This window comes from Agrobacterium vitis (assembly GCF_014926405.1).
GTDB lineage: Bacteria > Pseudomonadota > Alphaproteobacteria > Rhizobiales > Rhizobiaceae > Allorhizobium > Allorhizobium vitis_H.
The window spans coordinates 585,686-643,356 of record NZ_JACXXJ020000003.1; the positions used below are offsets into that span (position 1 = coordinate 585,686).

Annotated in this window: 42 protein-coding genes (1 of these 42 cut by a window edge); 27 read left to right on the plus strand and 15 right to left on the minus strand. The window is 59.9% G+C overall.

Annotated elements, in window-relative coordinates:
* Window positions 1-74: 74 nt before the first annotated feature.
* Window positions 75-1,538 carry an aldehyde dehydrogenase family protein gene (locus tag IEI95_RS04215; protein ID WP_156532227.1) on the plus strand — a complete coding sequence of 488 codons (1,464 nt, stop codon included), beginning with the start codon at window positions 75-77 and terminating at the stop codon, window positions 1,536-1,538.
* 245 nt (window positions 1,539-1,783) lie between these two features.
* Here IEI95_RS04215 and IEI95_RS04220 read toward each other — a convergent pair whose 3' ends face one another.
* Together IEI95_RS04220 and IEI95_RS04225 are read right to left on the minus strand one after the other, a co-directional pair.
* A complete protein-coding gene (locus IEI95_RS04220; RefSeq protein ID WP_156532226.1) occupies window positions 1,784-3,058 on the minus strand; it encodes an NAD(P)/FAD-dependent oxidoreductase in 1,275 nt (424 codons plus the stop codon).
* A 3-nt stretch (window positions 3,059-3,061) separates the two neighbouring features.
* On the minus strand, window positions 3,062-3,730 hold the full coding sequence (locus IEI95_RS04225; RefSeq protein ID WP_156532225.1) for a haloacid dehalogenase type II: 669 nt from the start codon (window positions 3,728-3,730) through the stop codon (window positions 3,062-3,064).
* 314 nt (window positions 3,731-4,044) lie between these two features.
* Here IEI95_RS04225 and IEI95_RS04230 point away from each other — a divergent pair, with 314 nt between their 5' ends.
* The 7 genes from IEI95_RS04230 (at window position 4,045) to IEI95_RS04260 (ending at window position 12,625) form a co-directional block, all read left to right on the plus strand.
* Complete coding sequence (locus IEI95_RS04230; protein WP_156532224.1) at window positions 4,045-4,890, plus strand: GNAT family N-acetyltransferase; 846 nt, start codon at window positions 4,045-4,047, stop codon at window positions 4,888-4,890.
* A gap of 18 nt (window positions 4,891-4,908) precedes the next feature.
* Window positions 4,909-6,282, plus strand: a complete 1,374-nt coding sequence (locus tag IEI95_RS04235; protein WP_156532223.1) for an aspartate aminotransferase family protein — start codon at window positions 4,909-4,911, stop codon at window positions 6,280-6,282.
* A 248-nt stretch (window positions 6,283-6,530) separates the two neighbouring features.
* Window positions 6,531-7,247 (plus strand): HAD-IA family hydrolase, encoded by a 717-nt coding sequence (locus IEI95_RS04240; RefSeq protein WP_156532222.1) that lies wholly within the window; start codon window positions 6,531-6,533, stop codon window positions 7,245-7,247.
* A gap of 82 nt (window positions 7,248-7,329) precedes the next feature.
* Window positions 7,330-8,943, plus strand: a complete 1,614-nt coding sequence (locus IEI95_RS04245) for an ABC transporter substrate-binding protein (RefSeq protein WP_156532221.1) — start codon at window positions 7,330-7,332, stop codon at window positions 8,941-8,943.
* A gap of 180 nt (window positions 8,944-9,123) precedes the next feature.
* Complete coding sequence (locus IEI95_RS04250) at window positions 9,124-10,080, plus strand: ABC transporter permease (protein WP_156550419.1); 957 nt, start codon at window positions 9,124-9,126, stop codon at window positions 10,078-10,080.
* On the plus strand, window positions 10,077-10,967 hold the full coding sequence (locus IEI95_RS04255) for an ABC transporter permease (protein ID WP_234934159.1): 891 nt from the start codon (window positions 10,077-10,079) through the stop codon (window positions 10,965-10,967). The genes IEI95_RS04250 and IEI95_RS04255 overlap by 4 nt, the downstream gene beginning before the upstream one ends.
* Window positions 10,967-12,625: an ABC transporter ATP-binding protein gene (locus IEI95_RS04260; RefSeq protein ID WP_194415997.1), complete on the plus strand. Its 1,659-nt coding sequence runs from the start codon at window positions 10,967-10,969 to the stop codon at window positions 12,623-12,625. Before IEI95_RS04255 ends, IEI95_RS04260 begins: the two co-directional genes overlap by 1 nt.
* An 18-nt stretch (window positions 12,626-12,643) precedes the next feature.
* On the opposite strand, the gene IEI95_RS04265 is transcribed toward IEI95_RS04260, so the two are convergent.
* Window positions 12,644-13,327, minus strand: coding sequence for a GntR family transcriptional regulator (locus IEI95_RS04265; protein ID WP_156532217.1), 684 nt, complete (start codon window positions 13,325-13,327; stop codon window positions 12,644-12,646).
* 344 nt (window positions 13,328-13,671) lie between these two features.
* Here IEI95_RS04265 and IEI95_RS04270 point away from each other — a divergent pair, with 344 nt between their 5' ends.
* Genes IEI95_RS04270 through atzF form a run of 10 tightly spaced genes read left to right on the plus strand, consistent with a single transcriptional unit; the run spans window position 13,672 to window position 24,025 of the window.
* A complete protein-coding gene (locus IEI95_RS04270) occupies window positions 13,672-14,796 on the plus strand; it encodes a BMP family ABC transporter substrate-binding protein (RefSeq protein WP_194415999.1) in 1,125 nt (374 codons plus the stop codon).
* A 19-nt stretch (window positions 14,797-14,815) separates the two neighbouring features.
* Entirely contained in the window at window positions 14,816-15,979 is a 1,164-nt protein-coding gene (locus tag IEI95_RS04275; protein ID WP_234934160.1) for an ABC transporter permease, read from the plus strand.
* Complete coding sequence (locus IEI95_RS04280) at window positions 15,979-16,905, plus strand: ABC transporter permease (RefSeq protein ID WP_156532215.1); 927 nt, start codon at window positions 15,979-15,981, stop codon at window positions 16,903-16,905. The genes IEI95_RS04275 and IEI95_RS04280 overlap by 1 nt, the downstream gene beginning before the upstream one ends.
* Before the next feature lie 16 nt (window positions 16,906-16,921).
* Window positions 16,922-17,938 (plus strand): formamidase, encoded by a 1,017-nt coding sequence (locus tag IEI95_RS04285; RefSeq protein ID WP_194416001.1) that lies wholly within the window; start codon window positions 16,922-16,924, stop codon window positions 17,936-17,938.
* A 14-nt stretch (window positions 17,939-17,952) separates the two neighbouring features.
* Window positions 17,953-18,648: a biuret amidohydrolase gene (biuH, locus tag IEI95_RS04290; protein ID WP_156532213.1), complete on the plus strand. Its 696-nt coding sequence runs from the start codon at window positions 17,953-17,955 to the stop codon at window positions 18,646-18,648.
* A complete protein-coding gene (gene atzD / locus IEI95_RS04295; RefSeq protein ID WP_194416004.1) occupies window positions 18,645-19,706 on the plus strand; it encodes a cyanuric acid amidohydrolase in 1,062 nt (353 codons plus the stop codon). Before biuH ends, atzD begins: the two co-directional genes overlap by 4 nt.
* A complete protein-coding gene (locus IEI95_RS04300) occupies window positions 19,703-21,223 on the plus strand; it encodes an ABC transporter ATP-binding protein (protein ID WP_156532212.1) in 1,521 nt (506 codons plus the stop codon). Before atzD ends, IEI95_RS04300 begins: the two co-directional genes overlap by 4 nt.
* Window positions 21,223-21,891, plus strand: coding sequence for a cysteine hydrolase family protein (locus tag IEI95_RS04305; protein WP_156532211.1), 669 nt, complete (start codon window positions 21,223-21,225; stop codon window positions 21,889-21,891). Before IEI95_RS04300 ends, IEI95_RS04305 begins: the two co-directional genes overlap by 1 nt.
* Complete coding sequence (locus IEI95_RS04310; protein ID WP_156532210.1) at window positions 21,884-22,228, plus strand: cupin domain-containing protein; 345 nt, start codon at window positions 21,884-21,886, stop codon at window positions 22,226-22,228. The genes IEI95_RS04305 and IEI95_RS04310 overlap by 8 nt, the downstream gene beginning before the upstream one ends.
* 3 nt (window positions 22,229-22,231) lie before the next feature.
* Window positions 22,232-24,025 carry an allophanate hydrolase gene (gene atzF / locus IEI95_RS04315; protein ID WP_156532209.1) on the plus strand — a complete coding sequence of 598 codons (1,794 nt, stop codon included), beginning with the start codon at window positions 22,232-22,234 and terminating at the stop codon, window positions 24,023-24,025.
* Window positions 24,026-24,386: 361 nt separating this feature from the next.
* Here the strand turns inward: atzF and IEI95_RS04320 are convergent, their stop codons facing one another.
* The 7 genes from IEI95_RS04320 to IEI95_RS04350 form a co-directional block, all read right to left on the minus strand.
* Window positions 24,387-25,781, minus strand: a complete 1,395-nt coding sequence (locus tag IEI95_RS04320) for an amidase (RefSeq protein ID WP_156532208.1) — start codon at window positions 25,779-25,781, stop codon at window positions 24,387-24,389.
* Window positions 25,782-25,807: 26 nt separating this feature from the next.
* The gene (locus IEI95_RS04325; protein ID WP_156532207.1) at window positions 25,808-26,800 is read right to left on the minus strand and encodes an oligopeptide/dipeptide ABC transporter ATP-binding protein; all 993 of its coding nucleotides are present in this window, start codon (window positions 26,798-26,800) and stop codon (window positions 25,808-25,810) included.
* Entirely contained in the window at window positions 26,797-27,795 is a 999-nt protein-coding gene (locus IEI95_RS04330) for an ABC transporter ATP-binding protein (RefSeq protein ID WP_156532206.1), read from the minus strand. The genes IEI95_RS04325 and IEI95_RS04330 overlap by 4 nt, the downstream gene beginning before the upstream one ends.
* Complete coding sequence (locus IEI95_RS04335; RefSeq protein ID WP_156537248.1) at window positions 27,792-28,658, minus strand: ABC transporter permease; 867 nt, start codon at window positions 28,656-28,658, stop codon at window positions 27,792-27,794. Before IEI95_RS04335 ends, IEI95_RS04330 begins: the two co-directional genes overlap by 4 nt.
* On the minus strand, window positions 28,655-29,605 hold the full coding sequence (locus IEI95_RS04340; RefSeq protein WP_194416006.1) for an ABC transporter permease: 951 nt from the start codon (window positions 29,603-29,605) through the stop codon (window positions 28,655-28,657). The genes IEI95_RS04335 and IEI95_RS04340 overlap by 4 nt, the downstream gene beginning before the upstream one ends.
* A 119-nt stretch (window positions 29,606-29,724) precedes the next feature.
* Complete coding sequence (locus IEI95_RS04345; protein WP_234934180.1) at window positions 29,725-31,200, minus strand: ABC transporter substrate-binding protein; 1,476 nt, start codon at window positions 31,198-31,200, stop codon at window positions 29,725-29,727.
* 193 nt (window positions 31,201-31,393) lie between these two features.
* Window positions 31,394-32,296 (minus strand): LysR family transcriptional regulator, encoded by a 903-nt coding sequence (locus IEI95_RS04350; protein ID WP_194416010.1) that lies wholly within the window; start codon window positions 32,294-32,296, stop codon window positions 31,394-31,396.
* A 395-nt stretch (window positions 32,297-32,691) separates the two neighbouring features.
* Between IEI95_RS04350 and IEI95_RS04355 the strand changes: the two genes are divergently transcribed.
* The 9 genes from IEI95_RS04355 (at window position 32,692) to IEI95_RS04395 (ending at window position 42,263) form a co-directional block, all read left to right on the plus strand.
* A complete protein-coding gene (locus tag IEI95_RS04355; protein WP_194416012.1) occupies window positions 32,692-33,876 on the plus strand; it encodes a transporter substrate-binding protein in 1,185 nt (394 codons plus the stop codon).
* Entirely contained in the window at window positions 33,873-34,478 is a 606-nt protein-coding gene (locus IEI95_RS04360; protein WP_156532200.1) for an ANTAR domain-containing response regulator, read from the plus strand. The genes IEI95_RS04355 and IEI95_RS04360 overlap by 4 nt, the downstream gene beginning before the upstream one ends.
* A gap of 31 nt (window positions 34,479-34,509) precedes the next feature.
* Window positions 34,510-35,403: a proline iminopeptidase-family hydrolase gene (locus IEI95_RS04365; RefSeq protein WP_194416014.1), complete on the plus strand. Its 894-nt coding sequence runs from the start codon at window positions 34,510-34,512 to the stop codon at window positions 35,401-35,403.
* Window positions 35,404-35,468: 65 nt separating this feature from the next.
* Entirely contained in the window at window positions 35,469-37,166 is a 1,698-nt protein-coding gene (locus IEI95_RS04370; RefSeq protein WP_234890948.1) for an ABC transporter substrate-binding protein, read from the plus strand.
* Window positions 37,167-37,263: 97 nt separating this feature from the next.
* On the plus strand, window positions 37,264-38,295 hold the full coding sequence (locus tag IEI95_RS04375) for an ABC transporter permease (protein ID WP_194416261.1): 1,032 nt from the start codon (window positions 37,264-37,266) through the stop codon (window positions 38,293-38,295).
* Between the two features lie 11 nt (window positions 38,296-38,306).
* On the plus strand, window positions 38,307-39,278 hold the full coding sequence (locus IEI95_RS04380) for an ABC transporter permease (RefSeq protein WP_156532196.1): 972 nt from the start codon (window positions 38,307-38,309) through the stop codon (window positions 39,276-39,278).
* Between the two features lie 2 nt (window positions 39,279-39,280).
* Complete coding sequence (locus tag IEI95_RS04385; RefSeq protein WP_156532195.1) at window positions 39,281-40,318, plus strand: ABC transporter ATP-binding protein; 1,038 nt, start codon at window positions 39,281-39,283, stop codon at window positions 40,316-40,318.
* A complete protein-coding gene (locus IEI95_RS04390; protein WP_156532194.1) occupies window positions 40,315-41,301 on the plus strand; it encodes an oligopeptide/dipeptide ABC transporter ATP-binding protein in 987 nt (328 codons plus the stop codon). Before IEI95_RS04385 ends, IEI95_RS04390 begins: the two co-directional genes overlap by 4 nt.
* Before the next feature lie 17 nt (window positions 41,302-41,318).
* A complete protein-coding gene (locus tag IEI95_RS04395; RefSeq protein ID WP_156532193.1) occupies window positions 41,319-42,263 on the plus strand; it encodes an acetamidase/formamidase family protein in 945 nt (314 codons plus the stop codon).
* Between the two features lie 53 nt (window positions 42,264-42,316).
* Here IEI95_RS04395 and IEI95_RS04400 read toward each other — a convergent pair whose 3' ends face one another.
* From IEI95_RS04400 to IEI95_RS04420, 5 genes are all read right to left on the minus strand, one after another.
* On the minus strand, window positions 42,317-44,128 hold the full coding sequence (locus IEI95_RS04400; protein WP_156532192.1) for an acyl-CoA dehydrogenase family protein: 1,812 nt from the start codon (window positions 44,126-44,128) through the stop codon (window positions 42,317-42,319).
* A 76-nt stretch (window positions 44,129-44,204) separates the two neighbouring features.
* Window positions 44,205-45,893 carry an acyl-CoA dehydrogenase family protein gene (locus IEI95_RS04405; protein WP_156532191.1) on the minus strand — a complete coding sequence of 563 codons (1,689 nt, stop codon included), beginning with the start codon at window positions 45,891-45,893 and terminating at the stop codon, window positions 44,205-44,207.
* Window positions 45,890-47,470: a PfaD family polyunsaturated fatty acid/polyketide biosynthesis protein gene (locus IEI95_RS04410; RefSeq protein ID WP_156532190.1), complete on the minus strand. Its 1,581-nt coding sequence runs from the start codon at window positions 47,468-47,470 to the stop codon at window positions 45,890-45,892. The genes IEI95_RS04405 and IEI95_RS04410 overlap by 4 nt, the downstream gene beginning before the upstream one ends.
* 15 nt (window positions 47,471-47,485) lie before the next feature.
* Complete coding sequence (locus tag IEI95_RS04415) at window positions 47,486-54,610, minus strand: beta-ketoacyl synthase N-terminal-like domain-containing protein (RefSeq protein ID WP_194416016.1); 7,125 nt, start codon at window positions 54,608-54,610, stop codon at window positions 47,486-47,488.
* Window positions 54,607-57,671, minus strand: partial view of a type I polyketide synthase gene (locus IEI95_RS04420; RefSeq protein WP_194416018.1) — the 3' end only. 4,279 nt of this gene lie beyond the right edge of the window; the window shows 3,065 of its 7,344 coding nt (coding positions 4,280-7,344); its start codon lies off the right edge, out of view; the stop codon is at window positions 54,607-54,609. Before IEI95_RS04420 ends, IEI95_RS04415 begins: the two co-directional genes overlap by 4 nt.

Sequence of the window (57,671 nt, forward strand, 5' to 3'; positions counted from 1 at the left end):
TTTGTTTGGGCATCGGATTTATCCGAAAACCGGTTCCCACTTTTCGGTCCGATGCTCTAGCCTAAGGAACCACCATGACCCTCAGCTTCGATCCAGACACAATCGCCCTGCCCATCGGCCATTTCATTGGCGATACGCTGGTGGATGCCAATGGCGCACTCGACATGTATCGCCCATCAGATGGCAAGGCCTATGCGGGCTGTCCGATTGCCAATGAGGACATGGTGGATCGGGCTGTTCAAACCGCAAAACAGGCGCTGAAAACCAGCAAATGGGGCAGTGTTCGCCCTCGCGAACGCACCATTGTGCTCCAACGCTGGGCAGACCTGATTGAAAGCGAGGCCGAAACGCTGGCCAAGCTGGAGGCTCTCTCCTCCACCCGTCCCGTAGGCCATCTGATTGCGGGTGACATTGCTGTGACCGCAGAGCAAATCCGCTTCTTTGCCGAAATGGCAGACAAGGAAGGCGATGCGCTGGTGCCGACGGATGGTGATAGTCTCGGCATGATCATGAGCGAGCCTTATGGCGTGGTCGGAGCGATCACGCCATGGAATTTTCCGGTTTCCATGGCGGGTTGGAAGCTTGGGCCAGCACTGGCCGCTGGCAACGCCGTGGTACTAAAACCATCGGAAATGACGCCCTTTTCCAGCATCTATCTGGCGCAATTGGCAGTTCAGGCCGGGATTCCGGCGGGCCTGATCAATATCGTGCTGGGTGATGGTGCCGTCACTGGCAATGCCATCACCGGCCATCCCGATATTGCCAAGGTCAGCTTTACCGGCTCCACCGGAGCGGGTCAGGCCATCATGGGCAATATTGCCCGCACGGGCGTCAAACCCATGACGCTGGAACTGGGCGGCAAAAGCCCGCAACTGGTGTTTGCCGATGCCGATCTGGACAAGGCCGCCGCTGCCATTGCCCAAAGCATTCTTTCAAACGCTGGCCAAGCCTGTGTTGCTGGCTCACGCCTGATTGTTGAGCGCAGTGTGATGGAGCCTTTGGCACAAGCGATCATCGCCAAAATGAAGGCGGTGAAAGCTGGCCCCACATGGGATGCGACAGCACAATATTCGCCGATCATCTCCCAGCGTCAACGCGAGCGGATCGACAGCATCGTCAAGGCCGCCATTGATGCCGGGGCGGAATGTCTGACGGGTGGCGACATTATGGAAGGCGATGGGTATTTTTATACGCCAACCTTGCTTTCCCATGTCGATCAATCTTCACCCGCCGTCACACAGGAGATTTTCGGCCCTGTCTTGACCATGCAGTCATTTGCGCATGAGGATGAGGCGCTGGCACTGGCCGATCACCCCACCTATGGGCTTTGTGCAGGCCTGTTTACCCGTGATCTCTCTCGCGCCCTTCGACTTACACGCTCGCTTCAAGCGGGCACTGTCTGGGTAAACCGCTATGGCCGCTCGCGGGATCATATTCTGCCCACGGGCGGATACAAGCAATCTGGAATCGGCAAGGATCTGGGCCGCGAGGCCTACCATGCAAATCGCAAGAGCAAGAGTGTGTTGATTGGGCTTTGAGGGCGGAGGAACCCATCATTGGCTGTGCGGATGTTACCCCCCTCTGTCCTGCCGGACATCTCCCCCTCAAGGGGGGAGAACGACCCAGAGCTGGCCACTTGCACTCATGTTCGTCCAAGGCATCGGCATTCCCTTGCTTGGTTGAGGACGTGAGCGGCTAAGTCTATCCGATCTCCCCCCTTGAGGGGGAGATGGCTGGCAAGCCAGAGGGGGGTATCCCCGCTCCGCCGCACATAAATGACACCTTACTGAAACCGATCCAGCATCTTGTAATACATTCCCACCAGCGGCAAAAACCATGGCTTGCCAAAGTGTCCCGGCACGGCGGGCCAGTCCAGACCTTTCAGCGGATTGACATCGGGCTTGCCCATGATGGTATCCGCCATGATCATGCCGAGATGGGTAGAAAGCTGCGCCCCGTGGCCGGAATAGCCCATGGCGTACCACAAGCCGTCCTGATAGCCTGCGCGGGGATAGCGGTCCTTGGTCATATCCACCAGACCACCCCAGCAATAATCGATCTTGACCTTGGCAAGCTGCGGGAAAATCGCGGCAAGGGATTGGCGCAGGATTTCGCCGCTTTTGGCGTCCGATTGCTGATCGGAGGCCGCAGAGAAACGGGCGCGACCGCCGAAAATCAGCCGGTTGTCGGACGACAGACGCCAGTAATTGCCGATATTCATGGTGTTCACGCAAGTGCGGTTGCCTGGCATCACGCTGGCCACTTCCATGTCTGATAAAGGCCGCGTGGCAATCAGAAAACTGCCAACGGCAATGATGCGGCGGCGGAAGAAGCTGAAATTGGGCGTGGTATAGGCCCCGGTGGCCACCAGCACATCCTTGGCGGTCACGCGGCCCCGTGCAGTGGTCAGGTGGTGGCGGTCGCCTTGTTTTTCAACAGAGGTGACAGAGGCCTGTTCGGCAATGTCAGCGCCATGGCGTTGGGCGGCTTTCGCAAGGCCCACGACATAGCGGCCCATATGCATCATGGCGCTTTTTTTGGAGAGCATGGCACCAAAAAAAGGTGAGCCAACCTCATTTTTTAAATCCGCAGGCGACAAAAGCGCCGTATCTGGATCAACCTCGCCATGCAAAGCTTCAAAATTGCGGGCAAGCCCTTCGAAATGCTGCGGTTTGGAGGCCAGTTTCAGCTTTCCGGCACGGCGGAAATTGCAATCAATGCCTTCCTCGGCAATCAGCGCCTCGATGGTATCGATGGAACTGTCGAGCGCTTGGTAAAGCGCAATCGCCCGCTCTTTGCCCAGTTCAGCCTTGGCCCCCAGATAGCTGTGGGCCAAACCATTGTTGAGGTGCCCGCCATTGCGGCCAGAGGCACCCCAGCCGATGCGCTGCCCCTCCAGCACGATCACCTTTGCCCCCGCCTTCGCCAGTTGGCGGGCGGCAGCGAGGCCTGTAAAGCCGCCGCCAATCACGGCGACATCAAAATCGCCTTCAATTGCGCCGGTGATGCCCTCGGCAAATTGCGGGGCGGTGTCGTGCCAGTAGGAAAGATATTTCATCGATTAAAGACCAAACACGCCGGGCAGATCGTAAACGCCCGCGATTTCCTGATAGCCATAATAGGGATTGGCTGGCTCATGACCCCGGTTGACCCAGACTTTGTTCTTGATGCCCAGATCATGGGCGGTCATCAGATCATAGCGGAAGGAAGACGACACATGGGTAATGTCATCAGGGCCGCAGCCAAGCATGTCGAACATATATTCAAAGCCCTTCATGCGCGGCTTGTAGGATTGCGCCTGCTCTGCCGTATAGACCGCATGGAAAGGTGCACCAAGCTTTTCCACATTGGACATGATCTGCGAATTCATGGCGTTGGACAGGATGACCAGCGGAATTTCCTTGGCCACTTTGGCAAGACCAGCAGGCACGTCCGGGTGCGGACCCCAGCTGGGTACGCGCTCATATACGGTCTTGGCGTCTTCATCGCGGAAGGTCACGCCATTTCTCTTGCAGGTGCGTTCAATGGCATTGTGGACCACATCGGCATAGGGCTTCCAGTCGCCCAGCACTTCATCCAGACGATAGGCTGAGAAGTCTTTCACAAACTCATCCATGTGGCCAGCGTCCAGCTGGGGGCCGTAAATATCGCGGGCCGCTTCCGCCATCTGGAAATTGATGAGCGTACCGTAGCAATCGAAGGTGATGAATTTCGGGCGGAAGGGAGCCATGGGTTTCTTGATCCTTGCAAAGCATATCGTTCGGGTTTCCCCATCATAGGCAGAGCCAAGCCCACCCATTCACCGCAATTGCTACCTCTCAAAGCACAATGTTGCGTATGCAGTGGAGGATTTGGCAGAGAGTTTTGCGAACCCCTAAGAGCCGTTGTCCAGACACACGGAAGAAATGCACTCTCACGGCATAAGATGCGGCAGTGATCACTCGGAACGGCCAAACATACCAAGGACACGCGATCGTCGGGATGATCTTCTTTGCGCGCGGGGCTATCACTGAGAAGCAGTAAAACAGATTTCAGGAAAGTGGCATGCAGGCGAGCCAAATCGACATCATTTCCTTTGGTCCCGAACACATCGACGGCGCATTTTTGCTATCGCAGCAAGCCCAATGGCCACATCGCCGGGAAGATTGGGCCTTTGTGCTGTCCTTGAGCAAGGGCTTTGTGGCGCTTGAAGGCAACCGCGTGGTGGGAACCGCCATGGCGACGCTGTATGGCGAGACCTGCGCCACCATCAACATGGTGATTGTCGATGCCTCCATGCGCGGTCGCGGGCTTGGTCGTAAATTGATGGACATGGCCTTAAATGCCGCAGATGGGCGCGAATGCCGTCTGGTGGCAACGCAGGATGGTCTGCCCCTCTACGAAAAGCTTGGCTTTGTCGCCGCTGGTGAAATTATCCAGCATCAAGGCATTGTCGAAGATGGCACTATCGCCAATTCTGCAATCTCCTGGGCTGATCAGGACGTGGCGCAAGAATTGGGCACCCTTGATGCGGCAGCCTTTGGCGCGGATCGGAGTGGTCTGCTGAGCAAGCTCGCGGAAACCGGCAAGTTTGCCATTCTCAGAGATGCTGGCCGCATCACCGGCTATATCGCCCTGCGTCCCTTTGGTCGCGGTGAAGTCGCGGGGCCGGTCGTGGCGGCCAATCAGGACGATGCAAAAGCCCTTCTGTCCTTTGTGTTCGCTGCAAGAACAGGATCATTTCTGCGCGTTGACACAGCCGTTGCAACAGGCCTTGCGCCTTGGTTGACGCTGCAAGGCCTTGTTCACGTGGGCGGCGGCGTGCCGATGCGACGCAATGCGGCACAGATAGATCCGAATGAATCGGCTTCCGTTAAAACCTACGCACTCGCCAGCCAGGCCCTCGGCTGATTTTTTGGAGATCTGATAATGTTGAGCAATTCTCTTCTTGAGTTGGACCGCGCCCATCTGGTGCATCCCGTTGCATCCTATCGCAGCCATGAAAAGGCAGGCGTGCGCGTTCTGAAATCGGCCAGCGGCGCAACCGTCACGGATTCCACCGGACGTCAACTGCTCGACGGCTTTGCCGGTCTGTGGTGCGTGAATGCCGGTTACGGCCAGGAAAGCATTATCGAGGCAGCAACCAAGCAGTTGCGGGAACTGCCTTACGCTACCGGCTATTTCAGCCTCGGCTCGGAACCCGCCATCCGGCTGGCTGCCGAACTGGCAGACCGGGCACCCGGCGATCTCAACCACGTCTATTTCACACTGGGCGGCTCAGACGCGATCGACAGCACCATCCGCTTCATCCGCTATTATTACCATTGCAAAGGCACGCCGCAGAAGGACCAGTTTATCTCGGTGGAACAGGGCTATCATGGCTCATCCACGGTCGGCGCTGGCCTGACGGCTCTGCCGCTGTTCCACGCCGGATTCGGCCTGCCATTTGACTGGCAGCATAAAATTCCGTCGCACTACGCCTATCGCAACCCGGTCGGCAATGATCCCGCCGCCATTATCGCGTCATCCGTTGCAGCTTTGCGCAAGAAGGTCGAAGAACTGGGCAGTGAGCGCGTTGCTGCTTTCTATGTCGAGCCGATTCAAGGCTCCGGCGGTGTTCTGGTGCCGCCCGATGGCTGGCTGAAAGCCATGCGCGATGTCTGCTCTGAGCTGGATATTCTGTTTGTTGCCGATGAAGTCATCACCGGCTTTGGCCGCACCGGTCCCTTGTTTGCCTGTGCAGACGATGGCGTGGTGCCGGATCTGATGACCACTGCCAAGGGCCTCACCTCTGGCTATGTGCCGATGGGTGCGGTGTTCCTGTCCGATACAATCTACAACACCATTGCCGATGGTGCCGGATCGGCCGCCATTGGCCACGGCTATACCTATTCCGCCCATCCGGTCAGTGCCGCTGTTGGCCTTGCCGTGCTGAAGCTTTATGAGGACGGCCTGCTGGAAAACGGTCGCAAAATGGGCGCACGTCTGATGGCTGGGCTGGAAAGCCTGAAAGACCATCCACTGGTGGGCGATGTGCGCGGTCGCGGCATGTTGGCCGCCATTGAAATGGTGGTGGACAAGGACAAGAAGACACCGCTGCCTGCCGCTGCGGCCCCCGCAACCCGGGTGTTTGAACGCGCATGGGACAATGGCCTCGTCATCCGCGCCTTTGCCAATGGCATTCTGGGCTATGCGCCACCGCTGTGCTGCACGGAAAGCGAAATCGACGCCATCGTCGAGCGCACCAAAAACACTTTGGATCAAACGCTGGCCGACCCGGACGTTCGCTCCGCCATGGCATGAGACAGCAGCGGGTCGGGCGAAATACTGCCGAACGATCAGATTCAGAATTTTCTGCCGTCTTAAGATCGGCATTCGGGAAGAAACAGCCCGTAGCTCCTGTAATACTTCGGATGCGCCTCAGTAGAAAATGCCAGGGCGCATTCAAGATAAAAATAAAAGTTAAGCGAGGAAACCAAGGGATCGTGAGTGACAGGAACGGCATTTGCCGGGCCTGATGCATGAAGATGGACAAGCCAGAGGATGCAATGATGGCAAAGGCCTTTGCGGATTTCAAATATCTCACCTTCGACGTGGTCGGCACGCTCATTGATTTTGAGAGCGGCATTACCCATTGCCTCGCTGAGATTGCCGCAGAGACAGGCGTGACGATGGATGGAGAACACGCTCTTTCGCTCTATCGTGCGGCCCGCTATGACGATGAAGCCTTGCTTTTTCCCGACGATCTTGCGCGGGTCTACCTAAAGATCGCCCCCGCCCTCGGCCTGCCGGTAGATGCGGCATTTGGCGAGCGCTTGCGTGGCTCCGTCACCGATTGGAAGCCTTTTGCCGATAGCGTTGCCGCGCTGGCACAGCTGAAAACCTGCTACCGGCTGATTGCCATGACCAATGCGCAGCGCTGGGCCTTTGCGTATTTCGATGAAGCCTTGGGCGAGCCCTTTCATGCAGCCTTCACCACTGATGACACGGGCACCGAAAAGCCCGATCCAGCATTTTTCGAAACGGTCTTCGCTTTCGTTGAAAAGGAAGGCAACAGCCGCGCCGATATCCTGCATGTGGCGCAAAGCCAATATCACGACATCGGCATTTCACGGCAGCTTGGCCTGACCAATTGCTGGATCGAGCGACGCCATGCCCAAAAAGGCTATGGCGGCACGATCGAGCCGGAAACATTTGTGAAACCCGATTTTCACTTCACCTCCATGGCGGGACTTGCCGAGGCCATAGAGTTGGATCGCGCCGCCTGAAGCCAACACACGATGACATCAGCATACAATGACGTGCCACCCAAAGGCCCGCAAAACAGTCAACAACAATAAGGGGAATGTCATGACAGACAAGCAGACAACAAACTGGACCGGCGCTGACGATGCCATGGTGGAGAACGCCATCCGCCGTGGTGCCACCCGCCGCGAACTGATGCAGATGATGCTGGCTGGTGGCGTTGCCCTTACCGCCGCCGGCTCCATCATGGGTCGCGCCTCAAGCGCGCTCGCCGCAACACCGGTCAAGGGAGGTTCGTTGAAGGCCGCCGGCTATTCTGCGTCCAATGCCGATACGCTGGATCCGGCAAAGGCCTCGCTCTCCACCGACTATGTGCGCTGCTGCGCGCTTTATAACCGCCTCACCATTCTCGACAAATCCGGCGCTCCGCAGATGGAGCTGGCAGACTCGGTTGAAAGCAAGGACGCCCAGGTCTGGACGATCAAGCTGAAAAGCGGCGTGACCTTCCACGACGGCAAGACGCTGACCGCAGACGACGTCGTCTATTCGCTGAAGCGCCATCTCGATCCGGCCACCGGCTCCAAGGTTGCCAAGATCGCCGCCCAGATGACCGGCATCAAGGCCGTCGACAAGCAGACCGTGGAAATCTCGCTCTCGCATGCCAATGCCGACCTGCCGTCCATTCTCGCCATCCATCAGTTCATGATCGTTGCCGATGGCACCACGGATTTCTCCAAGGGCAATGGCACCGGTGCCTTCGTTCTCGAAAAATTCGAGCCCGGCGTCCGCTCGATTATGAAGCGCAATGGCAATTACTGGAAAGCTGGCGGCCCGAATGTCGACAGTTTCGAATTCTTCGCCATCAGCGAGGACAATGCCCGTGTCAACGCGCTCCTGTCGGGTGACATCCAGCTGGCCGCCTCCATCAATCCGCGCTCCATGCGTCTGGTCGATACCCAGGACGGCTTCGTGCTGTCGAAGACGACATCGGGCAATTACACCAATCTCAACATGCGCATGGATATGGCGCCGGGCAACAAGAAAGATTTCATTGATGGCATGAAGCTGATCGTTAACAGGGAGCAGATCGTCAAATCCGCATTGCGTGGGCTGGGCGAAGTCGGCAACGACCAGCCGCTGTCGTCTGCCAGCTTCTATCATAATGCCGACCTGAAGCCGAAGGCATTCGATCCCGACAAGGCAAAATTCCATTTCCAGAAGGCAGGCGTGCTTGGCCAGTCCATCCCGGTTATCGCATCAGAAGCCGCAAGCTCTTCGATAGACATGGCGATGATTATCCAGGCATCAGCGGCAGAAATCGGCATGAAGCTCGATGTCCAGCGCGTACCCTCCGATGGTTATTGGGACAAATACTGGCTGAAGGCACCGGTCCATTTCGGCAATATCAATCCGCGTCCGACGCCGGACATCCTGTTTTCGCTGCTTTACTCTTCCGACGCGCCGTGGAACGAAAGCCAGTACAAGTCGCCGAAATTCGACAAGATGCTGCTTGAGGCCCGTGGCCTGCTGGACCAGGCCAAGCGCAAGGAAATCTATGGCGAGATGCAGGTGATGATCGCGGAGGAAGCAGCGACGGTCATTCCCGCCTATATTTCCAACGTCGATGCTATCACGGCCAAGCTGAAAGGGCTTGAACCCAGCCCGCTGGGTGGCATGATGGGTTATGCCTTCGCCGAATATGTCTGGCTGGAAGCCTGATACCAGTTCGGCAGACCCTCTACGAGCAGGCCTTGGCAAATAGCTTTGGATCGATGCATGCTTTATCCAGCGCATCGCGGCAAAACCGTTTGCCAGCCTGGCGGCACATTATCACGGTCAGCCGCATTCCGATCACCCGAAGTGATTGCCGAAGATTGATCGCCCTAACCAAGCTGGAGCATGTGCGTGAACGCCCGAGCCTTTTCCCTTGTTGTCAACAGGCTGATGATCGCCCTGATCACATTGATCATCGTGTCGCTGGCCGTTTTCATGGCGACTGCGCTCTTGCCAGGCGATACGGCAACCATGCTGCTCGGTCAGGCCGCGACACCTGAAGCCGTTGAGGGCCTGCGCCAGGCCATGCATCTCAACGATCCGGCAATTCTGCGTTTCCTGCGTTGGGCAACGGGCTTGTTGCAAGGCGATCTCGGCACCTCCTACGCCAATAACATGCCAATTGCTGAGCTGATTTCCGGCCGTCTGGTCAATTCCATGAAGCTTGCCGGCATTACCGCCCTCCTGGCTGTTCCCATCGCACTGACGCTGGGGATTACCTCGGCCATGCTGCGCGGCTCTCTCTATGACCGCTGCGTCACCGTGGTGACCATTGGGGTGATTTCCGTGCCGGAATTCATGATTGCCACCTCCGCCGTTCTACTGTTTGCGGTCTATCTGAAATGGCTGCCAGCACTGTCCTTTGCCAATGAGGTTCACAGTTTTGCTGGCCTGGTGCGTGTCTATGCCATGCCCGTCATCACCCTGACCTTCGGCGTTTCAGCCCAGATGATCCGCATGACCCGGGCAGCGGTGATCGAAACCCTCGATACGCCCTATGTGGAAATGGCGTTGCTGAAAGGCGCCTCACGCCGCCGCATCGTGCTGCGCCATGCGTTGCCCAATGCGCTGGGGCCAATCGTCAATGCCATGGCGCTATCACTGTCCTATCTGATTGGCGGGGTCATTATCGTCGAGACGATCTTCAACTATCCCGGCATTGCCAAGCTGATGGTCGATGCCGTCGCCACCCGTGACCTGCCGCTGATCCAGAGCTGCGCCATGATCTTCTGCGTCGGCTATCTCGTGCTGATCACCATTGCCGATATCGTTTCCATTCTCTCCAATCCGAGGCTGCGATGACTATGACGCCACTAAACGGGACGCCATCGAACGCGACGCCATCAACAGCACCAATCGCTCGCAGACGCTGGTCATTCGGCTATCGCATCAATGCCGTTGGCATTGCTGGCCTCACTGTCATCAGCGCTTGGGCGCTGGTGGCGATATTCGCGCCCCTGCTCATCCCGCATCCAGTCGGTGAGATCGTCGATTTCGACTATTTCGGGCCGATGAGCAACACGCTTTGGCTGGGCTCCGATTATCTCGGTCGGGACATGCTGTCGCGCATCATCATGGGTGCGCGCTACACGGTCGGCATTTCGCTGGCCGCCGTTACCGTCGCCTGTTTTTCCGGCGTTGTGCTTGGCATGATCGCCGCCGTCGCCGGTGGCTGGATCGATACCGTGCTCAGCCGCTTTCTCGATGCGATGAACTCCATTCCCAGCAAGCTCTTCGGTCTGGTGGTGGTCGCTGCCGTCGGATCGTCGATCCCGGTTCTGGTCATGACCCTGTCGGTGATCTACACGCCCGGCGCCTATCGCTTTGCCCGGGCGCTTGCCGTCAACATCAATGCCATGGATTTCATAAGCGTCGCACGCATCCGGGGCGAGACTATTTTCTACATCATCCGCTCTGAAATTCTGCCGAATATTACCGGACCGGTGCTGGCGGATTTTGGGCTGCGCTTTGTCTTCATCGTGTTGCTGCTCTCAGGGCTTTCGTTTCTGGGGCTCGGCGTCCAGCCGCCCAATGCCGATTGGGGCGCATTGGTGCGCGAAAATATCGGCGGCCTGCCTTTTGCGGCACCAGCGGTGATTTTCCCGTCGCTGGCCATTGCCAGCCTGACAATCAGCGTCAACATGCTGATCGATAATCTTCCCCGCAAGATCCGCGACAGGAGTGCATGATGGCAAACCTCGTGGAAATCCGCGACCTGAAGGTCCAGGCCACCACCGATTCCGGCCGCAAGGTCGAGATTATCAAGGGCATCAGCCTGGACATACCGGAGGGCGAAATCGCTGCCTTGATCGGCGAGAGCGGCTCTGGAAAAACCACCATCGCCTTGACCTTGATGGGCCATACCCGCCCCGGATGCCGTATAACCGGCGGCACGATCAGTGTCGCGGGCAAGGATATGGCCGCACTTTCCGAGCGCGATCGCGCCAGTATTCGCGGCACCGATGTCGCTTATGTGCCGCAATCAGCGGCGGCGGCTTTCAATCCGGCCATCCGGATCATGGATCAGGTGATCGAGGTCACCCGCATTCACGACCTGATGTCGAAGGAAGAAGCCCGCACCCGCGCCGTGGCGCTGTTTCGGGCGCTGTCGCTGCCCAATCCCGAAACGATTGGCACACGCTATCCGCATCAGGTCTCCGGCGGACAGTTACAGCGTCTATCAGCGGCCATGGCGCTGATCGGAGACCCGAAACTGGTGATTTTCGACGAGCCGACCACGGCGCTTGACGTGACGACGCAAATCGAAGTGCTGCGCGCCTTCAAGTCGGTGATGCGCAAGGACGGCATCTCCGGGGTCTATGTCTCCCATGATCTGGCCGTCGTTGCACAGATTGCCGATCGTATTATCGTGCTCAAGGGTGGCGAAGTGCAGGAAACCGGCACCACCGCCGAGCTGCTGGCCGATGCGCAACATCCCTATACCCGTGAACTTCTGTCTGCCTTTGAACCCAAGCCCCGCACAACACCGCTTGCCGAAGACAAGAGCGTCAAGCCCCTGCTGGAAATCGAAAACCTGATTGCTGGCTATGGCGACCTGCAAGCGGATGGTCTGCCTCTCGTTCAGGCGGTGCAGTCCGTCAGCCTGACGGTGCGCAATGGCCGCAACCTCGGCATTATCGGCGAATCCGGCTGCGGTAAATCCACCTTAGCGCGCAGCATTGCCGGCCTCCTGCCATTGGCGGCGGGCCATATCATTTTCAATGGCCGTGAACTGGGCCGCCATGCCCGCGACCGCACCCGCAATCAGCTGCGCGAAATGCAGATCGTCTTCCAATCCGCCGACACGGCACTGAACCCGGCGAAATCCATTGAGGACATCCTCGGTCGCCCGCTGACCTTTTACCATGGAATGAAGGGCAAGGCGCGCGATGCCCGCATCAACCAATTGCTCGACATGGTGCATCTGCCACAATCGCTTCGCCAACGCCGCCCATCGGAACTGTCTGGCGGCCAGAAGCAGCGGGTCAATTTCGCCCGTGCGCTGGCAGCGGAACCAAAGCTGATCCTGTGCGACGAAATCACCTCGGCGCTCGACACCGTGGTCGCCGCCGCGGTCATCGAGCTTTTGAAGGAATTGCAGCGCGAACTTGGCCTGTCCTACATTTTCATCAGCCACGATCTTTCGGTGGTGGAAGCGATCTGCGACGAGATCGTGGTGATGTATGCGGGGAAAAAGGTCGAGCAAATCTCGCCGCAACAGCTTGCCGCCCCGCAACATCCCTATTCGAAACTGCTGTTTTCCTCAGTTCCGAAACTCGACCCGACCTGGCTCGATACGCTGCAACAGGACCCGGAACTGGTCAGGACCTACCGCATCAATCCGTGAGGCCTCGATTTCGAGACCTCAATCCCTGCCAACCGTATGCTGGGTCAATGTGCTGCTGGCATCACCGACAATTTCGACATGGCGATAGGCCGCTTCGGCGGCAGCAGTCTTTTCACCGCGCAGGATGGCATTGACGATGGCCTCATGCTCCTGAAAGGACAGTGACAAGCGGCCCGTCAAGCGAAACTGGGCGCGCCGAAACGGTGCCAGCCGCGAGCGGGTTTGCGTCACCAGTTCCAGAATATGCTGGTTATGAGCGCCCTGATAGATCCGGTTGTGAAACTCAATATTATAGGCGGAATAGTCCTCCGTCTGTCCCGCCTGGACGATGCGGATTGATGAGCGGTGCATCCCCTCCAGCGCCCGGCGCTCGTCCAACGTCATGCGCTCTGCTGCAAGCCTGGCGCACATCCCTTCAAGCTCCGCCATGGCCTCGAACATAGAGGTCAGGAACCCGCCGGTGACGTTGGTAACGACAGCGCTCTTGTTCGGCTTACGCTCCACCAGCCCCATGGCACATAATTGCCGCAGCGCTTCGCGCACCGGCGTGCGCGACACCTCGAACCGCGTGGCAAGCGATCCTTCATCCAGTTTATCATCCGGCTGCAAATCACCGACGATAATCAGGTCGGCAATGGCGCGTACCAATTGTTCGACCGTATTGCCGGCACGAACAAGTTCGCGCACCCTCGGCTGATTCATTGAGATTTCCCAGTTTCATTATCGTTTGTATGCAGTTTTAAAAATCGCTTGTTTTGGCAAATTAACCCACGGCTCGACTGATATCAAAGCACGATTTTCACAAAAATACACAACTTTCCTGCGAGGCCATGGACTTTTCCCTGAAGGATTTAGCAAATTTAATAGTCGCGCTCAAAAAATATTCATCTGAATTTTAAAAGTGCATACAGATGCACGGGCGGCAACCAGATACAGCCCAGAAACTCCTTTCAAGCATAGCCCACAGATCTGGCACGGTGATTGCATACACTTTTTCAAATCATCCGCGCCGGACGAGAGCCGGATCAAAACAGGGGAACCCACCGATGACCAGATCGCCTTCCTTTACCCGCCGTCATTTCCTGCAAACCTCCGCGCTGGGTGCCGCTGCGGCCATTGCCGCTCCCGGCATGCTGCGTTCCGCCCAGGCTGCGGACCTCACCGTCGGCTTCATCTATGTCGGGCCGAAGGATGATTATGGCTATAACCAGGCCCATGCCGAGGGCGCTGCCGTGGTCAAGGCCTTGTCCGGCGTAACTGTCATCGAAGAAGAAAACGTACCTGAAACCGTCGATGTCCAGAAAACCATGGAATCGATGATCAATCTGGATGGTGCCAGCCTGCTGTTCCCGACCTCTTTCGGCTATTTCGACCCCCATATGTTGGCGGTAGCGCAGAAATATCCTGACGTGCAGTTTCGCCATTGCGGCGGCCTCTGGCAGAAGGGCAAGAACCCGGACAATACCGGCAGCTATTTCGGCTACATCTTCCAAGGCCAATATCTGAATGGCATTGCCGCCGCCTATGCCACCAAGTCGAAGAAGATCGGCTTCGTCGCCGCCAAGCCAATTCCGCAGGTGGTACAGAATATCAATGCCTTCCTGCTCGGTGCCCGCTCGGTCGATCCGTCCATCACCTGCCAGGTGATTTTCACGGGCGAGTGGTCGCTGGCCGTCAAGGAGGCCGAAGCCACCAATGCGCTGGTCGATCAGGGCGTCGATGTCATCACCTGCCATGTCGATAGCCCGAAGGTCGTGGTGCAGACCGCCGCTGGTCGCGGCGCTTTCGTCTGTGGCTATCATGCCAACCAGAGCCCGCTGGCCCCTGAAAAATATCTGACCGGCGCCGAATGGGCCTGGGGGAATGTCTATACCGATTTCGTCAAGAAGGCGCAGGCTGGTGAAAAGCTCGGCAATTTCGTGCGCGGCGGGTTGAAGGACGGTTTCGTCAAGATGAGCCCGCTTGGCCCCGGCGTCTCCGCTGAGGCCCGCACCAAGTTTGAGGCGACACTTGCCACCATGAAGGCAGGCGGCTTCTCCGTCTTCAAGGGTGGCCAGAAGGACAACAAGGGCAATGTCGTTATACCCTCGGGCAAGGACTATGCCGAAGACGCCATCGAGCTGGAAAGCATGAACTACCTCGTCGAAGGCGTCATGGGGTCGATGGGCTGAACCAATGGAGGCGCGGGCCATGACCACGACACCTGAAAGCCGGACACATCTGCCGCATGGCTTGCAGCCCAAGTCTGCCGGACGTCACGCGCTACGTCCGGCGGTGGAATGGCTGGCCCGCCGCGCCGAGCCGGTGGCCATCACGCTGCTGGCCGTGCTGATCGGGCTTGGCCTGTTCAGCCTGTTCATCACCGCCATCGGCAAATCGCCGCTGCAACTGTTCCAGCTGATGTTTGCGGGCGGCTTCGGCTCGTGGTTTTCGCTGCAAAATGCCCTTAGTCGGGCCGCTCCGCTGCTGCTGACCGCACTCTGCGTGGCCCTTCCCGCCCGGCTTGGCCTGACAATCATTGGCGCGGAGGGCGCGCTGGTGCTGGGCGGCCTGGCGGCGGCGGCCATCGCCGTTCCACTCGCACCGGGCTTTAGTCCCCCTGCTCTTTGGCTTGTCATGGGGCTTTGCGCCATGCTGGCGGGCGGTGTGTGGATCGGCTTTGCCGGAGCGTTGAAACATTATCGCGGCGTCAATGAAACCATATCCTCGCTGCTGCTGGCCTATATCGCCATCGCGCTGATGAATCACTTGATCGAAGGTCCGCTGCGCGATCCGGCCAGCCTCAACAAGCCCTCGACCCTGCCCCTGCCCGCCGCCGACATGATCGGCAAAATCCCCGGCATGGACGTGCATTGGGGCCTGGCCGTCGGCGTCATCGCCTGCATTCTCTCCTATATCGTGATCGAATGGACCAGCATCGGTTTTGCGGCGCGGATCGCTGGCGGCAATATGCGCGCCGCCCAGATCCAGGGCTTGCCAGTTGGCAGGTTGATCGTCGGCTTCACCGCGCTGGCAGGCGGTTTTGCAGGCCTTGCCGGGATGATCGAAGTGGCCGCCGTACAAGGCAGCGCAAATGGTGCGCTGGTGGCGGGCTATGGTTATACCGGCATTCTCGTCGCCTTCCTCGCCCGGCAAAATCCGCTGGCGATCATTCCCGTCGCGATCTTCCTCGGCGGCATCACCGCGTCCGGCGGGTTGATCCAGCGCCGCATGGGCCTGCCGGATGCCACCGTGCTGGTGCTTCAAGGCACGCTGTTCGTGGTCATCCTGTTTTGCGAAACGCTGTATGGCCGGTTCCGCGTCTTTAATCCTGAGCTTTGGAAGCAGCCGGACGCCGCGAAAGGAGACCGATGATGGACGAAAGCGCACTTGGCCTCTGGGGCGTGCCGCTGGCGATATTGGCAGGCGCTATCCGCGTCTCCACCCCCTTCATCTTCGTCAGCCTCGGCGAAACCCTGACGGAACGGTCGGGCCGCATCAATCTGGGCCTTGAAGGCACATTGGTGTTCGGTGCCATGGCCGCCTATGCCGTGGCGGTCATGACCGGTTCGCCCTGGGCTGGCGTGGCAGCGGCCATGGTGGCCGGATCGCTGTTTGGCCTGCTGCATGGCTTTATCTGCAAGTTTCCAAAGGTCAATGACATCGCCATCGGCATTGCAATGATGCAGTTCGGGCTGGGTCTCGCCTTCTTCTTCGGCAAGCCGTTCATCCAGCCGGTCGCCCCGAAACTGCCGGTGATTTCGCTCGGCTTCTGGTCGCATCTGCCGCAAATCCAGGCGGCTTTGACCATCAACATCCTGTTTATCATCGGCCTTGTGCTGGCACTTTTCCTCTGGTGGGCGCTGAAAAATACCCGTATCGGCCTGATCCTGCGGGTGGTCGGTGATAGTTCGGATGCCGCCCGCGCCATGGGCATCAACCCCGACACCGTGCGCCTGCTGGCAACCATGGCAGGCGGGGCATTGGCGGCGGTGGGCGGCGCCTATCTGTCGCTGTTCTATCCTGGCTCCTGGAACGAGCGGATCTCGTCCGGCCAAGGCCTGATGGCCGTGGCGCTGGTGATTTTCGCCCGCTGGAACCCACTCGGTTGCGTGCTGGCGTCCCTGCTGTTTGGCGGGGCTGGTGCGCTCGGCCCGGCGCTGCAATCAGTCGGCGTTAGCGAGGGCTATTATCTGTTTTACGCCGCACCCTATGTGCTGACCCTGATCATTCTCATCATCACATCGTCACCGACACGGGCGCTGTCCGGCGCTCCGGCGGCGCTTTCCTTGACGAAATAAAGCACAGGAGGTTCCCATGAACGGATTGGGCGGATTGAACAAATCGGAACACGGCGTCGGCATTGGACTCGTGCAGCTACAACTTCCCGTCACCGTGACACCGCAGGATCTGGCCCGCCAGACCCAGGTGATCGTCGATCTGGTCGGCAAAGCCCGGCGCAACCAGCCGGGCATGGATCTGGTGGTGTTTCCCGAATATGCCCTGCACGGCCTATCGATGGACATCAACCCCGATATCATGTGCCGGATGGACGGCCCGGAAGTGGCCGCCTTCAAGGCTGCCTGCAAACAGAACCGCATCTGGGGCTGTTTCTCGATCATGGAATACAATCCCGGCGGCATGCCCTATAATTCCGGCATCATCATCGACGATACAGGCGCGCTGAAGCTCCATTACCGCAAGATGCATCCCTGGGTGCCGGTCGAGCCATGGGAGCCGGGCGATCTCGGCATTCCCGTCATCGACGGGCCGAAGGGCGCCAAGCTGGCGCTGATCATCTGCCACGACGGCATGTTCCCGGAAATGGCGAGGGAATGCGCCTATAAGGGCGCAGAAATCATGATCCGCACGGCAGGCTATACCGCACCGATCCGCGAATCCTGGCGCTTCACCAACCAGTCCAACGCCTTCTGCAATCTGATGGTCACAGCCAATGTCTGCATGTGCGGTTCGGACGGCACATTCGACAGCATGGGCGAAGGGATGATCTGCAATTTCGACGGCTCGATCATCGCCCACGGCACATCAGGCCGCGTCAACGAGATCATCACCGCCGAGGTCCGCCCCGATCTGGTGCGCGAGGCGCGCCTCGGCTGGGGTGTGGAAAACAACATCTACCAGCTGGGCCATCGCGGCTATGTCGCGGTTGCCGGTGGGGCGCAGGATGCGCCCTACACTTACATGCACGACCTGGCAGCAGGCCGCTATCGCCTGCCCCGGGAAGACGAGGTGAAGATCACCGACGGCACAGCCTGCGGCTTTGAAAAACCCACTCGCCTCTACGGCAAGCCTGCCAAATCCGCCGCCGAATAGGAGCCATCATCGATATGTCCACAGAGACAAAACTTCATACGCTTGCCGCCGATCCCTATCCCTGGCCCTATAACGGCGATTGGCGACCTGACAATACCGCACTAGTTATCATCGACATGCAGACCGATTTCTGCGGCCCCGGCGGTTACGTCGATCATATGGGTTATGACCTGTCGCTGGTGCGCGCGCCGATCGAGCCGATCAAGGCGGTGCTGGCAGCCATGCGGGCCAAGGGCTACCATATCATCCACACCCGCGAAGGCCATCGCCCTGACCTCGCCGACCTGCCCGCCAACAAACGCTGGCGTTCGCAGAGGATCAAATCCGGCATCGGTGATCCCGGCCCCTGCGGTCGCATTCTGGTGCGCGGCGAACCGGGCTGGAACATTATCGAGGAACTGGCCCCGCTGGATGGCGAAACCATTATCGACAAGCCTGGCAAAGGCTCGTTCTGCGCCACGGATCTGGAATTGATCCTCAACCAGAAGCGCATCCAGAATATCATTCTCACCGGCATAACCACCGATGTCTGTGTTCACACCACGATGCGCGAGGCCAATGACCGGGGCTTTGAATGCCTGCTACTGGAAGATTGCTGCGGCGCGACTGACTACGGCAATCACCTCGCCGCCATCAAAATGGTGAAAATGCAGGGCGGCGTGTTCGGCGCGGTCTCCAATTCGAAAGACCTGATCGAGGCCCTGCCGTGACCACATGTTTCCGCGCCTCGGTTTACCGCGTTGCCGCCGCTGCCCCGGATGACATATCCGGCGTTGAAGCGCTGATTGCTGGTGGCCTCGATCCGCAAAGCATCGTCGCGGTGCTGGGCAAGACCGAGGGCAATGGCTGCGTCAACGATTTCACCCGTGGTTTTGCCACCGCCACATTCGAACAGCTGTTTGCCCGCCTCGGTGTGACAGGCGTTTCCATTGTCATGTCCGGCGGCACGGAAGGGGCGCTGTCGCCTCACTGGACGATTTTTGCCCGTGAACGGGTGGAGGCAGCGCCCAACCGCTCGCTCGCCATCGGCGTTGCCCGCACAGCCGATCTCCTGCCGGAACATCTGGGCCGCAAGGAACAGGTGGATCTGGTCGCTCAGGGCGTGCGGACCGCCATGGTTGATGCCGGGATAAACAATCCGGCGGATGTGCATTTCGTGCAGATCAAATGCCCGCTGCTGACCTCAGCACGGGTAGCGCAAGCGCAGGCGCGTGGCAAACGCACGGTTATTGCCGAGACGTTGAAATCCATGGGTTATTCACGCGGCGCCTCGGCGCTTGGCGTCGCCGTGGCGCTGGGCGAGCTTGATATGGACGATATCCAGGACGCTGACATCTGCCGCACGCTCGACCTTTATTCTGCCCGCGCCTCCACCTCGGCGGGCGTGGAACTGACCGATCACGAAATCATCGTTCTCGGCATGAGCGATCATTGGAGCGGACCATTTGCCATGACGCATACCGTGATGTTCGACGCCATGGATGCGCCGAGCGTGCGGGCCGCCTGGTCCGACATGCCGCTTGGAAAACTGAGCGCCGTGCTGGCCAAGGCCGAACCCGATCCGCGCGGCACCGTGCGGGGTAAACGCCACACCATGCTTGAGGATAGCGACATTTCCGGCACCCGCCATGCCCGCGCCTTTGTCGGCGGCGTGCTGGCTGGCGTGTTTGAGGAAACGGACCTGTATGTGTCTGGTGGAGCCGAACATCAGGGACCGCCCGGCGGCGGGCCGGTGGCAATTATTGTTGAGCGGGAGGATTGGGCATGACTGCCAGTGCAATCGGCATTGAAACCGCCGCCATGACCATGCGGTTCGGCAGCTTCACCGCCCTCGATGCGGTCTCCATCAAGGTGAAAGCCGGTTCATTCCACGCCCTGCTGGGCGAAAACGGCGCGGGCAAATCAACCCTGGTCAAATGCATCATGGGCTTTTACCGCCAGACCTCCGGCCAATTGCTGGTCGAGGACCGGGAGGTGGAGATCGCCTCGCCCCGCGATGCGGCAGCGCTGGGGCTTGGCATGGTCTACCAGCATTTCACGCTGGTGCCATCGCTGACCGGCGCGGAAAACCTAGTGATTAGCCGCAATGCCGTGCCTGCAATGATCAACTGGCGACGCGAACGCCAAGCGCTGGCGGATTTCATGGCCACCATGCCCTTCCAGATTCCGCTGGAGCGCCCGGTGCGGGAACTGTCGGCGGGCGAAAAGCAGAAGCTGGAAATCATCAAGCAGCTCTATCTCGGACGCCGGTTCCTGATCCTTGACGAGCCGACATCGGTGCTGACGCCCGCCGAGGCCGACGACATGCTGGGCCTGGTGCGGGGCATGACCGAGCGTGGTGCGCTGACAGTGCTGATGATTTCCCACAAATTCCACGAGGTGCAAAAATTCGCCGATGCGGTGTCAGTGCTGCGGCGTGGCAAGCTGGTTGGCTCGGGCCGCACAGCCGACCTGACAACGCAGGACATGGCGGCAATGATGATCGGCGATGTCAAGCTGGCCAAGCTGGACAGCCGTTTGCCGGTCGCAGACGCCAGCCCTTCCATCCTGTCGATCCGGGGGATGAAAACCAGTGACCGCAGCGGTCTGAAGAGCATCGAGGTCGATGATCTCAAGGTCAGAGCTGGCGAAATCGTCGGGATTGCTGGCATTTCCGGCAATGGCCAGAAGGAACTGGCCGAATTGCTGGCCGGGCAACGGCCTGCCGAGGCCGGCGACATCACCGTCAAGGACCGGCCCTATACGGCCACCCGTCAGGAAACGCGGGCCGCCAATGTCCGCTTCATCCCGGAAGAACCGCTGCTGAATGCCTGCGCGCCGAGAATGTCGGTGGCTGAGAACTTGAGTTTTCGCGATTTCGATGTGGATGCCAATGGAAGGACCCGGTTCTGGCTGAATGCCAAGGCGATGCGCGAGACAGCCGGGCGGTTGATCGCCGATTTCAAGGTCAAGACCGCCTCGCCCGCCTCACCGATTGCCTCGCTGTCAGGCGGCAATGTGCAGCGCGCCGTGCTGGCGCGGGAACTGACTGGCGATGTCGATCTGCTGGTTGTCTCCAATCCCTGTTTCGGTCTGGATTTCTCCGCCGTCGCCGAAATCCGCGCCCGGATCATGAAGGCGCGTAACAATGGCAGCGCCGTGCTGCTGTTTTCCGAGGATCTGGACGAGTTGATGGAAATGTCCGACCGCATTGTCGTGATGTCGGATGGCAGGCTGGTGTACGAGACCCCGGCGCGCGGCGCTGACATTGCCGTGATCGGCGCTCATATGGCAGGACATGCATGATGTTGGATATCAAGGCCCAACCCTTCGCCTTCCGGCTGAAGCTGGATCAGGCGGCGCTTGTCATCATCGACATGCAGCGCGATTTCACCGAGCCGGGTGGCTTTGGCGAGACGCTCGGCAATGATGTCAGCCTGGTCAGCGCCATCGTGCCGGATGTCAAACGCCTGCTGGAGGCGGCCCGCACCCACGGTCTTACCGTGATCCACACGATGGAATGCCACAGGCCTGACCTCTCCGACCTGCCGGATGCCAAGCGCAATCGCGGTAGTCCTACACTACGGATCGGTGATGAGGGGCCGATGGGCCGCATCCTGATTTCAGGGGAATATGGCACCAGCATTTTGCCAGAGCTAGCGCCTGTTGACGGCGAGTTGGTGATCGAGAAGCCCGGCAAGGGTGCGTTCTATGCCACCAATCTTGGCGAAGAGCTTACAGCGCGCGGCATTACCCAGTTGATCTTTGCCGGTGTCACCACCGAGGTCTGTGTACAGACCACGATGCGCGAGGCCAATGACCGGGGCTATGACTGCCTGCTGATTGAAGAAGCCACCGCCAGCTATTTCCCGGCCTTCAAACAATCAACCCTTGAGATGATCCGCGCCCAAGGCGGCATTGTCGGCTGGACTGCCCATCTCGACCCCTTTCTGGAGGCGCTTGCCCATGGCTGAAACGACCCGTGACAATATGCTGGCCGGCGGCTGGAAAAGCCTGCCCTATGAGGCGTTCCGTGATGGCGTGACCATTCACTGGATCCACCACTTTGAGGGCGACCAGCCCGGCGTCGCCCTTCTGGCCTATCAGGCCGGAGCCTCGGTTCCTCGCCACCGCCACGAAGGGCTGGAAACCATTCTGGTGTTGGAAGGCAGTCAGTCGGACGAGACCGGCACCTATGGCACCGGCTCCTATATTGTCAATGCGGCAGGCACCGAACATTCCGTGTGGAGCATTGATGGCTGCACCGTCCTGATCCAATGGGATCGCCCCGTAACACTATTGGAAAACTGATCCATGCCATTTTCTCAAGCATTTGATATTGCATCGCTTCACGCCGCCTATGCCTCTGGCTGGACGGCGCAGGCAATGATCGAAGAGGTATTTTCCCGCATTGCTGCCATCAATGATCCCGGCATTTTCCTTAAGCTCGCCGACAAGGCGGACCTGCTGGATCAGGCGCAAGCGCTCGGAGCTTTTTCACCGGAGACAAAGGCGCTCTGGGGCATTCCTTTTGCCGTCAAGGACAATATCGATGTTGCGGGCCTGCCGACCACCGCCGCCTGCCCGGACTATGCCTATACGCCCGAAACCGATGCGACTGTGGTGCGCCTATTGAAAGATGCGGGTGCCCTGGTGATTGGCAAGACCAATCTCGACCAGTTCGCCACCGGCCTGGTCGGCGTGCGCACGCCCCATGCCATTCCCCGCAACGCAATCGATCCCAAACTGGTCCCCGGCGGCTCCAGTTCCGGTTCGGCTGTGGCGACGGCGCAGGGCATTGTCAGCTTCGCGCTCGGCACCGATACGGCAGGCTCTGGCCGCATTCCAGCTGGGCTGAACAATATAGTCGGTTTAAAGCCCTCGGTCGGCGCGTTGTCTGCCATTGGTGTCATTCCCGCCTGCCGCACGCTTGATTGCGTATCGATCTTCGCGCTGACGGTGGAAGATGCCCACAAGGTCTTCACCGTCGCTGCGAAACATGATGCCGAGGACGCCTATTCCCGCCCCATGCCGGTGGGCCATGCGTTGGCGTCCGCGCCGGTTCTGCGCATTGGCGTTCCCGCCAAGGCCGACCGAGAATTCTTCGGCGACAGCCTTATGGAAGCAAGTTTCGAAAAAGCGCTGGCGGAGCTTTCGGCCATGGGCCACACGCTTGTGGACCTGCCGTTTTCCGGCTTCTTTGAGGTCGCAAACCTGCTCTATGAAGGTGCCTGGGTGGCCGAACGCTATGCGGCGGTCAAAGACTTTTTCGATGCGAAGCCCGAAAGCTTCCATCCGGTGACGCACACGATCTACAGCGCGGCGAAAACCCTGACTGCCGCCGATGCCTTTTCCGGCATGTACCGGCTGCAAGCGCTGAAGCAGCAGTTGGCGCCAGTGATCGCCTCTGTCGATGTGATCTGCGTGCCGACAGCACCCACCCATTACACGCTGGCCGATCTGGAAGAGGAGCCGATCAAGGCCAATTCACGCCTCGGCACCTATACCAATTTCGTCAATCTTCTGGACATGTGCGGCATTGCCGTGCCGACAGGCAAGCGTGGCGATGGCCTGCCCTCCAGCGTCACGTTGCTGGCACCCTTCGGTGCCGATGGCCTGACCGCAGCACTGGGGTCAGCCTTGCACAGCCGCCTTGGCACCACCGTCGGTGCCACCGGCTGGCCGCTGCCGCCGTCACCAGAAAAGCCAGTGGAAAAGACCGAGGGTCTGATCCCTGTCATCGTTGTCGGCGCGCATCTGTCCGGCATGCCGCTCAATCACCAACTGACCAGCCTTAACGCCAGGTTCCTGCGGGCTGGGACGACATCGGCCAGCTACAAGCTGTTTGCCCTGCCCAACCAGACACCGCCCAAGCCCGGCCTGGTTCGGGTTGAGGAGGGAGCCGCGATTGCCGTGGAAATCTGGCAGCTAACGCCCGCTGGCTTCGGTCAGTTCGTCAACATGATCCCCTCGCCGATGTGTATCGGCACGGTTTTCCTGGATGACGGCTCAAGCGCCAAGGGTTTTCTCGTCGAGCCTTCGGCGGTCGAAGGCGCTGAGGACATTACGCATTTGGGTGGCTGGCGGGCCTATATTGCCAGCCTTTGAGCTTCAATAATACCAAGTCTCGAAGATGCTGACGCATCCCCGACTTGAAGACATTGAAAATATGCACAGTACACATTGCAAAGGTTTTTATCTGCCGCTTACCCCCTCTGCCTTGCCAGGCATCTCCCCCTCAAGGAGGGAGATCGACTCGGAGCGAGCGTTTCGCTTCACATTTACCGTTCAAAATGTCGGAGATCACGACGGTAGTCGATAAGTTGGGCGGAAAAGTCTATCCGATCTCCCCCCGTGAGGGGGAGATGTCCGGCAGGACAGTGGGGGGTAAGCGGCACATAAAAACGTTTGCGGCGTGTACTGTGAAGAACACAAAGAGTCATTTTCAATGAACCTTTGTATAAGCCCCTCAAGACCGTGGCGGCTGCGGCCAAGTGTTGATCCGCCCGGTCCAGCTTTCAAACAGTTTCGACAGTTTCAGCACGGTCAGATCACCAAACCGTGGACCGACGATCTGCAAGCCAATCGGCATGCCGCTGTTTGAAAAGCCGCAATTGATCGATGCCGCTGGCTGTTCCGACATGTTCCACGGCACCGTGAAGGCAATATGCTCGAAAGGCTTTTGCGGATCATTGGTTGGCGAGGCCCATTCCGCCGGATAGGAAACGACAGGATTGATCGGCGACAGAACCGCGTCGACGCGGGTAAACAGCGCGCCGCAGGTCTTGCGCATCTCTATGGTCTGGCCAAAGCCCTTGACCGCATCGACGCCACTGACATTGGCACCACCCTCGGCCCATTCATAGATATAGGGCAGGATCATCTGGCGCTTTTCCGTGCTGAGCGCGGCAATATCGCCCCAGAATTTTGCCCGCCAGAAGACGTCCAGCCCATCCAGCATGGCGCGGTTCATCACCGGGCCAACCTCGAAAACCTCGGCCCCTGCCGCCTCGAACCGCTTGGCGGCGGCAATAATTGCCTCGCGCACCTCCTCCTCGGCCGCAAGACCGCAGCCTGCATCCAGCATGAGGCCGATTTTCATGCCGCTGATATCGATATCCTCGTCCAGCCAGTTGATCGTCTCTGGGGGAAGACTGGTCCCGTCGCGCCAGTCCGGACGGGCCAGGGTCATCATCGAATAGGCCGCGTCATCGACGCAGCGGGTCATTGGCCCGGCGCAACGCCCGACATAATAGGGATCAACAGGGATGCGGCCATGGCTGGGCTTAAAGCCGAACAACCCGGTCCATCCGGCTGGCAGGCGCACCGATCCACCGATATCCGTACCGATATGCAGCGGGCCGAACCCGGCAGCCCCTGCCGCTGCCGCACCGGCACTGGAGCCGCCGGGATTTTGGCTGAGATCCCAGGGATTGCGGCTCAGCGGATGAAAACTCGACAGGCCAGAAGACAGCATTCCATAATCCGGGCAGGTGGTCTTGGCGAAAATCACCGCGCCGTCTTCGCGCATCCGGGCCGCAATCGGCGCGTCCGCCGCAGCAGGCACGAGATCGACGGCGGCAGTGCCGAGCGGCACCGGCTGGCCTCTGGTAGCGATCAGCTCCTTCAGCGAGACAGGAATGCCATCGAGCGGGCCGAGGGCCGCGCCGCGCTGCCAGCGATCCGTGGAGGCGCGGGCCTGGGTGCGGGCGCTTTCAGGGTCATAGAGGTAAAGCGCCTGAACCGACGGCTCGAAAGCATCGATCCGGGCCTCAACCGCGTTCCAATAGTCTTCCGGCGACAAGGTCTTGGCGCTGAAACCGGCAATCAGCTCCCGGATGGTCAAGTCAACAAGATCGGTCATTCCTGGCTTTCTATATCTTTGGTCTTTTATCGGATGAAGGTGTCAGTCCCGGCCATCACCTCGGCACGGTGGCAGGCAGCCTCGCGTCCGGGCATGATCTCGCGCAGCGCTGGCTGTTCCATGGTGCAGCGTGTCTGCGCCAGTGGACAGCGGCCACGGAACGCGCAGCCGATATCGGGATCGCCGCTGATACCAGGCAGAGGGGCAGGTTTTTGCGGCCTGCCGAAACGGTGAACGCTTGGCTCGGCATCGGCCAGAATTTTCGTATAGGGATGCAGGGGCTGCTCGAAAACCGCATGGGCCGGTCCCTGCTCCACCAGCCTGCCGCGATACATCACCCCGACCCGATCGGCGATACAATCCACCACCGCCAGATTATGGGTGATGAACAGGAAGCTGACGCCGCGTGTGCGGCGCAGATCCATCAACAGGTTGAGAACCTGACCCTGGACGGAGAGATCGAGCGCCGAGACCGCCTCATCGGCCACGACAAGTTTCGGTTCGGTGATCAAGGCACGGGCAATGGCGATGCGCTGGCGCTGGCCACCGGAAAATTCATGCGGATAGCGCTGCGCATGACTGGCCTGCAAGCCGACACTTTCCAGCATGGCGGCGACTTTCTCGCGGATTGCTGTCTTGCCCGGCCTGGGCGTCAGCACATGCAAGGGTTCAGCGATAATCCGCCCGATGGTCTGGCGCGGATCGAGCGAGCCGAACGGGTCCTGAAACACCATCTGGAAGTCCTGCCGCTTACGCTTCAGCGCTTCAAGCGACAGCGAAAACAGATCGTCGCCGTCAAACAGGACATGGCCTGACGTCGGGCGATCAAGCGCCATTACTAACCGAGCTAGGGTGGATTTTCCGCAGCCGCTTTCACCGACAATGCCATAGATCTCGCCGCGCCCAACCGTCAGCGACACCTCATCCAGCGCCCGGCTGGTATGCGGCTTCCCGAACAGCGGACGGCTGACATAGTCGCGGGCAAGCATGCGGATATCGAGAAGATTGTCGTCGGTCATTGGCTGACCTCCCCTTGCTCAGCCAGCAGACAGCGCACACCGCGATCCTCGCCCTGCCTCGACCAACCCGGCGCAGTGAGACGACATTCCGTCATCACATCAGGACAGCGGTCGGAAAAGCAGCAGCCTTCCGGCAGCTGCGCAAACCCCGGAACCGTGCCGGGAATGGTGGCAAGCCTGCCTTGCTCGCCGTCCGTTCCAGGCACCCGCTTAGGCACGGCAGACAGCAGGCCGCGCGTATAGGGATTGAGCGGGGTGGTCAGAACAGCGCGGGTTGCACCTTCCTCCATCTGCCTTCCGGCATAGAGAACCAGGGTTCGGTCGCACATGCGGGCGATGACGCCAAGATCGTGGCTGACGAGGATCAACGCCATCCGGTATTCGCGCACGAGATCATCGAGAATATCCAGCACTTCGGCCTGAACCGTCACATCGAGCGCCGTCGTCGGTTCGTCGGCAATCATCAGCGCCGGTTTTAAGGCCAGCGCAATGGCGATGCCGACGCGCTGGCGCTGGCCGCCCGACATTTCATGCGGGTAGGTCACGGCCCGACGCTTGGCATCGGGAATGCGGACCTGATCGAGAAGCTCCACCGCCTCGCGGCGCGCCTGACGCCAGCTGAGACCGCGATGCCAGACCAGGCCTTCGGCAATCTGGTCGCCAACGGTCATCGCCGGATTAAGCGCTGTCAACGGCTCCTGGAAGATCATGCCGATCCGGTTGCCACGGATCTTGCACAGCCGGTCTTCGCTGGCGCTCAACAGGTCCTCTCCGTCAAGCAGGATCTGGCCAGTCGGGCGCGCAACGCGGGGCAGAAGGCCGATGACTGCGAGCGATGCCAGTGATTTTCCCGATCCGCTTTCGCCGACAATGCCAAGCGTTTCGCCAGCCCGCAGATCGAAACTCAGGTCATCGATAATGGGCATGGACCGGCCATCGGGGAGATCAACCGCAATGGACAGGTCTCGAATGGAGAGCAACGGTTTCTCGCTCATGAACGCCCCTTTTCACGCGGGTCGAGAAGATCGCGCAGCCCATCGCCCAGCATATTGAAGCCAAGCACAGTAAACGCGATGGCAAGGCCCGGCAGGATAGCAAGCCAAGGCGCGGCAGCCAGATAGGTCTGGGAATCGGCCAGCATCCGCCCCCAGGTCGGGGCCGGTGGCGGCATGCCGAGACCAAGAAAGCTCAAGCCCGCCTCAGTTAGAATGGCCAGGCCCAGCTGGATGGCGATCTGCACGATGATCTGGCTGGCAATATTGGGCAGGACATGTTCGATGGTGATCAGCACCTGCCCCTTGCCTGCGGCGCGCGCCGCCAGCACATAATCCCGCGACCAGACCTGAAGGGCGGCGCTGGCGGTGACGCGGGCAAAAACCGGCACCATGAACACGGCGATCGCAATAATAGCGGTAAACCGCCCCGTGCCCAGCAGAGCGCCAAGCATCATAGCCGACAGGATCGGCGGAATGGCGAAGATCACATCATTGATCCGCATGGTCAGCGCCTCGACCATGCCGCGCCGCGCCGCAACCGTGACGCCGAACAGCGTGCCGACGCCAGCGCCAAGCACCACTGCCGCCAGGGCGGTCGACAGGGAATTCCAGGCGCCAACCATTAGCATGGAGGTCAGGTCGCGGCCAAGCTGGTCGGTTCCCAGCAGACCATGCACCAGCGGTGGTTTCAGCTTGTAGATGATCTGCATGCGGGTCGGCGGCAGCGGTGTCCAAACCAGCGACAGAAGGGCGATCGCCACCAGCAGGATGATAATCAGCCCGCCGATCAGCAAAGTCGGGCGCAGAAAGAGACGGGTGAGCCGCCTGGTAAACGGCTTTGAGGTTGTCACGGTCGTGGTCATTTGCCCCTGCCCCGCAATCTTGGGTCCAGCACGAGATAAGAGAGATCAACAAGGAAATTCATGATGATGACCAGGCCCGCGAAGAACAGGACGACATCCTGCATGACGATGATGTCGCGCTGGTTCAGCGCCTGATAGGCAAGCCGCCCCAGTCCCGGCAGGTTGAAGACATTTTCAATCAGGATGGCACCGGCGATCAGGAAGGTGAATTGCAGGCCAAGAATGGTCATGACAGGCACCAGCGCATTCGGTACCGCATGACGCCACAAAGCCGCCCGTCGTGTCAGGCCCTTGGCGCGGGCGGTGCGGACGAAATCCTCGTTCATCACGTCAAGCACCGCCGAGCGGGTCACGCGGGTCAATACGCCTGCCTGCGGCAGCGCCAGCGCGACGGCGGGTAGGGTCAGCGACAGCAGTGCCGGGCCAAACCCTGCCTGCCACCCGGCAAAGCCACCAGCCGGCATCCAGCCAAGCCCTATGGAAAAGCCGAGCACCAGCAGCAGACCAACCCAGAAACCCGGAACAGCGATGAACAGTTGCGACAGAAAGCCAGCCGCATAATCAAAGCCGCTATTGCGCCTGAAGGCCGAGGCCACACCCATTGGGATGGCGATTGCCATGGACAAAAGGATCGCCATCACCGCCAAAGGCAGCGTAACGGTGAGGCGCTCCGCGATCAGGCCAGCCACCGGCACGCCGTAGGTATAGGACTGACCCAAATCCCCCGTCACGGCGCCTGCCAGCCAGTGCAGATAGCGGATCGCCAGCGGTTGATCGAGGCCAAGCTCATGGCGCAGCGCCGCCAATGTATCGGGGCTTGCGGAGGTGCCTAACATGACGGCGGCGGGGTCGCCAGGTAACACATCCATCAAAACAAAGATCAGGATGGACACGGCAGCCAGTGTCAGGACAAGGCCGCCCAGCCGCCTGAGAATAAGGGCAAGCATCTCTGGTTTTCCTTCCGCACGGATTTTTCGGGCCCGCTCCTTGCTAGGACGAAACAGTCAATCTCACGTGCTCTTGCATCGGGAGGGCGATGACCGTTTCAGGCCATCGCCGATCAGGATCAATCCTCCCAATGCACATCCGTCAGAACATTGGCGGGGATCGGTTCGTTTTCCCACAAGCCCTTGATCTTCTTGTTCCACACGCCAAGCTTCGGCATGACGAACAGATAGAGCGCCGGTACGTCCTCCGCCAGGATCTGTTGCGCCTGACCGTAAAGTGTGGCCTGAGCCGCCGGATCGGATGTGGCCTGGATTTTCTTGATCGTCTCGTTGAAGACCGGGTTCTTATAGTTGAAATAATAGGGGTCGCGGGCATAGATATCGATATCCATTGGCTCGGCATGAGCAACGATGGTCATGTCGTAATCCGTACCCTTGAACACGTCCGACACCCATTTTCCCGGAAACTCGGTGGGCTCTATCGTCATCGTCACGCCGATTTCGGCCAGCATGGCCTGCATGATTTCGGCGCTGCGTGGCGCATAGGTCATTTGCGGGGTCTTGATGGTGAAGCTGAACCCATTCGGATAACCCGCTTCCTCCAGAAGCGCCTTGGCCTTTTCCGGGTTATAGGGCAGAACCTTGGTGGTATCGATATAACCCGGATCGTTCGGCGTATAATGGCTGCCGATCACAGTGCCGTAGCCGGACCAGGCCCCCTCCACCAGCGTCGAGCGGTCTATGGCCATCATCAGCGCCTGACGCACGCGCTTGTCGTTGAACGGCTTGCGGGTGTTGTTCATACCCGCCACGACCTTCAATTCGGTATTACCAACAACAGTCGCAAGCTTGGCGTCATCCTTGAAACTGTCCATCAGTTCTGGCGCGCTAAACTCTGGGAAGGCATCGACGCCGCCGGATTTCAGTGCCGCCGCCTGGGCCTGGGCATCGGGAATGAAACGGAACACCACCTTGTCGAGGCCAAGCTTCACCTGCTTGTTCCAGTAATCAGGATTGGCAGCAAGCTCGACCCTGTCGCCCTTGTTCCAGCTGACGAATTTGAACGGGCCTGTGCCGATGGGATTGGTCTTGTCATCAGCAGCACTTTTCGGCGCCACCATCACGGAAGCAGGCCAACCCAGCCAGTAGAGCAGCGAGCCCGCCGGTTCCTTCAGTTTCAAGACTAGCGTTGCCTTGTCCGGCGTCTCGATGCTGTCGATGGCGCTGAAAAACCGTTTCTGGCCATTGGTCGAGTCCGGGCCACGCGCCCGGTCGAGCGTGAATTTCGCCACGGAGGAATCAAACGCCTCACCATCGTGGAACGTCACGCCCTCCTGGAGCTTGAATGTGTAGGTGAGGCCGTCGGGGGAGATCTCCCAGCTTTTCGCCAGTTGCGGCACGATCTTGCCGTCACGGTCGATGGCAACCAGCCCTTCAAAAATATTCTGCCAGGTCACCTGGCCGATGGCCACAGGGGCTGCCACCGTCGGATCAAGCCCGGTCGGCTCGATATTCATGCCGAGTGTCAACGTCCTCTGGGCAGCCGCCGCCAGGCCGGGACCGACAAGCGACACCGTCGTCGCCGCCAGCGTCATCAACGCGATACGGCGCAAAGTGCCCGGCTTGAAAAAGCGTGCATGAACCATCGTCAAATTCCCCTTCGTGAACGCTCGTTTTCCGTGTTTACCACGGGTGGCGTCATTGCCGAAAATACTGTCATTAAGCAAGCAACCACACAATGCGGTTTTTTGTGTTCTGCGTGGAGCGCAAAACGCTACACGCATATCTTCATTTCCCCATCTGCTCGCGCATGAACCGCTCAACCGCATCCACCAGCTTTGAAGCGGCAAACGACAATTGCCGGTCACCGGCGACGCACAGATCGATGGGTGTGCGGATACCCGCCCCACCGGCAATCGGGATTACCACCAGTTCGCCGGACCGGCGCTCACGCGCCACCGTCTGGGCTGGCAGCAATGTCAGAGCGGCACCGCGCAGCACCAGTTCGCGCTGCATTTCCAGCGATCCCGTCACAAAGACCGGATCAAGCTCCAGACCAGCCTTGGAAAACCAGGCATCGAAGGCGCGGCGCGCACCAAAGGTCCCATCCGGCACCGCCAGTGGAAAGCGGGCAAGCTCGGTGATGGTCAGTTCCGTCAGGCGCGCGGCCGGATGATGGCTGGCGGCAATGACATCATAGACGATCTGCGCCCGTGCTCGCACCCGTATGCCTGGATCAGGCTCTGAAAACAGGGTAACAGCCATGTCCGCCTTGGCGCTCGACAAGGCCTCCATCGCCTGACCGGCGCTGGAAATGGTCACCGAAAACCGGATATTCGGGTAGACCAGGCTGAAATCGGCCAGCGTAGGTGCCAGCAGATTGGCAACCGTCGCACCGTTTGCATGGATAGTGACATGGCCGCGCTTCAAGCCCTGGAGATCGTCGATCAGCTGGTGAACATGGTTCAGCTCCCGCAATGTCTTGCCCGCTCTTGCCGCCAGCAGCTCGCCCGCCGCCGTCAACTGGATGCCCCGGCTCGATCGCTCGATCAGCACCGCGCCGAAATAATGCTCCAATTGATCGATCTGTCGGGCGAAGGCGGTGGGCTGCACGTTCAGACGCTCGGCAGCCGCCCGCATCGAGCGGGTTCGCACCAGTTCATCGAAATAGATCAGTGCTTTTATCTGCATGCCCGTTCATCCCCGCCCCAGCAGAAATGCCAGATTTCCCCACGCCTTCCAAGTCCCGCCTGGGGTGATGTTTTTCCCATATTGGCCCTGTTGCTCCGTTAAGCGCGGTCGTTGCAAAAGACACAAGCCCGCAACCATTAAAGCCTATTAAATGGGCGAAAATTCCTGTTGACTATATTTTAACCTGGGCATAGCCTGCAAGTGAACTTCCGACAATCCCATACGGATTTAGGGGTTAACTGGCGACAGGACACAGTTTATCATCCTGGTCGCTGCGTACATGGCTTTGATGCCGAAGGCAAACACGCCCCGCCACTCGTCTTCACGGACGGGCCGGGGCTTTTTTTATGCGCGATTTTGACTGTCAGAGAAAATCGCATGACCAGAGAGACTGCATGACAAGGATGACCGTTCCGATTTCGATCCTGTTCTCGACCACCGGGCCTTATGCAGCACTCGGTCGGGAAGCCGTGGATGGAGCGATGGCGGCCATTGCGCAGATCAATACGGATGCGGCATTTGCTGTTCAAATCGAGGCGAAACTGGCTGATCCCGGTGGTAATGCCGAGCGCTATGGACTGATGGCGGAAGCGGCCACCCGCGACGATGGCTGCAAACATATCATCGGCGCCATCACCTCCTGGAGCCGCAAGGAAATCCTGCCGGTGGTCGAACGGTCAGGCGCCCTTCTCTGGTATGCCTTTCCTTATGAAGGCTATGAAGCAAGTGACAGCGCGCTTTATCTCGGCGCCTGTCCCAACCAACATCTTCTGCCCCTGTTTGCGCATATCCTGCCACGGTTCGGGCGGCGGCCTTTCATTGTCGGGTCCAATTATATCTGGGGGTGGGAAGTCAGCCGGATCGCCCGGGAACTCACCGAGGCCAGCGGCGGCCAGGTCGTCGCCGACCGTTACATGCCGCTCGGCTCCACCCAGGTCGATCACCTGATTGCTGAAATTCGCCAGAAGCGGCCCGATTTCATCCTGAGCAATCTCGTCGGCCAATCGGCAGCCGCCTTTCTGGCCGCCTATGACGCCCTGCGGCGCGAAGACCCCGCTTTCGGCCCGGAACACTGTCCTGTCACCGCCTGCAATCTCTGCGAAACGGATCTCGCCGGTCTGGAGCCATCTGCCCGGGTCGGCCATATCACTACATCTGTTTATTTCCAGGGATTGGAGAGCGCGGAAAATCAGGAGTTCAAGGCCGGAATCGCACGGCGGCACGGTCAAGACCGCCGCCTAACGACACCTTTCGTTTCCACCTATACCGCTGTCATGGTTCTGGCACAGGCCATCGCCGATGTGGGCAGCGACATGCCGGAAGCCGTGCGCCATGCCGCCACGAACCAGCTGTTTCGCACCCCGCTTGGGCCATTGAAAATCGACCCCCGCACCCAGCACGCCGCGCTCCGTCCGCATATCGCGCTTTCGGACCAAGATGGTTCCTTCACGCTGTTTCAGAGTGCGGCGGTGCCCATTGAGGCCGATCCTTATCTGGTGCGCAGCCAGCCAAAGCGAATGGAAGACACTCCACCCGCCCCTAAACCCCAGACGTCACCATCGCTGAAGGTGATCAAATGAAGCGGCCCGAACGTCCCCTGCTTGCCAATTGGCATGCAATCATCCTGCATCGCCCGCATCCTTCCGTCGATGCGCTGCAACGCCAGCTCGAACTCCTGAATATCCGGGTGACGGTCGCATGGCCGCAGTTGGACGAGAGCCATGCTCGTGCCGATATCGTGTTTTTCGATGCCGATATGGGTCATGACGGTCAATTTCCCTGGCCAGCCGGCTTTGCGCCGATGCCGATGATCGCGCTGATCGGCTCTGAAACGCCGGGGCGGATCGAGTGGGCGCTGTCGCAAGGCTCCAATGCTCATCTGTTGAAACCGGTCGGCTCAACCGGTGCCTATAGCGCCCTGTTGATCGCCACCCATGCCTATCAGGCCGCCCGCAGCCAGGCCGATGACATCCGCAACCTGGAAAACCGGGTCCGCCAAAGGCCGGTCGTGGTGCATGCCGTGCTGGAATTGCTGCGGCAGGGCGCCTGCACCGAGGCTGAGGCCTGGCGCAGACTGCGGATGGTGGCGATGGACTGGGGCATGACAATCGAGGATGCCGCCGAGGCCATCTGCCGCAATGACCGGCATATCGGCGAGTTTCCCATCCCGAAATCCAACTGAAACAGAATTGCAGTCCATAAGGAGTTTTTGCGTGTCGACTATTGAAGGTTTCGCCCCTTACGGCGAGTATCAGACCTGGTATCGGATCACCGGCGACCTCACCTCAGGCAAGCCGCCGCTGATCGTGGCCCATGGTGGTCCCGGCTGCACACATGACTATGTCGACAGTTTCAAGGACATTGCCGCAACGGGTCGCGCCGTCATTCATTACGACCAGGTCGGCAATGGCAAATCCACCCATCTGCCCGACAAGGGCGGCGACTTCTGGACGGTAGCGTTCTTCAAGACGGAACTGCACAACCTGATCGACCATCTGGGCATTCGCGGCGCCTATTGCCTACTCGGCCAGTCCTGGGGCGGCATGCTCGGCGCTGAATTTGCCGTGGACCAGCCCGAAGGACTGAAAGCCCTGGTGATCGCCAATTCCCCCGCCTCGCTGCGCACCTGGGTCTCAGAAGCAAACCGGCTGCGTGAAGCGCTGCCCGCTGACGTGCAGGCAACCTTGCTGGCCCACGAACAGGCGGAAACCACCGACAGCGAAGAGTATATGAAAGCGACGGATGTCTTTAACCAGCGTCACGTTTGCCGTGTCGTGCCGATGCCGCCTGAAGTGCAACGCACCTTTGATGCGATTGCTGCCGATCCCACAGTTTACCACACGATGAACGGTCCCAATGAATTCCACGTCATCGGCACCATGAAGGACTGGACAATCGAGGGCAGGCTCTCGACCATCGCTGTCCCGACCCTGCTGATTTCCGGCCGGTTCGATGAGGCGACCGAAGCCTGTGTGCAGCCCTTCGCCGACGAGATCCCAGATGTGCGCTGGCGGATTTTCGAACAGTCCAGCCACATGCCGCATGTGGAAGAGCGCGACGCCTGCATGGAGGAAGTCAGCGCCTTCCTCGACCAGAAAGCGCCCTGATAACGGCCACGACAAGAGCCGCCAGAATGAACCGAACCCAAGAAGAACCAGAGGGAATGAACTCTATGACCAGATCGACCAAAGCCTTGTCCTGCAAGGCAGGCACATTTCTCGCAACCTGCCTTCTCGCCCAGACAGCACTTTCCGGCCTCTCTTATGCAGAGGACCGGGCCGCGCTGATGGCCCAGCATCGCGGTGGCACGATGGTGCTTTCCGCCGTTTCAGCAGCAGGCACCATCGACCCCGCCATCAACTATACCGGCCAATACTGGCAGGTCTTGCAGATGACCAATGACGGCTTGGTCAAGTTCAAGCAGGCCGCTGGCACCGAGGGCTTCAAGATCGTGCCTGATGTGGCCGAAGCCATTCCCGAGCCGCAGGACGATGGCAAGACCTATGTGTTCAAGATCCGCAAGGGCATCATGTTCTCGACCGGCCAGGAATTGAAGCCGTCGGATGTGGCAGCCTCCTTCCAGCGTATCTTCAAGGTCAATGGTCCAACCACCGGCAGCTTTTATAACGGCATCGTCGGGGCCGACAAATGCATTGCCGATGCAACAAACTGCACGCTGGAAGGCGGCGTGATTGCCGATGACGCGGCGGGCACCGTGACCATTCACCTGACCCAGGCGGATTCGGAATTCTTCGACAAGATGGCCGTGCCCCATGCCAGCATCCTGCCCGCCGACACGCCCGCCAAGGACGCTGGCACCACGCCGCTTCCCGCCACCGGCCCCTATATGATTGCCAGCTACAACCCCAATGAAAAAATGGTGCTGAAGCGCAATCCGCATTTCAAGGAATGGAGCGTCGATGCCCAGCCCGATGGCTACGCCGATGAAATCGTCTATCAGTTCGGCATGACCGAGGAAGCCACGATCAACGCCATCCAGAACGGTCAGGTAGACTGGATGTTCGACACGCCGCCCGCCGACCGCCTGCCGGAACTGGGCTCGAAATATGCCAAGCAGATGCATATCGATCCGCTGGCTGCCTTCTGGTACCTGCCGATGAACACCAATCTGGCACCGTTCAACAATATCAAGGTGCGCCAGGCGGTAAACTATGCGCTCGACCGCGACGCGCTGGTTGGCTTGTTCGGCGGCGATGCGCTGGCCTCCCCGACCTGCCAGATCCTGCCACCTGACTTCCCCGGCTATGCTCCCAATTGCCTTTACACCAAGAACCCCGGCGAAAGCTGGAGCGAGCCGGATATGGACAAGGCCAAGGCACTGATCAAGGAAAGCGGCACGGCTGGCCAGAAAGTAACGATCATTGCCGAGGACAATGCCGTTGGCCGTGGTATCGGCACCTATGTGCAGAGCCTGTTGAACGAACTGGGCTATGACGCCTCGCTGAAGGCGATCTCGCCGAATATCGAGTTCACCTATATCCAGAACACCAATAACAACGTCCAGATCAGCGTCACGCAGTGGTACATGGATTATCCGGCCGCGTCCGACTTCATCAACGTGCTGCTGTCCTGCGACAGCATCCATCCGGGCAGCGATTCCTCCATTAACATCGCCGGTTACTGCAACAAGGAACTGGACAAGCAGATGAAGGACACGATGGCACTGTCCATCAAGGACCCCAAAGCAGCTGACGCCAATTGGGCCAAAATCGACAAAGCCTTCATGGAACAGGCACCGCTCGCTCCATTGTTCACGCCAAAGAGCGTCAACTTCACCTCGGCGCGGCTCGGCAATTACCTGTTCAACAAGCAGAACCGCTGGGTGATCTCGCAATCCTGGGTGAAATAAGCTGGTACATCAGGGGCGAGGCGTAAAAAGCCTTCCCCTCCATTTCCTCCATGAGCGAGCTTTGAAGAGAGCGCAGATGAACGATGTGTCGGAAGGCATGGCCAGCCATGCCCAATCCAATAGAGAGCCTGAACCGCAGGCCCCTAGAAAAGCCGGTGGCGCCAGCCCGTGGCACCGCGCCTGGCGGTTGCTCCGAAGAGATAAATCAGCCATTGCAGCCGCCCTGGTGCTGCTGATCATCATCGCCTCCAGCCTCGCCGCCCCGCTCTATGCCTCGATGATATCAGGCACTGATCCGTTCCGCTCCAATCTCAGCGGCAGGGTGACAATCGACGGTCAGCGGGTGAAGGTCATGCAGGCATCTACCGAAGGCCTTGGCCTCGGCGTTACCCCCATCGGGCCAACCCTCAAAGGACCGTATTTTCTGGGTGCCGATAGTCAGGGCCGCGATGTTGCTGCCCGCCTGCTTTATGGTGGACGCAACTCGCTGCTGATATCCGCGTCCTCGACCCTGATCTGTCTGGTGCTGGCCGCAATCGTCGGGATTTCGGCTGGCTTCTTCGGCGGCGTCACCGATATGGTCCTGTCGCGCATTCTCGACATTCTCTGGGCCTTCCCGGTCTATCTTCTGGCGATTTCGCTGTCCATTGTGTTGATTTCGCAAGGCATTACCATCGGCCCTGTCGAGATCAATTCCAGCAGCCTGCTGCTGCCCATCGGCATTATCGGCATTATCTACGTGCCTTACGTGGCGCGTCCGGTGCGCGGGCGGGTGCTTTCGCTCAAAAACAGCGAATTCGTGCTGGCCGCCATCGGCCTTGGCATTCCCAAATGGCGCATCCTGATCAAGGACATCTTGCCGAATGTCTCGACCACGTTGATCGTCTTCATTCCGCTGATGATGGCGCTGAACATTATCACCGAATCCTCGCTGTCCTTCCTCTCCATCGGTGTGCAGGCCCCGGATGCCAGCTGGGGAACAATCATCCAGGATGGCCAGGGCCTGCTTTACACCCGCCCGCTGGTGGCCCTGGCGCCGGGCATTGCCATCGTGCTCTGCGTGCTGGCGCTCAACGTGCTGGGCGACAGTGTGCGTGATGCGCTCGATCCGCGCACCAAAGTGATTTGAGGAGCCGCCCGATGATCTATGCCCTCATTCAACGTTTCGCCCAGATGATCTTCGTGCTGTTTGGCATTTCGGCGCTGGTGTTCCTGATCTTTTTCGCAACGCCGGGTGCTGATCCTGCCGCCCGCATTGCCGGACGCAATGCCTCGCCGGAAACCATCCAGGCGATCCGCAAGGAATTCGGCTTCGACCGGCCGCTGCCGGTGCAATATGGCATCATGATGAAACGGCTGTTCATTACCCAGGATCTCGCCTCCTTCGTCAATCGCGGCATGAAGGTGGTGCCGCAAGTGACGGCGGCTGCCCCCGTCACCCTGTCGCTGGTGTTCGGTGCTGCCGTGCTCTGGGTGATCGGCGGGATTGCTGTCGGGGTCATTGCCGCCATGGCCCGCGATACGGCGCTGGACCGCGGGCTGATGGTGCTGGCACTGATCGGCGTCTCAATGCCGGTCTACTGGTTGGGCGAGGTGATGAACCTCATTTCCCAGCACCGCTTCCACGACACGATCTTCTTCTCCTGGGTGCCATCGCTTGGCTACAAGCCGTTTTTCACCGACCCCGCCGGCTGGTTCAAGACACTGATTATCCCGTGGTGTACCTTGGCCGCACTTTATATCGGCATCTATGGCCGGGTGCTGCGGGCAACGCTGGTCGAATCCTATCAGGAGGATTTCATCCGCACTGCTCGCGCCAAGGGCCTCAGCCCATCGCGGGTCATGCTGCACCATGCGCTGCGCACCTCACTCATTCCATTCGTCACCATGTTCGGGCTGGATTTCGGCGCACTGGTCGGCGGCTCGGCGCTGCTGACGGAAGTGGTGTTCGGGCTGAACGGCGTCGGACGCCTGACCTATCAGGCCCTGCTCAATCTCGACCTGCCGATGATCCTTGGCACTGTGATCTACGCCTCCTTCTTCGTCGTCATCGCCAATGCCCTGGTTGATGTCGTCTATGTGCTGATCGATCCGCGCGTGCGGGGAAGCTGAAAATGAACCAGAACGACACCATTAAAGACCGGCCCCTGCTGCTGGATGTCAACGGCCTCAGCGTCTCCTTCGCCACCGATCGTGGCTATGTGCGGGCGGTGCGCGATGTGTCCTTTAGCGTGCGCGAAGGTGAAATCCTGTCTGTCGTCGGCGAATCCGGCTCCGGCAAATCAGTGACCCTCTTGTCGCTGCTCGGCCTGCATGACCGCAAGACCACGCGGGTGGACGGCACTGTCACCTTTCGCGGCCAGCGCATTCTGGAGATGTCGGCAAGCCAGATGCGGCGCATTCGCGGCAAGCAGATCGGCCTGATTTCCCAGGACCCGATGACGGCGCTGAACCCGGTGAAATCAGTGGGCTGGCAGATCGCCGAACAGATCCGCGCCCATGAGCCGATCTCGGCACGGGCGGCAAGGCTGCGGGCCATTGAACTGTTGGGCGAAGTCGGCCTGTCCAATCCGGGCGAGGCCGTAGACCGCTATCCGCATCAACTGTCCGGCGGCATGCGCCAGCGCGTCGTCATCGCCATGGCACTGTCCTGTAGCCCGGCGCTGCTGGTGGCCGACGAGCCGACGACGGCGCTGGATGTCACTGTGCAGGCACAGGTACTTGACCTGTTGATCCGCTTGCGCAAGGATTTCGGCTCGGCCATTATTCTCATCACCCATGACATGGGCGTGGTCGCCGAAGTCGCTGACCGGGTGGCGGTGATGTATGCGGGCCGCATCGTTGAACGCGGCACCACCGACCAGATCTTCTCGACACCGATGCATCCCTATAGCTGGGGCCTGATGGCCTCGATCCCGCCTTTGACCGGACCACGCCTGAAGCGGCTGAAATCCATTCCCGGCATGCCACCCACGCCAGACAGCCTGACGGAGGGCTGTGGATTTGCACCGCGATGTATGTTTGCGCGGGAGGGCTGCGCAGCACATCCACCATTGCGACGCATGGGAGAGCAATCGGCGCTCTGCGTGCTGGACGGGCCGGAACGTGAGGCTCTTCGCCAAGACATCCTGCCGCTGGAGACCCTGGCATGAGCGAGACACCCCACCCCACGCCCCTGCTCTCGACACAGGATCTCACCAAGAGCTTCACTGTCGGCAAGACCATGCGTCCCGGCTCCGGCAAACTGCTGCGCGCCGTCGAAGGCATCAGCCTCGACGTTTACCCCACAGAGACCCTGGGGCTGGTTGGCGAATCCGGTTCTGGCAAATCGACGCTCGGACGCTGTCTGACACGCCTTTACGATGTCAGCGGCGGATCGCTGATGTTTGACGGACAAGACATTACCAAGGTGGACGGCAAGGCGCTGAAAGCCGTGCGGCGCAAGATGCAGATGATCTTCCAGGACCCCTCCGCCTCGCTCAATCCGCGCCGCAAGGTGCGCGATGTGCTGAGCGAAGTGCTGAAGGTTCACAAGATCCGCGAGGGTGCCGCTATCGAGGACCGCCTGGCCGAACTGATGGATCTCGTCGGGCTGAGGCGCGAATATCTGGACCGCTATCCGCATGAGTTTTCCGGCGGACAGCGCCAGCGGATCGGCATTGCCCGGGCCTTGGCGGTCGAACCGAAGATGATTGTTGCCGACGAGCCGGTTTCCGCGCTCGATGTGTCGGTGCAGGCGCAAATCGTCAACCTGTTCAGCGAGTTGCGCGAAAAGCTCGACCTCACCTATGTGTTCATTGCCCATGATCTGGCCGTGGTGCGGCAGGTCTCAACGCGGGTGGCAGTGATGTATCTCGGCTCCATCGTCGAGATCGGCGAAACGGATGCGCTCTATGCCAATCCTAGCCATCCCTATACGCAGGCACTGCTGTCGGCCATTCCGCAACCGCATAAGCGCGAAAAGCGCGAACGCATCCTGCTGACAGGCGAAATTCCAAGCCCGCTCAATCCGCCAAGCGGGTGCAAGTTTTCCACCCGCTGTCCTTATGCAAAGGATATCTGCCGCGACCTGCGACCACCGCTGACGCCTGTCTCGGCAGAGCGCAAAGTCGCCTGTCATTTTCCGCTGGATTGAAGAAAAGGGAGCCTGCCATGTGCATCGCCTGCACCCATACCATCCACCGCGCCCAGCATCACTTCGGCTGGGACAAGGATTTCAAACCGGCGCTGGTCGCAAAACCAGGCGAAACGATCCTGTTTGAATGCATGGATGCCTCCGGCGGCCAGCTCGGCGCCGATGCAACGCCTGCGAGCCTTGCGACCCTGGATTTTGCCGGAATCAACCCGGTGTCCGGCCCGGTTTATATCGAGGGTGCCATGCCCGGCGATGTGGTCAAGGTCTCCATCCGCAAGTTTCATCCCTCCGGCCTGGGCTGGACCGCCAATATTCCGGGCTTTGGCCTGCTCGCCGATCAGTTCAAGGACCCGGCCCTGCATGTCTGGCACTATGATTCGGTGTCGATGATCCCTGCCCTTTACGGCCCAGGCGGCAAGGTGCCGCTGAAACCCTTCGCCGGAACCATCGGGCTTGCGCCAGCCGACCCCGGTCCGCACTCAGTCGTGCCGCCGCGCAGGGTCGGCGGCAATCTTGACATCCGCGATCTCTCGGCGGGTGTGACGCTTTATCTGCCAGTCGAGGTCGAGGGCGGATTGTTTTCGGTCGGTGACACCCATGCCGCGCAAGGCGATGGGGAAGTGTGCGGCACCGCTATCGAAAGCCGCATGGATGTGGAACTGACGCTGGATCTGGTGAAGGGCATGGCCCTGCAAAGCCCGCGCTTCACCGTGACCGAACCCGTCACCCGGCATCTGGACGGCGCGGGCTATGAGGTGACGACCGGCATCGGCCCTGACCTGATGACCGGCGCCCGCGAGGCCGTGATGCGAATGGTCGATCTTCTGGCCGCCGAGCATGGCATGGCCCCGGTCGATGCCTATATGCTTTGCTCGGTCTGCGGCGATCTCAGAATCAGCGAAGTGGTCGATATGCCGAACTGGGTGGTGAGCTTTTATTTTCCCCGGATCGTTTTTGCCTGACAATAGGCAAGTGACGGCAGCGGCACGGGCCGCCGCCCTCACTGTTTTGACGATCAACTATTGGTCAGCAGCTTGCCGCCCTGTTCCATGCTTTCGCGGCTTCCCGCATATTCGAAGGGGAAAACCGAGAAGGCCCGGTTGGACTGATAGAGATCACCGATCACCTCGATCAGGCCGGACACCTCTTCCGGCTCTGGCAGGAACTCGGTCGGGTACATCCAGTGCATGATCCGCTTCAGGCAATAGCCAAGCCAGCCCGATCCATCCGGCAGTGAGGCAGGCATGCCACCAGCATTGGCCACGGCAAACTGAATGCAGCAGGCGGCGGCATTCAGGCTGCAATAGCGGTCTGTCAGCGCATAGAAATTGGCGCTGTTGGAAAATCCGCGACCAAGTCTCGCCTGAGCCTCGCGCCGAGCCTGATCCAGCTTAACGACCTCATCCATCACGCTCACTACCAGCGCATATTCGCTCTCCGACACCAATGGCTTCAACTCGCGCAGCGCATCGGGAAGGCCAGCCAGACTGATATCATCGCCATTGCCGGAAAGACCAAGCTTGCTCCAGCGCGGCGGACCCACAGGACGGCGGATATCGTAGATATCATCCAGCAACGCCCGGCGCGCTGCATCGAACGGCTGTTCACGAGCAGCCAGCGCCTTGCCAAGCGCCAGTTCCATCTGGCTGCCAACGACGCGCATGTTCACATAGCTATTGCCATCGACAAAGCCGGTCATGCCGATATCGCGCAGCAGCTTCTGGAAGACGCCGTGACCGAAACCATCGCGCAGGTAGAAGCGCGCGCCGATCACTGTTGCCAGGCTTTGCAGCGATTGTTCCAGCCGCTTCGGCACCAGATATTTGGAAATGGAGGAATAAAGGAAAAGCTGGCGAGGCAGGCAATGCACCAGCCGAGTGGCAGAGGCGACCATGATTTCCGAGATCATCAGATCGGCAAAGGCATCGGCGATCTGGCGACGGCTGACCGGCAATTCGATCACCTTCTGGTTGCCATAGAGGCTTCGGTTGGCAGCAAAGCCATAGGCCAGCCGCAAGCCGGTATCGACAGCGCCGAGGCACATGGCAGCCACGCCAAGCCGCAGGGATTGCTGGCTTTTCAGCGATACTTCCAACCCGGCACCTTCGCGGCCAAGCACCTGACCAACCGGCACCTTGGCATCCTCGTAGCGCACCCCGCCCAGCGGCAGGCCGCGCACGCCGTAAAGACGTTCATTGGGCAGAACCCGGTAGTTCTTGCGCTCAAGATGACTACGATCAACGATCAGCATCGTGTGAGAGACCGGCGAAATCGCCTCGTCCGTGCGGGCATGAACGATCATCGCACCGGCCCGATCGGCAAAACCAATCGGCCATTTCTCGCCATTGACGCGGTAGAACTCGCCATCCTTGATCGCCGTGGTCTCGTTGGTCAGAAGGTCGCTGCCATGGCGGCCTTCGCTCAACCCCCAGGAAATCGAGCCACCAGAGGCCACGAAGCGTCCATATTCCCGGATCTGCTCTTCCGTGCCGCAGGTGACAATCGCCAGATAGCCGATGAAGGGCAGGATGGCGATGGTTGCCAGGGTCATATCGCGGCGGGCAATGGCCCGGTACATTTGCAGGGATTCCGGATAGGAAAACATCATGCCGCCAGCACCTTCCGGCACCAGCCATTGACTGATGCTTTCACCCACCAGCGCATCATAGGGACGGGCCGGAAACCGCTCTGCTTCGTCATCAGCCATGATCTGCGCGAAGGAGGCCGGTGCTGCCGTATCCCACGGATCGCCCATGGCCAGATCCAGCTGCCGCAATGTCGCCAGGACCTCGGCAGACCCTTTTTTCTTCACCTCGGGAAATAGCATCTGAAACTCCTGATCAAAATGTCTTGCATGGCCCTGTCGAGACCACCTGAAAAACGAGAAAAATCATCGACCGCTGCTAAACCGCAGCGTGCCGTCTTTCATCACCATAAACGTCTTCACCAGCCCCCATCGCTTCTGCGAGACTATGCCAAGCCGCTTGATAGAACCGATCTTCTCCGCTGAAGGCATAGCGATCACCGGCCAGCAGGCGTTGCAGCATGAAGGGCAGAAGATCGTCCCCGCCCTCAGCCAGTGCCGATAGCGTGCAGCAGGAAACGGCATAGAGCCGTGCAAATTGAGCTCCCGCATTGACGGCTTCCGGCCGTTCGCCCTGGCGCAGGGCCAGCAGTTCAGTCATGCCCTCTTCAAGGGCGGCAAAACGTGTCTCTGCCTCTTGCAGCGCGTCCACCACCGCACGGTCGTGCTCGGATGTCAGCTTGGAAAACCGGTCTGCAAGCCCGGGCAACAGATCCGTCAATGGCTCACCTGCCCTGTTCAGCATCGGCACTTTGGCAAGCACCATGGCCGGGCAAGGCGAGGACGGTGACAGTTCCGCCTGCAATTGCGCAAACAGCGCATCGGCAAGACCCGGTTCAAGCTTGGCGCGGCGCTTCGTCAGACTGGGCAATTGATTGGCCAACATGCCGAGGTTAACCTGCGGATTGATATCCATATATTGCGCCACTTCACCGTCGCGGCGCAATTTCTGAAGGATCGCCGAGACCGGCTCCTCCGCCAGCACCGAGCGGGCACCCAGGGCTGCCATCAAGCTGGTGAAAATCCGGCTGCTGAATTCCTGGGCGATCTGTTTGGCGACCGCCGCCGCCACCGGAAAATGCTGCGGACGGAAAGACGCGAAGCGGGCTGCGGCTTTCGCGACACTGTCCATGATCCGGTAATCGGCATAGGCACCGGCCAGCAGAAAATGCTGATGCGGATGGCCGCCATTGGCCTGTTTGGCTATCTCGCCATAGGTCAGCCGCAAGGCGCTTTCGCAGGGGCCGAGCATGGCACCAATCGACAGAAGCTTGATGACAGATTCGGCGCGAAATACCAGCTCGATGCCTTCGCCTTCGCCACCCACCCGGTTTGCAACATTGACACAGGCCACATCAATATCGACATCGGCGACATCGATGCCGCGCATGCCGCTCAGTTCTGCCCGTGGGTGTGGCAGGGTGGATTCCCATTGCGGTTGCCGGTCGATCAGAAACAGCGAGAAAGCCGCCGGTCCGCCTGCACCCGTCTTGGCCATGACCATCAAGGCCCGCGCCTTTTCGGCCTGACCAACCAGCCATTTGCGGCCATTGATCACATACCAGTCACCCTGACGTTCCGCCTTTGTCTGGTTGTTGATCAGATCGCTGCGAATGCCGGGTTCGTTGACGGCAAGGGCTACGCTGTGGCCCGCAAGCAGCCAGTCCGACAGGGTCTTACGCTGCGCCTCAGTGCCAGCCAGATCGAGCACCGTGATTGCCCCGATGGAATACATCAGCCGAGGCATCAGCGATGGATTGCGGCCCGCCAGAAGGCGCGCCATTTCAAGCACCGCTTCCAGATCCACCAATTCCCCGCCCGTCTTCCAATGGGCTGGAATGATCTGCCGGATAAAGCCTGACTCGACCAGCGCCGTGGCCTGGAGGTCGAGACTATCGCCGTCAAGATCGGCCTTCACGGCAGTGGCGAAGGAAAAGGGGTGGTCATCTTCAAGCGGATCGCCCAACAGCGTCCGCAACCGGTCGAGATAGAAGGCGGATGTTGTCATAGCGGCGCAATCTCATAGGACATCGGATGGGGGAAGCGGACACCGGCCATGGCCAGCCAATGCAGCCGCGTCTCAAAGGCCGCGCCCTGCAACAGATGGGTAGCGACATCCACGACACGGCGTCCCTCCGGCTGTTCCAGATAGGTGCCAGCCGTCCATTCGTTGAAGTCACCAATCGCCGGACCGCTCCAGATCTGGTAGTCGATCTGACGCCCCTCTTCCCCGGCATTGGCCCAATGAGATGCCTTGCCAAGATAGGCCCGAAACACCAGCGCCATCTTGCGCTTCGGATCGGCTTCCGCCTCCGTGACCTGTTTGGGGTCGCGGCCGACAAAATAATCCGCCGTCATCCGCCAGACATCGGCAAGGCTTTGCTTGAACAGTTTCTGCTCCAGCTCTTGCACCACCGGTTCAGGCAGGGCGTCGAGACTGTCATAGCGGCGATAGAGATCGTAGAGCATCTTGGCGCGGCTGGCGAACAGCGTGCCGCGCTTCAACACCTGCAACTCCACCCCAAGCTCGAACATATCAGCAGCCGGTGCCATTGTCGTATCGGCAAAGCCGCATTTGGCCAAAAGGGCGCGCACCGAAGGCGATGAGCCGGATTCCTGACACGCCTGATTGACCGACCCGGTCACCACATAGGCGGCACCCGTTGCAAAGGCGGCGGCAATTGCCTTGGGCGAGCCAAGTCCGCCACCGACACCGATGCGGATCGGCTTGGCGTAACCATTCTTCTCGGCCACTTTCTGCGCCTGCCGCAGCAGGATCGGCAGCAATACGACCAGCGGTCTGCGGTCGGTATGCCCGCCGGAATCGGCTTCAGCCGTAATGTCGTCGGCAATCGGCACCTGGGCCGCCAATGCGGCCTGGTCCTCGCTGATCGCGCCCTGGGCCAGCAGCTTTTTCAAGATGTTTTCCGGCGCAGGCTCCATGAAGACCGAGGCCACTTCCGAGCGAGAGACCTTGGCGATCAGCCGATGGCCAATATCGATGCCGCCATCCTCCCTGCGGCGAAGGCCAAGCGCCCGGTAACGCACCAGTGCAGGCGTCAACCCCATGAAGGCGGAGGCTTCGACAATGGTGACACCATAGCGCAGCAGAATATCGATCAGGCCATTTTCCATAGCCGGTTCACTGGGGCTATGGATGAGATTGACTGAAAACGGCGCGCCTTGTAGCGCCGAGGTAATCTTGGCCAGCGCCTGATCGACCTGTTCCAGCCGAACGCCGCCTGCACCATAGCTTGCCAGAAACCCCTGCTGCGCCAGCGCAATAACCAGGTCCGGCGAGGCGATGCCATTGGCCATCGCGCCTGCCATATAGGGGAAGCGCAGATCGTAATGGGCCAGGAAATCCGGGTCCCCCAGCGCACTTGGCGCCAGGGCAGGATAGCGGCAGACCACTTTGAAACCGGCTTCCAGCGGCTCCAGTTCCGAGGTCACCCCAAGCCGGGTGCCATCGCTGACCACGGAGCCAGGTTGATCCAATTTCTGCAATTGCCGACGGATTGACGGGGTGTCCCAGACAATAGCAGGCGTTGCGGAGGCGTCTTCAAATCGTGCATTGATCGTCATGATATCCTCCTTGGATTAAGCCGGTTTGATGGAAATGCTCATCGACAGCGCTTCATAGATACGCAGCCGGTCATTGAACAAATCGGTATCGGCAATCACCACCAGGCCTTCGCCTTCCCGGCGGATTTCCTTGATATGCACTTCGAGGCCCATGCGCTTGTCAGTGCGCAGCAATTGGCCGCGATAGCGCCAGTTGACCGGCACGCCGACCGCGATGCCGAAGCGTGGATTGGCAATCCCCGCGTCCAAACCTGTTTGGATGGCAAAGAGCTGCATGGCTTGCAGGATGGCCTCCAATCCAAGCGAGCCGGGCATGACCGGATCGCGGTGGAAATGGTTGGTGAAATACCATTCGCCAGCATCAATCGTCCGCTCACCCTTGACGTAGCCAAGGCCGAACTTTCCGCCCTCGCGCACCAGGCTGGCCTGATGCAGCAGCCGGAACCGATGGCCGGGCGGCAAGCGCCAATGGGGCTTGTCCGCTGTGCCGGCGAACAGATGGGCGGAGGCCGGGTTCAGAAGATCGAACTCCTCGGCTTTCGCGCTGTTGTCCTCCAGCCAGAACCTGCTGAGCTTGCCCTGGTCAAGGCCAAGCTGGTTTTCCAGCGCCCGCTTGGTGAAGTAGCCGAAAGAAGACTGGCCCTGATAGAAAGGCTGGCCATCAACCTTCAGGTTGAAGTCGAAGTTTTGCAGGATCGAATCCGTCACCATGGCATTGCTGAGCAGTTTCTGGCTGTGGCGGATCGTCGTGCCGCGCACATCCGGGTCGGAAAGATAGACCGCCGTGCCATCCAGATTGCGGATCGAATATTCCTTATCGGGATATTTCAGGGTTGGCCCCAGCGCATAGCCATTGAGAATGGCGGCCTGAAGCGCCGATTCCAGCACCACGAAATTCGGGATATGCGGATGGCTGTTTTCCTGGAAATACCAGCTGTCGGCAGCGGCATCATATTCGGTATCCATCACGGCACCGGGGACCAGCTGGCCGCGCGTGCCTGTGGTTTCCAGGCAGCGATCGACAAACTGGAAGCAACCATTGGGAATATGCGGGGCGCGCAATTCCTCGCCGTAAATGTTGAATTCCGGGCCGAGACCAATGCGCAATTCACCCTTGGCAGCGTGGTGCATGCTCATTTCATTGAGCACGACCTTCTCACCGCCCTTGGTCTTGCGTCCGCTGAACCAGGTCGGATCGCCAAAGCGCGGCTCAACCGAGACGCCGGGCTTTTCAATGACCTGCAAGCCGAGATTGGACACCCGCACCAGCGGCTTGCCATGCTCGTCATAGATCAGCACATCGGCAATCACATAGGGGCGCGGCAGCAGGGCGCTTTCCTGAATGAACAGCTTGTAGTGGACCTTTTTCACGTCAGGAGTGATCTGGCCACGGACGGTAATCTGCATTTCGCGGTGGGTGACCGGCTCAAACACACCATCGGCAAAGCATTGATGCATGCCATTGGCGATCAGATAGACCTTGAGCAACTGGGTTGCGCCTTCGGCAATCAGCGAGCCCGGTAGGACCGGATCATCAACAAAATGCGAGGTATAATACCAGCCATCGGCGTCAAAGCTCTTTTCGGCCTCCATGACATAATGCTCGCCCTGCCAGGAGCCGATATCGGTCAAGCGGTCGATCATCAGCAGCATTTCGGGCGGCAGGCGAATGGAGCTGCCGCTTTCCGGATGCTGCGAACCGGGGCCAAAGATCTCGCCGATCCGCCCCTCAGACAGCGCCACCAGATCGGATTTTTCCAGCGTGTCGCGCACCCGTGGCAGAAGGGGTTTGACAAGGGTGAGCGGGGCTGCGGGAGGCTGTTTGATGACAACGCCGCCACCGGCATTCAACTCGTCCTCGGTGAAGAAACCGGCGCAACCGCTGTGCAATTGCAGGGCCAGCTCACCATCGACATAGCCGTCATAGCGGAAGAAGAACAGCAGGCCATCGCCCTGCCAGACGAACCGGTCGATGGTGATGTCGAAGCGCAGCGTGCTGCCTGCCTGCGGCAGACGACCGTAAAAGCTCAACCGCCCATCCAGAAGCCGGTATTTGCGAACACCCTTGTTCTTGAAATCAATGCCCAGCAACGCAACCAGCAACAAATCCGACTGGCCGGATTCCACCGCGATGCCGGGAGGCATCTGGCCGTCGATCAGATACCAGGCATCGGCTGGAACATCATATTCTGTTGTCAGCGAGCAAGGCTTATATTCCCCGAACGTGGCATCGACCTTGGTGACGCGCGACACGAAGAAATAAGGTGGCGCTGGCAGACGAACCCGAACCGGATAATCATCAATTGGCGCAAATTGCGCGCCCAAGGCATCGGCAACCTTGCCGCTGGCAAAGGTCAACAGATCCTGTTCGTCCAGAAACCAGCCCTTTTCCTGCTTTTCACGGGCGCTGGCAGGCAACACGGAGGCCACGGCAACAGGTGCTAGCGTCGGCGCAACGGGTGCAGGCGCAAGGGCGACAGGCTGAGGTGCCTCGATCTCCAATACCGCAGGCGCGGCATCAATGGTTGCCGGATGGGACAGGCTACGCTGAACTGGCCGTACCCCATGTGCCCCATTTCCATGTGCCCCATTTCCGGCATGCTCGCGCCAGATCTGCACGAGGTCGGATTGGGTTTGCAGGAACGTTTGATGGCCGAGGCGCTGGCGCTGCAAAAAGGCTTCGACAGCCTGGGCGATCCGCTGAGACTTATCCTGGCTGATGGTAATATTCTTGGCCATGAATGGTTGATCCGCTTCGACAGGTTTCGGGGAAAGAGATGGAAGACCGGGATTTGGTCTTGCTGGCTGATCGTCCGGCTGGATTTCGTCTTGGGTGTCGTCGTCTTGGGTGTTGTCATCCAGCAATTCTTGAACCAAGCTGGTGCCTTCGAGGATGAAGGCTGCCGTCGGTCCCCAAGCAATAGACCTTGCCACAGCGCTGGGCGTGAATGGCAGCGCCACAACGGGTTTGGTTTCCAGCGGCCTGACCGTTTCACTAGCAGTTGCGCGCAGAGCGGCGCCACCCGGTTGCAGGCTGATGACTGTTTTGGAGCGCTCGGCCTTCACCCCAGGCACCAGGCTGGTAAGATCGACCCTGACACCGTGAGAAACCAGCCGGGCCAGAGCCGCAAGCAGGCTGCGCCCATCGTCGGCACCACGCTGGTTGAGATTGATCGACAGATAATCCCGCCCCGCAAGGCACGAATTCACCCAGCGACTGCATGTGGCCGAAGGTCCGCATTCGATGAAGATCCGGTAGCCATCGTCATAGGCCATATCGACCAGCCGCACGAAATCCACCTCGGAGCACATCACATCGGTAATGGTCCGCGACAGGCCTTCACGGCTGAAATCCGTCATCCGCCCATAGGTCGAGGTGGTATAAAGATGCAGATTGTCCGGTGGTGCGGTGGTTGGATGATCGTGCAGGGCGGAAATCTGATGCGCCACCCGTTGCAGCAAAGGCACATGCAGGACATGCGAGACCGGGCTGCGATAGGCGGAATAGCCGTCCAATTGTTTGACCACAGCCGTCACGGCTGCGGGCAGACCGGCAATCACCACTTCCTTGGGACCATTGACATGGGTGATGAACACATCGGCACGGGGGGCAATCGCGTCGCGCACCGTCTCCACCGGAGCAAGCAGCACATAACTCGACCAGACCTGATTGTCGCGGACCTCAGGTCCGATACCGAAGGTGTCACGCACCGCCTGACGGGGACCGCCAATCGAAGTTTCGAACAGTGGCAGGTCGTTGCGCAAGCCATGCTGGTCTATCGGCCAGATGCCATTGGCAAACAGCATGCTGACTTCGCCCATGGAATAGCCAAGCGCACCATGGGCCTGCACACCGAACTGGTCCCGCAGCAAGGCGGTATACATCAGGGCGAAACCGACGCCGGTTTTCATCATCGCCGCGATATCCTGCTGCATCCCGGCTTCGGTCTGCATCAACCGCACAGTCGCGTCCTGCCCGGGCTTATGGCGCGGATAGAGCTGGTCATGGCAGAGGGTTGCCGCCGGATCATCAACAAATTGCTCGAAAGCGCGCAGGCTGTCCGGGTAACGACGCAGCAATGTGCGTCCCAGATGCGGATAGCTGTTGAAACCGCCGGGATACATGAAGGCGATCTTGCCCTCTGCGCCCTGGGGCCGGTCGGTAAAATAGCTGCCCGCTGGTGTCTGGAACTCCACCCCTTGGCCTTCACCAAGGAATTTCTGCGCCTGACGCGCTTCGGTCAGCAATTGCGCCGGGTCTCGACCGGACAGGACCAACACCCGTGCACTGGGCCTTTCACGAAGATTGGCCAAGGCTTCGGTTTGCAATGCCTGCCATGGCGTTCCCTGTTCAAGTGCCGCGATGACCGTAGCAAGAACACCCACCAGGGCTCCCCGGTTCTCGGCTCCGACCGGCAGGAAGGGTGGGTAATCGGCTTCCGGCTGGCGCAGGGTTTCCACCACCGCTTCGCTGAGACGGAAGGCGGCGTAGCTGCCGAATGGTCCAGCGGCACCCACGCCCGCGACAAGCGGACGGCTCCGCTCCTGGCGCGTCCACGGCACGCTTTCGGCCAGAAGTCCAAGTCCGGCCTGTTCGATGGCAACCGCCAAAGGCTGGCTCGTCTCCGCATTCAGCCAGGCCGGGGGCGTGGCCGGAAGATAGCGGCCCGACAGGCATAGCGCCGCCCGGATCAAGGCCGCCATCGGCTGGGCAACCTTGCAATGGCCGCTCAAATGTTCAACACCGCAGACAACGGCGCCGGGAGCATGGGTGGCAACCGCCGCCAGTTCCACACCATCGCCGCCGATCTGCCCAGCCATGTCCATCAGATCGAGACGATGACCATCGGCGATGGTCGCCAGCGCCACCGCGACGGCACCGTCCTCACCGTTGCCCACATGACGGATGGAGATGTGATCGAGAACCGCATAGGGTGCAGCACTTGCGCCCAAACCGGCGGGAGCAAGCAGGATTGCGCCTGCACCATCGCCTAAGGATTTGGCGGGTTGTGCGTTCGCGACAGGGGTCGCGGCTTGTTCCAGCGCATAGGCTTCCAGCCCGGCATTAAGATCAACCGCGACGATCAGCGCTGCTTCCGCCTTGCCATCGGCAATCATCAACCCGGCCTGTTCAATAGCATAGGCAACGCCCAGCATACCGGCAGACAGGGTGAAGACCGGACCGGTGAAATTCCATTGCGAGGCAATGCGGCTGGCGCAGATATTGCCGATATAACTGGTGATTTCCGTGGAGCGCAGCGGCCCCAGAACAGCGCGTTTGCAGGCATCGATCAGGCCTTGGCGTTCATCCTCACTGAGGTGAAGACCTTGGCCCGCCAGCGCCTGGTCAATCCAATCCGGCACCAGCGTGCGGCCACGGCGCAGATGGGCGCTCAGGTCCAGTTCCAGCACCACCAGCACAGCTACCGGGCGAGCGGAGCGCTTTTCGCCGATATGGCCATAGCCAGCATCGGACAGCGCCTCATTGGCCACCTTCAGCACCAGTCCCTGCTGGGCGTTGAAGGCTTCGGTTTCCGCTGGCGGAATGCGGTTGCGCAGAAAATCGATATCATAGGCATTGATGGCAGCCTGAGGCGGCGCATCGGCAGTTACCGTAGCGCCACGCCAGCGACGATTGGACGGTTCGGCCCAGACGGGTTCCCCGCCGAAAGACGCCGCTTCAAAGGCCTGAAGGCTGGCGGCATTGCCGTAATGGGCGGCCATGCCCCGGATTTCCAGCGGCGGCGGTTGGAGGGTTTTTGTAGCGCCATTATCTCCCTGCGACCGTTGCCCTGAGAACGTCCGGTCATCGGAGACGATCATATGCGCATTGGTGCCGCCAAAGCCGAAGGCGGAAATGGCCGCATGACGCTTGCCAGCCGGTGTCGGCCAGCTCTGGTTTTCGACCACCAGTTGCTGCTCCATGCCCGGCGCGTCCATGCTTTTTTGCAGTTTTCCAATGCCGGGCGTCGCCGGAATAGTACCTTCCTGCATGGCCAGGATAACCTTGGCCAAACTGCTCATGCCCGCCACAGTCAGAAGATGGCCGACATTGGCCTTGACCGAACCGATCAGCGGGAAATGCTGCTTATCCGCACCGAAAAAGCGTTGCAGCGATGTCAGCTCTGTGCGGTCGCCAAGCGGGGTGCCGGTGGCATGGCATTCAACGTAATCGATCTCTTCAGGCTGCACGCCGGTGCGGGCATAGGCGCGCTGATAGGCCAACCGCTGGCCATCGGCATTGGGGACAAGCATATGCTGACCGGTGCCGTCATTAGACAGACCGACACTTTCAATGACCGCAAGGATCACGTCATTGTCGCGCAGCGCATCTTCCAACCGCCGCAGTACGACAACGCTGGCGCCCTGACCCGTGACGATACCATCCGACGTGCTGTCGAAGGGCTGGCTGACGCCATTGTTGGGAAAAGCGCCGAGATCGCCGAAGGACACATGGATCAGCCAGGGGTCCGGCAGGCAGACGCCTCCCGCCAGCATGGCATCCGCATGTCCGCTTCGCAGATAACTGGATGCAAGTTCGATGGCGTAAAGGGAAGAAGAACACGCAGCATCAAGGCTGAAGCTGGGGCCGCCGAGGCTCAAGCCTCGTGTAACCGCATAGATGCCATCGGCGCTGAGCACCCCATGCTCGGCAGGCGGTGCCGTCAAGGACGTGTCCACCAACGTCCCGGGCGAAAGCCCGAGACCGTCTTCCAGCCCTGCGGCTATTTCCCGCTCCCAAACCGGGACAACGGCATTATTGGAGGCGAAGGTCGGAAAGGTATAATTACCAAGCACCATGCCAACCCGGCCAAGATCGACCCGCTCGCCAAGCCTGCTGGTCTGCAAGGCTTCTTCGGCAACCCGCCGGGCCAATTGCCAGGGCAGATCGAGGCCGTCGCCGCCTTCATCTGCGAGGCCCTTGGTCACCTCGTCCAGATCGACGAAGCCGCCGCGGAGCCAGCGAACCTGATCAACATCCTCCTGACTATCCCTCAGATAGAAAGGGTCGATCCGGAAGTCCTTGACCCCGCCCGTCGAGCGGGAGTCATTTTTTGCAAGGAGGTTGCGCCAGTAACTATCCAGGTCGTTGGCACCCGGAAAGCAGAGCGACAGGGCGGTGATCGCGATGCGGCTCATTTGACGGCCTCGACGGATTTCGATCCCTGCGCGCCAGACGGTGCCTCGTCACGCTTGACCGTGGTGGCCACCAATTGCATCTGCAAGCGGCCATCAAGGTCGTAGCCGGTCAGTTCCCAATCCAGCTCCTGGGCGCGGCTAGCCTTGAGGCGAGCGGCAATCAGCCAATCTGATCCCGGCTCCGGCCGGCTCGTCAGCGTCGCCGATCCAAGCCGCATTGGCAGGCTTGGGCTATCGGCTTCCAGCCGCGTCGCGGCCAGCGCTGCTTGCAGGACCGCATCGACGGAGACCGCATCCAGCAATGTGCTGTCTGCAAATCCATTCAGTGCCGCACTATGGATGGCCGCTGGCTGGGCGATGCGGAACAGGTAGCTCGCAGCCTCCAGCTTCCTGTAGGTCTTGAGCATTTGCAGGCTCTCGCCATGGAACAACGTGCCATCAGAATAAAAGCCATTGGCAGGCGTCGAGGGTTCCAGCGAAGGCAGAGCTTTGCCCGGCTGTGGCGGCATGAAAGCGGCCTTGCGCAGCAGGATATTGTCCGCCTTGTAGCGTGGGCGACCAGACCCATCGGCCAACATCACATCCAGCCGGATGGTTTCTTCCGTCTCGGCGCGGAGTGCGCTGAGCGACAGCTCGAAATCACCGCGCCAATCCTTGTTGATGACAAGGCCGTTCAACACGTTGAACTGATCGAAGCCCGAGAATGTCCAGCCTGGAAGCAGGCTTTCCAATCCATCCGCAACCAGGCCAAGCACGAAGGCGGCGGGGACGACGGGACGTCCCTTGATCTGATGATCGGCCAACAGCAAGGACTTCGTCCAGTCGTGGCCGCTGAGCGCCAGTCGCCTTGGTGCCTGTGGCAATTCGGCAAAGGGGACGAAGCGGGCATTGATCGGCTTCAACCCACCCACCAGTACCGCGCCGGTTGCGGGCAGAGGCATGGCGGTTTCCCGGGCAAAGAACTGGCCACCGATATCGCGTGGGATGATCGGAACGCCGCGTTTCATGAAGATATCGCGGATTTCCGGTGTGACCATGCCGCCAAGCCACGGACCCCAATTGATCGCCCTGACATCGACGCCCTTCACCGATTGGCTGGCGGCGAAACGGTTGAGCATTTCATTGGCCATGGCGTAATCGGCCTGACCTGGATTGCCAAACAGACCGGCAACCGAGGAAAACAGCAGGACGCGGTGGAAGGGCTTGCCCGTCAGCGCCTTGATCAGACCGGCCAGACCGAAAATTTTCGGCGTGAAGACACGGTCCATTTCGCTGATTTTCTTCTGAGCGATTGCCGCATCGGCAAGCGCGCCAGCCCCATGCACAAGGCTGATTTTCGCCGCCTTCTGAATTTCGGGGTGATCGCCAAGGCTGGAAATCGCCGGAGAGGAAATATCGAGCGACAGATAGCTGGCATGGCTACCGAGCTTTTCCAGTGCGGCCAGCAACTGGCGGATTTCACGGCCCGCCAGAACCCCACGCACTGTCTGATCGATCAGCTTCGGTGTTACAGGCGCTTTCCCTTCGCGCAGTGCGGCAAGAGCTGCACCCTTCAATTGCGCGTCGGTTTCGAGACCCGCAGCCCAGGCCGGTTCGGCTTCAAGGGCGGAGCGACCGAGCAGGAGGAAGCGACGAGGAGCGGCAGAGGCTAAGGCCAGCACGCAATCGGCTGTCACACCCCGCGCACCACCGGTGACGATGAACAATTCATCGGGATCGGCGACCGTCACGGCATCGCTGGAGGAAATCGCCTCAATGGAAGGCTTCCAGCGCCCCTGCCCGTCAAGACCGATTTCGGTGATGCTGTGGCGGGCATCGAAAACTTCCTGCACCAGCAGATCGGCAGCAGCGGCATCTTCGATCTGCGGCGCGATATCGACGGCGCGGGCAAAGATATGCGGTGCTTCGGCGGCATAAGTCTTGACCAGGCCGGACAAGGCACCGGATGCCACCGTTGCAAGGCTGCCATCCCGGTAGCCGAGGGCTCCATCCATCCGCGACAGCGTCATGAACACCGTGCGACCCTGGGAAGCCCGCGCCGTGAGCGGCGTGATCGACAGCTTGGCAAGCAGCAAGGCCCGTTTCAGCCAGAGGACCGATGCGTCGCTTTCAGCGCCGGGAAGCGCGTTGTCGATTGTCTTGGGATGAACATAGATCACCCCATCCCAAGGACCCTGAGCTTCGAATTGCTGTTTCAGCTCGGCCTCGTCCTTGCCAGCCGCCAATTGCGGACCAGCCTTAGAGGAAACCTTGCCTTCGAACCGCAGCCAGACAGCCTCGATACCCTTGCTTTTCAACCCCTTCTGAAGGGCAAGGATCAGGGCATCATCGGTACCGGTCAGTAGAAATTTTGCCCCCTTCTGAAAAGCCTGTTGCGTCACCAGATCGAGCGGAGCTGGCAAAAGGGTGACGACACCGCGCCCGATCAGATCGTCACCATCCTTAAAAGAAGCGAGAGCTGCCTCTTTCTGCTGGGGTTCCCCAGCGTTTGAAGCCTCACCTTCAGCAAGGGTCAGAATTTGGGCCAAGGTGCGCAATTCACCCATACGATCCGGCGAAAGCTCCGCCATTTGCGGTAGGCGTTCTTTCAAGGCGCCGAGAATTTCCACGCGCTTGATCGAGTCGATGCCGAGATCAGCTTCGAGGTCCATATCCAGATCGATGACATCGGTTGGATAACCGGTCTTTTCACTGACGACGGCGAGAAGTGCTTCGCGGACAGCGCCAGCGGGCAACCCGGCAGTTTCAGGAACAACTGTCTGTGTCGGAGCAAGCGCCGGGACTGCTACGGGTGCCGCCACGGAGGCAGCAGGCGCATCAGCGACAGCACCCTCAGTGGCCAGTGCCAGAATTTGGGCCAGCGTGCGCAATTCACCCATGCGGTCAGGCGAAAGTTCGGCCATTTGCGGCAGGCGTTCTTTCAGCGAGCCGAGGATTTCCACACGCTTGATCGAGTCGATGCCAAGATCTGCTTCGAGGTCCATGTCGAGGTCGATGACATCGGCGGGATAACCGGTCTTTTCGCTGACGACAGACAGCAGGGCTTCCCGCACGGCTCCGG

Excerpts from the sequence above, each read along its gene's own strand:
- IEI95_RS04360 (WP_156532200.1), top strand. The coding sequence starts at position 33,873 with ATGAAGCGGCCCGAACGTCCCCTGCTTGCCAATTGGCATGCAATCATC.
- IEI95_RS04345 (WP_234934180.1), bottom strand. The coding sequence starts at position 31,200 with ATGACGCTGGCGGCGACGACGGTGTCGCTTGTCGGTCCCGGCCTGGCG.
- IEI95_RS04310 (WP_156532210.1), top strand. The coding sequence starts at position 21,884 with ATGGCTGAAACGACCCGTGACAATATGCTGGCCGGCGGCTGGAAAAGC.
- IEI95_RS04245 (WP_156532221.1), top strand. The coding sequence starts at position 7,330 with ATGACAGACAAGCAGACAACAAACTGGACCGGCGCTGACGATGCCATG.
- IEI95_RS04220 (WP_156532226.1), bottom strand. The coding sequence starts at position 3,058 with ATGAAATATCTTTCCTACTGGCACGACACCGCCCCGCAATTTGCCGAG.
- IEI95_RS04415 (WP_194416016.1), bottom strand. The coding sequence starts at position 54,610 with ATGAGCCGCATCGCGATCACCGCCCTGTCGCTCTGCTTTCCGGGTGCC.
- IEI95_RS04260 (WP_194415997.1), top strand. The coding sequence starts at position 10,967 with ATGGCAAACCTCGTGGAAATCCGCGACCTGAAGGTCCAGGCCACCACC.
- IEI95_RS04265 (WP_156532217.1), bottom strand. The coding sequence starts at position 13,327 with ATGAATCAGCCGAGGGTGCGCGAACTTGTTCGTGCCGGCAATACGGTC.
- biuH (WP_156532213.1), top strand. The coding sequence starts at position 17,953 with ATGTCCACAGAGACAAAACTTCATACGCTTGCCGCCGATCCCTATCCC.
- IEI95_RS04395 (WP_156532193.1), top strand. The coding sequence starts at position 41,319 with ATGTGCATCGCCTGCACCCATACCATCCACCGCGCCCAGCATCACTTC.
- IEI95_RS04225 (WP_156532225.1), bottom strand. The coding sequence starts at position 3,730 with ATGGCTCCCTTCCGCCCGAAATTCATCACCTTCGATTGCTACGGTACG.
- IEI95_RS04400 (WP_156532192.1), bottom strand. The coding sequence starts at position 44,128 with ATGCTATTTCCCGAGGTGAAGAAAAAAGGGTCTGCCGAGGTCCTGGCG.
- IEI95_RS04270 (WP_194415999.1), top strand. The coding sequence starts at position 13,672 with ATGACCAGATCGCCTTCCTTTACCCGCCGTCATTTCCTGCAAACCTCC.
- IEI95_RS04280 (WP_156532215.1), top strand. The coding sequence starts at position 15,979 with ATGGACGAAAGCGCACTTGGCCTCTGGGGCGTGCCGCTGGCGATATTG.
- IEI95_RS04230 (WP_156532224.1), top strand. The coding sequence starts at position 4,045 with ATGCAGGCGAGCCAAATCGACATCATTTCCTTTGGTCCCGAACACATC.
- IEI95_RS04350 (WP_194416010.1), bottom strand. The coding sequence starts at position 32,296 with ATGCAGATAAAAGCACTGATCTATTTCGATGAACTGGTGCGAACCCGC.
- IEI95_RS04330 (WP_156532206.1), bottom strand. The coding sequence starts at position 27,795 with ATGAGCGAGAAACCGTTGCTCTCCATTCGAGACCTGTCCATTGCGGTT.
- IEI95_RS04255 (WP_234934159.1), top strand. The coding sequence starts at position 10,077 with ATGACTATGACGCCACTAAACGGGACGCCATCGAACGCGACGCCATCA.
- IEI95_RS04405 (WP_156532191.1), bottom strand. The coding sequence starts at position 45,893 with ATGACAACATCCGCCTTCTATCTCGACCGGTTGCGGACGCTGTTGGGC.
- IEI95_RS04240 (WP_156532222.1), top strand. The coding sequence starts at position 6,531 with ATGGCAAAGGCCTTTGCGGATTTCAAATATCTCACCTTCGACGTGGTC.
- IEI95_RS04375 (WP_194416261.1), top strand. The coding sequence starts at position 37,264 with ATGGCCAGCCATGCCCAATCCAATAGAGAGCCTGAACCGCAGGCCCCT.
- IEI95_RS04355 (WP_194416012.1), top strand. The coding sequence starts at position 32,692 with ATGACAAGGATGACCGTTCCGATTTCGATCCTGTTCTCGACCACCGGG.
- IEI95_RS04370 (WP_234890948.1), top strand. The coding sequence starts at position 35,469 with ATGACCAGATCGACCAAAGCCTTGTCCTGCAAGGCAGGCACATTTCTC.
- IEI95_RS04215 (WP_156532227.1), top strand. The coding sequence starts at position 75 with ATGACCCTCAGCTTCGATCCAGACACAATCGCCCTGCCCATCGGCCAT.
- IEI95_RS04340 (WP_194416006.1), bottom strand. The coding sequence starts at position 29,605 with ATGCTTGCCCTTATTCTCAGGCGGCTGGGCGGCCTTGTCCTGACACTG.
- IEI95_RS04305 (WP_156532211.1), top strand. The coding sequence starts at position 21,223 with ATGTTGGATATCAAGGCCCAACCCTTCGCCTTCCGGCTGAAGCTGGAT.
- IEI95_RS04235 (WP_156532223.1), top strand. The coding sequence starts at position 4,909 with ATGTTGAGCAATTCTCTTCTTGAGTTGGACCGCGCCCATCTGGTGCAT.
- IEI95_RS04380 (WP_156532196.1), top strand. The coding sequence starts at position 38,307 with ATGATCTATGCCCTCATTCAACGTTTCGCCCAGATGATCTTCGTGCTG.
- IEI95_RS04285 (WP_194416001.1), top strand. The coding sequence starts at position 16,922 with ATGAACGGATTGGGCGGATTGAACAAATCGGAACACGGCGTCGGCATT.
- IEI95_RS04275 (WP_234934160.1), top strand. The coding sequence starts at position 14,816 with ATGACCACGACACCTGAAAGCCGGACACATCTGCCGCATGGCTTGCAG.
- IEI95_RS04390 (WP_156532194.1), top strand. The coding sequence starts at position 40,315 with ATGAGCGAGACACCCCACCCCACGCCCCTGCTCTCGACACAGGATCTC.
- IEI95_RS04250 (WP_156550419.1), top strand. The coding sequence starts at position 9,124 with ATGTGCGTGAACGCCCGAGCCTTTTCCCTTGTTGTCAACAGGCTGATG.
- IEI95_RS04320 (WP_156532208.1), bottom strand. The coding sequence starts at position 25,781 with ATGACCGATCTTGTTGACTTGACCATCCGGGAGCTGATTGCCGGTTTC.
- IEI95_RS04385 (WP_156532195.1), top strand. The coding sequence starts at position 39,281 with ATGAACCAGAACGACACCATTAAAGACCGGCCCCTGCTGCTGGATGTC.
- IEI95_RS04410 (WP_156532190.1), bottom strand. The coding sequence starts at position 47,470 with ATGACGATCAATGCACGATTTGAAGACGCCTCCGCAACGCCTGCTATT.
- IEI95_RS04325 (WP_156532207.1), bottom strand. The coding sequence starts at position 26,800 with ATGACCGACGACAATCTTCTCGATATCCGCATGCTTGCCCGCGACTAT.
- IEI95_RS04300 (WP_156532212.1), top strand. The coding sequence starts at position 19,703 with ATGACTGCCAGTGCAATCGGCATTGAAACCGCCGCCATGACCATGCGG.
- atzF (WP_156532209.1), top strand. The coding sequence starts at position 22,232 with ATGCCATTTTCTCAAGCATTTGATATTGCATCGCTTCACGCCGCCTAT.
- IEI95_RS04335 (WP_156537248.1), bottom strand. The coding sequence starts at position 28,658 with ATGACCACGACCGTGACAACCTCAAAGCCGTTTACCAGGCGGCTCACC.